The organism is Paenibacillus sp. J2L1-98, from assembly GCF_056269405.1.
In genome coordinates, this window is sequence record NZ_JBWDNW010000026.1 from 1 (window position 1) to 57671 (window position 57671).

The 57671-nt window shown below is 48.8% G+C and carries 61 protein-coding genes, 1 rRNA gene and 1 riboswitch (1 of these 63 running past the window's edge); of the genes, 55 read left to right on the forward strand and 7 right to left on the reverse strand.

What is annotated here, in order from left to right:
- Positions 1-110: ribosomal RNA gene (rrf, locus tag AC0YNZ_RS27075) — 5S ribosomal RNA — on the forward strand; the annotation flags it as partial.
- Positions 111-216: 106 nt separating this feature from the next.
- Here rrf and AC0YNZ_RS27080 read toward each other — a convergent pair.
- Positions 217-747, reverse strand: coding sequence for a transposase (locus AC0YNZ_RS27080; protein WP_475829568.1), 531 nt, complete (start codon positions 745-747; stop codon positions 217-219).
- 231 nt (positions 748-978) lie between these two features.
- On the opposite strand from AC0YNZ_RS27080, the gene AC0YNZ_RS27085 reads away from it, so the two are divergent.
- From AC0YNZ_RS27085 to rsmI, 10 genes are all read left to right on the forward strand, one after another.
- Positions 979-1170 (forward strand): sigma factor G inhibitor Gin, encoded by a 192-nt coding sequence (locus tag AC0YNZ_RS27085; RefSeq protein WP_475829569.1) that lies wholly within the window; start codon positions 979-981, stop codon positions 1168-1170.
- Positions 1171-1273: 103 nt separating this feature from the next.
- Positions 1274-2797 carry an aminotransferase class I/II-fold pyridoxal phosphate-dependent enzyme gene (locus AC0YNZ_RS27090; RefSeq protein WP_475829570.1) on the forward strand — a complete coding sequence of 508 codons (1524 nt, stop codon included), beginning with the start codon at positions 1274-1276 and terminating at the stop codon, positions 2795-2797.
- A gap of 122 nt (positions 2798-2919) precedes the next feature.
- Positions 2920-3570, forward strand: coding sequence for a dTMP kinase (gene tmk, locus AC0YNZ_RS27095; RefSeq protein WP_475829571.1), 651 nt, complete (start codon positions 2920-2922; stop codon positions 3568-3570).
- A 133-nt stretch (positions 3571-3703) separates the two neighbouring features.
- The gene (locus tag AC0YNZ_RS27100; protein WP_056634702.1) at positions 3704-4033 is read left to right on the forward strand and encodes a cyclic-di-AMP receptor; all 330 of its coding nucleotides are present in this window, start codon (positions 3704-3706) and stop codon (positions 4031-4033) included.
- Between the two features lie 16 nt (positions 4034-4049).
- Complete coding sequence (locus AC0YNZ_RS27105; RefSeq protein WP_475829572.1) at positions 4050-4493, forward strand: YaaR family protein; 444 nt, start codon at positions 4050-4052, stop codon at positions 4491-4493.
- A 33-nt stretch (positions 4494-4526) separates the two neighbouring features.
- Positions 4527-5504: a DNA polymerase III subunit delta' gene (holB, locus tag AC0YNZ_RS27110; protein WP_475829573.1), complete on the forward strand. Its 978-nt coding sequence runs from the start codon at positions 4527-4529 to the stop codon at positions 5502-5504.
- A 3-nt stretch (positions 5505-5507) separates the two neighbouring features.
- Positions 5508-6311 carry a PSP1 domain-containing protein gene (locus AC0YNZ_RS27115; protein ID WP_475829574.1) on the forward strand — a complete coding sequence of 268 codons (804 nt, stop codon included), beginning with the start codon at positions 5508-5510 and terminating at the stop codon, positions 6309-6311.
- A 62-nt stretch (positions 6312-6373) separates the two neighbouring features.
- Positions 6374-6775: a DNA replication initiation control protein YabA gene (locus AC0YNZ_RS27120; protein WP_110773949.1), complete on the forward strand. Its 402-nt coding sequence runs from the start codon at positions 6374-6376 to the stop codon at positions 6773-6775.
- Between the two features lie 200 nt (positions 6776-6975).
- Positions 6976-7644: a tRNA1(Val) (adenine(37)-N6)-methyltransferase gene (locus tag AC0YNZ_RS27125; RefSeq protein ID WP_110773950.1), complete on the forward strand. Its 669-nt coding sequence runs from the start codon at positions 6976-6978 to the stop codon at positions 7642-7644.
- Complete coding sequence (gene rsmI / locus AC0YNZ_RS27130) at positions 7641-8522, forward strand: 16S rRNA (cytidine(1402)-2'-O)-methyltransferase (RefSeq protein ID WP_475829575.1); 882 nt, start codon at positions 7641-7643, stop codon at positions 8520-8522. The genes AC0YNZ_RS27125 and rsmI overlap by 4 nt, the downstream gene beginning before the upstream one ends.
- 131 nt (positions 8523-8653) lie before the next feature.
- Here the strand turns inward: rsmI and AC0YNZ_RS27135 are convergent, their stop codons facing one another.
- Positions 8654-8908: an AbrB/MazE/SpoVT family DNA-binding domain-containing protein gene (locus AC0YNZ_RS27135; RefSeq protein WP_028609554.1), complete on the reverse strand. Its 255-nt coding sequence runs from the start codon at positions 8906-8908 to the stop codon at positions 8654-8656.
- Between the two features lie 271 nt (positions 8909-9179).
- Here AC0YNZ_RS27135 and AC0YNZ_RS27140 point away from each other — a divergent pair, with 271 nt between their 5' ends.
- From AC0YNZ_RS27140 to urtE, 23 genes are all read left to right on the forward strand, one after another.
- Positions 9180-10478 carry an HD domain-containing protein gene (locus AC0YNZ_RS27140; RefSeq protein ID WP_475829576.1) on the forward strand — a complete coding sequence of 433 codons (1299 nt, stop codon included), beginning with the start codon at positions 9180-9182 and terminating at the stop codon, positions 10476-10478.
- A 17-nt stretch (positions 10479-10495) separates the two neighbouring features.
- Positions 10496-11269: a TatD family hydrolase gene (locus AC0YNZ_RS27145; protein ID WP_110773896.1), complete on the forward strand. Its 774-nt coding sequence runs from the start codon at positions 10496-10498 to the stop codon at positions 11267-11269.
- A 183-nt stretch (positions 11270-11452) separates the two neighbouring features.
- Positions 11453-11635: riboswitch (cyclic di-AMP (ydaO/yuaA leader) on the forward strand.
- A 247-nt stretch (positions 11636-11882) separates the two neighbouring features.
- Positions 11883-13031, forward strand: coding sequence for a ubiquitin-like domain-containing protein (locus tag AC0YNZ_RS27150; RefSeq protein WP_475829577.1), 1149 nt, complete (start codon positions 11883-11885; stop codon positions 13029-13031).
- 124 nt (positions 13032-13155) lie between these two features.
- Positions 13156-13704, forward strand: a complete 549-nt coding sequence (gene rnmV / locus AC0YNZ_RS27155; RefSeq protein WP_475829630.1) for a ribonuclease M5 — start codon at positions 13156-13158, stop codon at positions 13702-13704.
- Between the two features lie 4 nt (positions 13705-13708).
- Entirely contained in the window at positions 13709-14635 is a 927-nt protein-coding gene (gene rsmA / locus AC0YNZ_RS27160; RefSeq protein WP_475829578.1) for a 16S rRNA (adenine(1518)-N(6)/adenine(1519)-N(6))-dimethyltransferase RsmA, read from the forward strand.
- Between the two features lie 69 nt (positions 14636-14704).
- Positions 14705-15589: a sporulation peptidase YabG gene (gene yabG / locus AC0YNZ_RS27165; protein WP_110773898.1), complete on the forward strand. Its 885-nt coding sequence runs from the start codon at positions 14705-14707 to the stop codon at positions 15587-15589.
- Positions 15590-15940: 351 nt separating this feature from the next.
- The gene (veg, locus tag AC0YNZ_RS27170; protein WP_053373389.1) at positions 15941-16216 is read left to right on the forward strand and encodes a biofilm formation stimulator Veg; all 276 of its coding nucleotides are present in this window, start codon (positions 15941-15943) and stop codon (positions 16214-16216) included.
- A 216-nt stretch (positions 16217-16432) separates the two neighbouring features.
- Positions 16433-16618, forward strand: coding sequence for a small, acid-soluble spore protein, alpha/beta type (locus AC0YNZ_RS27175; RefSeq protein WP_110773899.1), 186 nt, complete (start codon positions 16433-16435; stop codon positions 16616-16618).
- A 137-nt stretch (positions 16619-16755) separates the two neighbouring features.
- Positions 16756-17610 carry a 4-(cytidine 5'-diphospho)-2-C-methyl-D-erythritol kinase gene (gene ispE / locus AC0YNZ_RS27180; protein WP_475829579.1) on the forward strand — a complete coding sequence of 285 codons (855 nt, stop codon included), beginning with the start codon at positions 16756-16758 and terminating at the stop codon, positions 17608-17610.
- A gap of 82 nt (positions 17611-17692) precedes the next feature.
- Positions 17693-18520 (forward strand): pur operon repressor, encoded by an 828-nt coding sequence (gene purR, locus AC0YNZ_RS27185; RefSeq protein ID WP_475829580.1) that lies wholly within the window; start codon positions 17693-17695, stop codon positions 18518-18520.
- Positions 18521-18573: 53 nt separating this feature from the next.
- Positions 18574-18972: a RidA family protein gene (locus AC0YNZ_RS27190; protein WP_475829581.1), complete on the forward strand. Its 399-nt coding sequence runs from the start codon at positions 18574-18576 to the stop codon at positions 18970-18972.
- Positions 18973-19102: 130 nt separating this feature from the next.
- On the forward strand, positions 19103-19384 hold the full coding sequence (gene spoVG / locus AC0YNZ_RS27195) for a septation regulator SpoVG (RefSeq protein ID WP_028609566.1): 282 nt from the start codon (positions 19103-19105) through the stop codon (positions 19382-19384).
- A 204-nt stretch (positions 19385-19588) separates the two neighbouring features.
- Positions 19589-20986 carry a bifunctional UDP-N-acetylglucosamine diphosphorylase/glucosamine-1-phosphate N-acetyltransferase GlmU gene (gene glmU / locus AC0YNZ_RS27200; protein ID WP_475829582.1) on the forward strand — a complete coding sequence of 466 codons (1398 nt, stop codon included), beginning with the start codon at positions 19589-19591 and terminating at the stop codon, positions 20984-20986.
- 220 nt (positions 20987-21206) lie between these two features.
- The gene (locus AC0YNZ_RS27205; protein ID WP_475829583.1) at positions 21207-21857 is read left to right on the forward strand and encodes a 50S ribosomal protein L25; all 651 of its coding nucleotides are present in this window, start codon (positions 21207-21209) and stop codon (positions 21855-21857) included.
- A 204-nt stretch (positions 21858-22061) separates the two neighbouring features.
- A complete protein-coding gene (gene pth / locus AC0YNZ_RS27210; protein WP_475829584.1) occupies positions 22062-22622 on the forward strand; it encodes an aminoacyl-tRNA hydrolase in 561 nt (186 codons plus the stop codon).
- A gap of 63 nt (positions 22623-22685) precedes the next feature.
- On the forward strand, positions 22686-22916 hold the full coding sequence (locus AC0YNZ_RS27215) for an anti-sigma-F factor Fin family protein (RefSeq protein WP_056634759.1): 231 nt from the start codon (positions 22686-22688) through the stop codon (positions 22914-22916).
- 49 nt (positions 22917-22965) lie between these two features.
- Positions 22966-26553, forward strand: a complete 3588-nt coding sequence (mfd, locus tag AC0YNZ_RS27220; RefSeq protein WP_475829585.1) for a transcription-repair coupling factor — start codon at positions 22966-22968, stop codon at positions 26551-26553.
- Between the two features lie 71 nt (positions 26554-26624).
- On the forward strand, positions 26625-27695 hold the full coding sequence (locus AC0YNZ_RS27225) for a peptidylprolyl isomerase (protein ID WP_475829586.1): 1071 nt from the start codon (positions 26625-26627) through the stop codon (positions 27693-27695).
- 413 nt (positions 27696-28108) lie between these two features.
- Complete coding sequence (gene urtA, locus AC0YNZ_RS27230; protein WP_475829587.1) at positions 28109-29380, forward strand: urea ABC transporter substrate-binding protein; 1272 nt, start codon at positions 28109-28111, stop codon at positions 29378-29380.
- A 134-nt stretch (positions 29381-29514) separates the two neighbouring features.
- Positions 29515-30420, forward strand: a complete 906-nt coding sequence (gene urtB / locus AC0YNZ_RS27235; protein ID WP_475829588.1) for an urea ABC transporter permease subunit UrtB — start codon at positions 29515-29517, stop codon at positions 30418-30420.
- A 21-nt stretch (positions 30421-30441) separates the two neighbouring features.
- Positions 30442-31524, forward strand: a complete 1083-nt coding sequence (gene urtC, locus AC0YNZ_RS27240; RefSeq protein WP_475829589.1) for an urea ABC transporter permease subunit UrtC — start codon at positions 30442-30444, stop codon at positions 31522-31524.
- A complete protein-coding gene (urtD, locus tag AC0YNZ_RS27245) occupies positions 31496-32272 on the forward strand; it encodes an urea ABC transporter ATP-binding protein UrtD (RefSeq protein ID WP_475829590.1) in 777 nt (258 codons plus the stop codon). The genes urtC and urtD overlap by 29 nt, the downstream gene beginning before the upstream one ends.
- On the forward strand, positions 32250-32945 hold the full coding sequence (gene urtE, locus AC0YNZ_RS27250; protein WP_475829591.1) for an urea ABC transporter ATP-binding subunit UrtE: 696 nt from the start codon (positions 32250-32252) through the stop codon (positions 32943-32945). Before urtD ends, urtE begins: the two co-directional genes overlap by 23 nt.
- 68 nt (positions 32946-33013) lie before the next feature.
- Here urtE and AC0YNZ_RS27255 read toward each other — a convergent pair whose 3' ends face one another.
- From AC0YNZ_RS27255 to AC0YNZ_RS27265, 3 genes are all read right to left on the reverse strand, one after another.
- Complete coding sequence (locus AC0YNZ_RS27255) at positions 33014-33331, reverse strand: thioredoxin family protein (RefSeq protein ID WP_475829592.1); 318 nt, start codon at positions 33329-33331, stop codon at positions 33014-33016.
- A gap of 14 nt (positions 33332-33345) precedes the next feature.
- The gene (locus tag AC0YNZ_RS27260) at positions 33346-33711 is read right to left on the reverse strand and encodes a MerR family transcriptional regulator (RefSeq protein ID WP_475829593.1); all 366 of its coding nucleotides are present in this window, start codon (positions 33709-33711) and stop codon (positions 33346-33348) included.
- A gap of 214 nt (positions 33712-33925) precedes the next feature.
- Entirely contained in the window at positions 33926-34735 is an 810-nt protein-coding gene (locus tag AC0YNZ_RS27265; RefSeq protein ID WP_475829594.1) for a phytanoyl-CoA dioxygenase family protein, read from the reverse strand.
- 111 nt (positions 34736-34846) lie between these two features.
- Between AC0YNZ_RS27265 and AC0YNZ_RS27270 the strand changes: the two genes are divergently transcribed.
- From AC0YNZ_RS27270 to AC0YNZ_RS27285, 4 genes are all read left to right on the forward strand, one after another.
- Positions 34847-35647 carry a helix-turn-helix domain-containing protein gene (locus AC0YNZ_RS27270; protein WP_475829595.1) on the forward strand — a complete coding sequence of 267 codons (801 nt, stop codon included), beginning with the start codon at positions 34847-34849 and terminating at the stop codon, positions 35645-35647.
- Positions 35648-35861: 214 nt separating this feature from the next.
- Positions 35862-37409 (forward strand): spore germination protein, encoded by a 1548-nt coding sequence (locus AC0YNZ_RS27275; RefSeq protein WP_475829596.1) that lies wholly within the window; start codon positions 35862-35864, stop codon positions 37407-37409.
- Entirely contained in the window at positions 37406-38587 is a 1182-nt protein-coding gene (locus tag AC0YNZ_RS27280; RefSeq protein ID WP_475829597.1) for a Ger(x)C family spore germination protein, read from the forward strand. The genes AC0YNZ_RS27275 and AC0YNZ_RS27280 overlap by 4 nt, the downstream gene beginning before the upstream one ends.
- A complete protein-coding gene (locus tag AC0YNZ_RS27285; RefSeq protein ID WP_475829598.1) occupies positions 38587-38817 on the forward strand; it encodes a hypothetical protein in 231 nt (76 codons plus the stop codon). The genes AC0YNZ_RS27280 and AC0YNZ_RS27285 overlap by 1 nt, the downstream gene beginning before the upstream one ends.
- Here AC0YNZ_RS27285 and AC0YNZ_RS27290 read toward each other — a convergent pair.
- Together AC0YNZ_RS27290 and AC0YNZ_RS27295 are read right to left on the reverse strand one after the other, a co-directional pair.
- Entirely contained in the window at positions 38814-39908 is a 1095-nt protein-coding gene (locus tag AC0YNZ_RS27290; protein ID WP_475829599.1) for a GerAB/ArcD/ProY family transporter, read from the reverse strand. The two genes, AC0YNZ_RS27285 and AC0YNZ_RS27290, sit on opposite strands and share 4 nt — an antisense overlap.
- 26 nt (positions 39909-39934) lie before the next feature.
- On the reverse strand, positions 39935-41029 hold the full coding sequence (locus AC0YNZ_RS27295; RefSeq protein ID WP_475829600.1) for a GerAB/ArcD/ProY family transporter: 1095 nt from the start codon (positions 41027-41029) through the stop codon (positions 39935-39937).
- 414 nt (positions 41030-41443) lie between these two features.
- Between AC0YNZ_RS27295 and AC0YNZ_RS27300 the strand changes: the two genes are divergently transcribed.
- The 17 genes from AC0YNZ_RS27300 to hpt all read left to right on the forward strand — a co-directional run.
- Entirely contained in the window at positions 41444-42217 is a 774-nt protein-coding gene (locus AC0YNZ_RS27300; protein ID WP_110773917.1) for an ABC transporter ATP-binding protein, read from the forward strand.
- A 94-nt stretch (positions 42218-42311) separates the two neighbouring features.
- A complete protein-coding gene (locus AC0YNZ_RS27305; protein ID WP_110773918.1) occupies positions 42312-42506 on the forward strand; it encodes a hypothetical protein in 195 nt (64 codons plus the stop codon).
- 294 nt (positions 42507-42800) lie between these two features.
- On the forward strand, positions 42801-43343 hold the full coding sequence (gene spoVT / locus AC0YNZ_RS27310; RefSeq protein ID WP_475829601.1) for a stage V sporulation protein T: 543 nt from the start codon (positions 42801-42803) through the stop codon (positions 43341-43343).
- Positions 43344-43544: 201 nt separating this feature from the next.
- Complete coding sequence (locus AC0YNZ_RS27315) at positions 43545-45617, forward strand: polysaccharide biosynthesis protein (protein ID WP_475829602.1); 2073 nt, start codon at positions 43545-43547, stop codon at positions 45615-45617.
- 287 nt (positions 45618-45904) lie between these two features.
- The gene (gene yabN / locus AC0YNZ_RS27320; protein ID WP_475829603.1) at positions 45905-47392 is read left to right on the forward strand and encodes a bifunctional methyltransferase/pyrophosphohydrolase YabN; all 1488 of its coding nucleotides are present in this window, start codon (positions 45905-45907) and stop codon (positions 47390-47392) included.
- A 178-nt stretch (positions 47393-47570) separates the two neighbouring features.
- Entirely contained in the window at positions 47571-47843 is a 273-nt protein-coding gene (locus tag AC0YNZ_RS27325) for an HU family DNA-binding protein (RefSeq protein ID WP_053373361.1), read from the forward strand.
- Between the two features lie 3 nt (positions 47844-47846).
- Complete coding sequence (locus tag AC0YNZ_RS27330) at positions 47847-48137, forward strand: RNA-binding S4 domain-containing protein (RefSeq protein ID WP_056634802.1); 291 nt, start codon at positions 47847-47849, stop codon at positions 48135-48137.
- A 96-nt stretch (positions 48138-48233) separates the two neighbouring features.
- A complete protein-coding gene (locus AC0YNZ_RS27335; protein ID WP_475829604.1) occupies positions 48234-48359 on the forward strand; it encodes a hypothetical protein in 126 nt (41 codons plus the stop codon).
- Positions 48360-48589: 230 nt separating this feature from the next.
- Positions 48590-48877: a sporulation protein YabP gene (gene yabP / locus AC0YNZ_RS27340; protein WP_475829605.1), complete on the forward strand. Its 288-nt coding sequence runs from the start codon at positions 48590-48592 to the stop codon at positions 48875-48877.
- Positions 48874-49482: a spore cortex biosynthesis protein YabQ gene (yabQ, locus tag AC0YNZ_RS27345; RefSeq protein ID WP_475829606.1), complete on the forward strand. Its 609-nt coding sequence runs from the start codon at positions 48874-48876 to the stop codon at positions 49480-49482. The genes yabP and yabQ overlap by 4 nt, the downstream gene beginning before the upstream one ends.
- 8 nt (positions 49483-49490) lie before the next feature.
- On the forward strand, positions 49491-49796 hold the full coding sequence (locus AC0YNZ_RS27350) for an FtsB family cell division protein (protein ID WP_475829607.1): 306 nt from the start codon (positions 49491-49493) through the stop codon (positions 49794-49796).
- A gap of 147 nt (positions 49797-49943) precedes the next feature.
- Positions 49944-50462 carry a S1 domain-containing RNA-binding protein gene (locus AC0YNZ_RS27355; protein ID WP_475829608.1) on the forward strand — a complete coding sequence of 173 codons (519 nt, stop codon included), beginning with the start codon at positions 49944-49946 and terminating at the stop codon, positions 50460-50462.
- A gap of 502 nt (positions 50463-50964) precedes the next feature.
- Positions 50965-53457 (forward strand): stage II sporulation protein E, encoded by a 2493-nt coding sequence (gene spoIIE, locus AC0YNZ_RS27360; RefSeq protein WP_475829609.1) that lies wholly within the window; start codon positions 50965-50967, stop codon positions 53455-53457.
- Between the two features lie 810 nt (positions 53458-54267).
- Entirely contained in the window at positions 54268-54993 is a 726-nt protein-coding gene (locus AC0YNZ_RS27365) for a vWA domain-containing protein (RefSeq protein ID WP_475829610.1), read from the forward strand.
- Positions 54977-55900 carry a serine/threonine protein kinase gene (locus AC0YNZ_RS27370; protein WP_475829611.1) on the forward strand — a complete coding sequence of 308 codons (924 nt, stop codon included), beginning with the start codon at positions 54977-54979 and terminating at the stop codon, positions 55898-55900. Before AC0YNZ_RS27365 ends, AC0YNZ_RS27370 begins: the two co-directional genes overlap by 17 nt.
- 41 nt (positions 55901-55941) lie before the next feature.
- Positions 55942-57354: a tRNA lysidine(34) synthetase TilS gene (gene tilS, locus AC0YNZ_RS27375; RefSeq protein WP_475829612.1), complete on the forward strand. Its 1413-nt coding sequence runs from the start codon at positions 55942-55944 to the stop codon at positions 57352-57354.
- 51 nt (positions 57355-57405) lie between these two features.
- Positions 57406-57671, forward strand: the beginning of a protein-coding gene (hpt, locus tag AC0YNZ_RS27380; protein ID WP_475829613.1) for a hypoxanthine phosphoribosyltransferase. 274 nt of this gene lie beyond the right edge of the window; only the first 266 of its 540 coding nucleotides appear in the window; its start codon is at positions 57406-57408; its stop codon lies off the right edge, out of view.

A 57671-nucleotide genomic window follows, 5' to 3' on the forward strand; every position in this document is an offset into this window, starting at 1 on the left:
GCGATGGCGGAGGGGAACCACGCGTTCCCATACCGAACACGACCGTTAAGCCCTCCAGCGCCAATGGTACTTAGACCGCAGGGTCTTGGGAGAGTAGGACGTCGCCAAGCACGAGAGACCTATCGCATGTAATGCGATGGGTTTTTTGTTTATTCAGGTATGTTATAATTTAATAAGGCCTTAGACGGCTCTATATGAGCTTCTAAGGCCTTACGGTTATCGGCGGTAATATGACGCTTCTCTAGATTGAAGTCGAAGTACGCCGTCCTTCTGCTCTTTACGGAAAGAGAAGGAGAGGAGCAGGCGGGGGATCAGCAGCCATAAGTGCCAGCTTACGATGCTGATCATTAGTGATTCTTTAATCCAAGGGTATAGAAGTGCGATGGCGCATAGGCCAATCCAGAACATATGACGATGAACGCGGCGAAATAGCAGCAGCTTAATATCGTTAGCTGGCTTGAATCCGATCCATGGAGGAGTGATTCGCCAAATCCACTTCCGGTCCGCTGCTTCGTCTACACGGATAAACGTGAGCAAAATAATCGCGATATGTATGAGCTGAACGACTGCGAACCCGAATAACCAAGAAAACAAGCCGTCGATTTGATAGATGAGCATTTGAAAAGCAAGCAAAATGGCTGCAATAAGTAAATGACTTTGAATAAGCTCAGGACGAATGACTTTTCGTTTAACAAGCTGGTATTGATATATGGTGGCATTGTGTTGTTCGGATAATTTCTGGCGCATGCAGGTACGTCCTTCCTTCCCAAAATTACAGAAACTCTCGTTAACTATATCGGTATTTATTAGCCATTTGTCCATAGTTTTGACGAAACATTTTTGAAGTACAGTAACCTTTAGCCCATATTGGGCATACGATATATAAATATTTGAAATGCGCTATGAAACAAGTATAAAAAGATAGACTATGTGACATAATAATAGCTATATAGGAATGAGCAGAAAGTGAGGATAGTTATGGACGATAATCGCGATTATAAATGTATAATTTGCAATGAAGAGAAGGCTGAGGGCCAAGGTATTCGAATTGTTTCTGGCTTTATATGCGAAACCTGTGAAGAGGAAATGGTACGAACAGATGTAATGGATGCGAAATACCCATTTTTCATTCATCAAATGAAGCAAATATTTTTAGGCGAAAATGCATGAGCGGTTTCTGGCTACAGAAGCTGCTCTTTTTTTGTTATTTTTTCGGGTACAATAGAGATATTGGTTGCAATGGATGTTTATTTGAAAGGAATGTCTTATCAAAATGAAGCCTTTTTTTGCCCCGCTATATGAAGCGCTTATTAATCATGCCAGAAAAGAGCCGATCGGGTTTCACGTTCCTGGGCATCATGGAGGACAAGCGTTGAAGCAAGAGTTATGGAGTGACCAAGCACATCATCATTTAATCGAATATTTTTATAAGATCATGCAGATCGACGTGACGGAGCTTTCGTCGACTGATGATTTGCATCATCCTGAGGCATCTATAAAGGAAGCGCAGCAATTAGCGGCCAAAACATTTGGCGCGGAGGAGACCTATTTTTTGGTAGGAGGAAGCACTTCGGGCAATATCGCGTTGTTGCTTACGCTATGTGAACCAGATGATGTTATTATTGTGCAGCGGAATGTACATAAGTCGATTATAAACGGATTAAAGCTTGCAGGAGCAAAAGCGGTTTTCCTCTCCCCGCAAATCGAAATGCATTCGGGACTAGCGACGATTCCTACGGTGCAGCAGGTAGAAGAAGCACTTGCTTTATATCCGGAAGCAAAAGCTGTTTTTTTATCTAATCCGAATTATTATGGAATGGGCGTAAAGCTGGGACCTTATGTTGACGTTGTCCACCGGCATAATAAGCCGATAATAATTGATGAGGCTCACGGTGCGCATTATGGCTTTCATTCGTCATTCCCCCATTCAGCTTTATCGGAAGGAGTCGACGCGGTCGTACAATCGGCGCACAAGACGTTACCAACCTTGACGATGGGAGCTTTGCTGCATGTGCAAGGCAGCAGGATACAAAGAGACATGCTGCGTCAGTCATTAGCGATGATTCAAAGCTCAAGCCCATCCTTTCCGATTCTCGCATCGATCGATATTTCCCGAGCAATGATTGACGCTTTGGGAACCGTTATGTTTGAGCAAAGCTTAAATTCAGCCACCGCCTTTCGCGGATGGCTTCATCAACAAGGAACAGCGATACGCGAAATGGAGATAACCGATAGTACAACATCCGATGTTGTTTCAGATCTGCTTTTGGACCCTTTACGGGTCGTGCTTTATGACAGCAGCGGGAAGCTAAACGGGTACGAGCTGCAGAAGCATTTGGAGCAGCATGGATGCTTTGCAGAGATGGCTGATCCGCGTTATATCGTACTTGTGTTCGGCATCCAAACCTCATCGAAAGATATTATGAGACTTCAGCAGGCCATTGAGGCAATCAGCGAGGCTGGTACGGAGCACTTTACGATTCAAAAAAGGGATACAAACATATCGGGTCCAGCAAGCTTAACTAAAAGTAAAGCTATGACTGCATCTGAGCCTGTTTCGTTTGCAAGGGCTAGGTTTAATAACCAAAAATGTGAGCGAATACAATTAAGCACTGCTGAGCACCATATTTCGGCAGAGATGGTTACCCCATATCCACCAGGCATCGCTATACTATACCCTGGCGAAAGGATATCGGCGGAAATGATTGAACATATTCAAAATCTGTCAGCAATGGGTGCGAAATTTCAAGGAGCAGCCGATCCTTCGATGGAGACCATTTCTATATACCGAAAATAAGACAATCAGCCGGATATTAAGCTCAAAGCAAATCTTCATTGTACAAGGGGTACCGCTTTGTTATGAGCTTTGTTAAGATAGAATAAAATATAGTTAACCTATAAGTTAGGAGAAGCCGTAGCTTGAAAAAAGGTGTATTCATTACCATTGAAGGCGGCGAAGGAGCCGGCAAATCGACACTGATTGAACGGCTCTCGAATAAGATGCTGCAAAGGGGAAAATCGGTCATTACGACGAGAGAGCCTGGTGGCATCCCGATTGCTGAACAGATTCGTGCCGTTATATTAGATCGCAAGCATGTCACCATGGATGCAAGAACCGAAGCGCTGCTTTATGCGGCTGCTAGAAGACAGCATTTGGTGGAAAAGGTTGTACCGGCATTGGAGCAAGGACAGATCGTTATTTGCGATCGTTTCGTTGACAGCAGTCTGGCTTATCAAGGGCATGCACGCGGACTTGGTATGGATGAAGTATGGGCCATTAACCAGTTTGCCATCCAAGAGCTTATGCCTGATCTGACTATTTACATGGACGTTTCTCCGGAAGTTGGACTGGAGCGTATCGCCCAAGCGTCAGACAGAGAGATCAATCGTCTAGATCTTGAAAAACATTCCTTTCACGAAAAGGTAAGAGAAGGCTACATGCGGCTGCTTCATCAAAATACAAATCGAATGGTGTTAATAAATGCCGAACAAAGTCCGGATTTGGTGTTTAATGACGTTTTAACGGCAATTGATGCCCGGTTTGCAGGATTTTTTGCTATTGATGTCTAACTTTAAGATATAGACTTTAATGAGTGGCTTCCGATCGTTTCTTTTACAGATGGCGATGGTTGGCGGTATATGACAAGAATGAGGATGCAAGCTCTCAATAACCTATTCTAATAGTAGTCAAGGGGGAATGAAGATGAAATTAGTAATCGCGGTTATTCAAGATAAGGATAGCAACCGATTGTCTAACGCGTTAGTGCGTGAAGGGTTTAGAGCAACAAAGCTTGCAAGTACAGGCGGATTTTTAAGAGCAGGGAACACGACATTTATGATCGGTATAGAGGATGAGCGGGTGCATGAGGTTCTACAAGTCATAAATGCCAATTGCAAGGTACGTGATCAGCTGGTTACTCCGGTTTCTCCGATGGGCGGATCAACGGATTCTTATATTCCTTTCCCTGTTGAAGTACAGGTTGGAGGCGCGGCCGTATTCGTCGTACCAGTCGAGAGGTTTGAGCATTTCTGAATGGGTGTGGCATACGATGAAAATTGATCAAGGCTTCCGGCCTTTAGGGCAAAACCGCGCAAGCAACGATGCGTCAGCCAAGCAGGTTCAGCCAAGAAGCTTTGCCGATGTCATGGTACAGCAGGATGCAGATCGCACACAGGAGCAGCTTCAGCAGAAGCTGCAGGACATTCATAGACAAGGCGATCGTCTTGCTAAAGTAATGACCGTTCGAGAGTTGAAACTATATCGTCAGATGATCAAGCAGTTTTTGGAGGATACCATCAGACGCGGCGTTGTGCTGAAGGAAGTCAAAGGATTTGATCGCAGGGGACGCATTAAACGATATAAACTGCTGGATGAGATTGATGCGACACTCGTCTTAATGGCCGAGGATTTGCTGGATAGTGAGCAAGGAAGAATCGACTTGCTTAACAAGACCGGCGAGATACGAGGTCTTCTTATCAATTTGTTATTTTGATGAGAAATGAGCAGGGAAAGGTTAGGAACGGCTATGAGCCTTGAACAAATTGAAGGCCAATGGAAGGCGCAGCGGATTTTGTCACATGCGCTGAAGAGCGGTAAAATTTCACACGCATATTTGTTTAACGGACCCTCGGGAACGGGACGGATGGCGATGGCGCGCGAATTTGCTAAGGCGTTATTTTGTACGGCAGGCGGCGCCAATGCATGCGGAGAGTGCTTGGAGTGCAGAAAGTTCGAGCACGGTAACCAAACGGACTTAACGACAATTGCACCTGACGGAAATTCGATAAAAATCGACCAAATTCGCGAGCTGCAGCGTGACTTCGCCTATCGTAATAGCGGTACGAAGCGTAAGGTATATATGATCGAGCAAGCCGACAAAATGACGATGCAAGCTGCAAACAGCTTGCTTAAATTTTTGGAAGAGCCTTTATCGCCGGTCGTAGCTATTCTGATAACGGATAATGGACAGGCCGTTATTCCTACCATTCGCTCTCGTACGCAATGGGTGCCGTTTCTGCCGATGCCGCCGGGGCGTATGCTGCAAACACTTATAGAAGAGGGAGCACCGCCTACTTTGGCCCGGACCGTTGTTCAATTAACATCGGGCTTGGATAGTGCTAGACAATTTCTCCAACAGAATCAGTTTGCAGAAATCAGAAGCCTAGTGATACAATTAGGTAAGGAGAGTTTGACCCGATTCACCGCGGCGATGATCACTGCTGGACAACAGCTTTTCAAAACGGACTTAGTGGAACACACACAGCTGCTGTTGTCGTTATTAGTTATTTGGTTTAAAGATTTGATACAGTTCCAGGCCGGAAGGCAGGACGACATCGTTTTTATAGATCAGTTGGATTGGATAGGCAAGCATGCTTTTGATCGATCGTTCGCAGGCTGGGTGTCCTGCATAGAGCATACGCTCGAAGCGAGTAAACGTATGCGCGCAAATGTTACACCTCAGCTCGCATTTGAGCAACTATTGGTAAACTTACAGGAGGGCTAATTCTTGTATAATGTCATCGGTGTCCGCTTTAAGAAAGCGGGCAAGATCTATTACTTTGATCCGGTCGAACATCCCGTGGATAAGGAGCAACATGTTATTGTTGAAACAGCACGCGGAATCGAATACGGTAAAGTGGTGGTGGGACAGAAGCAAGTCGGTGAATCGGATGTTGTTCTCCCTCTTAAGAAAGTGATTCGCATTGCAAGCGATGTAGACGCTAAGGTTGTCGAAGAAAATCGTGCTGCAGCCAAAAATGCGTTTACCACTTGTCTTGAAAAGATTAAAGGCCATCAGCTTCGTATGAAGCTGGTAGACGTGGAATTTACGTTTGACCGCAATAAAATTATTTTTTACTTTACGGCAGAAGGGCGAGTCGATTTCCGTGAGCTAGTTAAGGACCTAGCCAGCGTATTTCGTACTAGAATAGAGCTAAGGCAAATCGGTGTTCGGGACGAAGCGAAGATGCTGGGCGGAATTGGCCCATGCGGACGAGTACTATGTTGCTCTTCTTGGCTTGGTGATTTTGAGCCCGTATCGATAAAGATGGCCAAGGATCAGAATCTATCGCTTAATCCGACCAAAATATCCGGATTATGCGGGCGCCTCATGTGCTGTCTGAAGTATGAGCATGACAATTACGAAAGTGTTCGTGAAGAGCTTCCAGCTATTGGCAAGCTCGTTGTCACCTCATATGGGGAAGGTAAAGTTACTGGCATTAACGCATCCGCCAAAAGCGTGTATGTGCAATTATTTGATACACCAGGTAAACCGAAAGAACTGCCGATGGATGATGTCGTCATCAAATAAGCGGCAGAGTGCGATTCTCACGGGTGAGGTTACACTCACGCTTGAAGCTCTGGGGTGGGAACTTGGAGAAGAACGATATTTTCGCGAAAATGGACGAGCTGGATAGCCAGGTAGGTGTGTTCCATAAGGAGCTAACGGATTTAAAGCAGAAGGTTAAAGAACTGCTTGAAGACAATAAGCGTCTAAGTGAAGAGAACAACCAGCTTCGTCAGCTGTTTAAGAGAGAAGCAGAGCTGGAGCGTGAAGTCATTGAAGCTCCAGTCAAAGGCAAAAAATCGGGAGCGAGTAAAGAGGTACAAGTCCTAACCGACAATGCACTCGCAGAAGCGGGCGTTGCGATTGGGGAAGGCCACGATAATTTAACCCGGTTGTATCACGAAGGATTCCACATTTGCAACGTTTATTACGGGCATTTGCGGACGGAGGGTGACTGTTTATTCTGTCTATCCTTTCTAAATAAATAGTGGAATCCGTATCGACATGCCGTCCTTGCCGCAAAGGGCGGTATTTTTATTAAATAATAAGCATATCATAGGCGCAGCCTTTTACGATAGATAGAACTAACGTTGAAATTATTCCAATGAATACCGATTATTAAAAAGGAGCGGCTTAAATCGTGTCAGAACAAATAACTTTAGCAGCCAATGAACGGCTTGATGATTTAATGACGGAATCAGGCCTGAAAATTATACAAAGCCGGGAAGTGTTCAGTTTTTCGCTCGATGCTGTGCTGCTTTCCCGGTTCGCAAGCGTGCCGAAGCACGGTCGCATCGTTGATTTATGTACTGGTAACGGAGTAATTCCTATGCTTCTCACCACTCGGACAAATGCGAAAATCGATGCAGTTGAAATTCAACCGAGGCTGGCGGATATGGCGAGAAGAAGCATAATGCTCAATCAGTTGACGGAGCAAATTACGGTTATTGAGCAGGATTTGAGATTGTACCCGAAGTTGGCGGGGAATGGGGTATATGATGCGGTAACGGTTAATCCGCCTTATATGCCGGTAACGGCAGGCGATCAAAATGAGAATGAACATTATGCGATTGCCAGGCATGAAATCCACTGTACGCTTGATGATGTTGCAGAGGCATGCTCACGGCTGGTTCGGCCTGGGGGGAAAGTGTCTATGGTTCACCGTCCATCACGCTTGCTTGATATCGTGGAAACGATGCGCAAATGGAGGCTTGAGCCGAAGCGGATCCAATTTGTTCATCCACATGCGAATGCTGAAGCCAATATGGTGTTAATAGAAGCTATGCGGGATGGAAAACCTGATATTAAGCTTCTTCCGCCTATTATGGTATATGAGAATGGGGTGCAGATCGTATGAATGTACAGAAAAGCTTCTCGGAAGCTGCCAGCGAAAGCTCAGGCAGCCTGTATTTAGTCGCAACGCCTATAGGTAATTTAGAGGATATGACCTTTCGCGCGATTCGCACACTAAAGGAAGTGCAGCTGATCGCCGCGGAGGATACCAGGCAAACGCGGAAGCTGCTTACGCATTTTGAAATCGGTACACGTATCGTTAGCTATCATGAGCATAATAAGCGTGCAAGCGGACCTGAGCTGATCAGATTGCTGCTGGAAGGACAATCGATTGCACTAGTAAGCGATGCGGGACTGCCTGCCATATCTGATCCCGGTGCAGATCTTGTGAAGGAAGCAGTTGAAAACAATATCCCCGTTATTCCTATTCCCGGCGCAAATGCCGCGTTGTCCGCTCTTATTATGTCGGGCTTGCCGACTGACCGTTTTTTATTCGCCGGCTTTCCGCCGCGTGAGCGAAAATCGTTAATGAAGTGGCTGCAGCATATGCAAGCCCAAAAAGGAACTCTGCTTTTTTATGAATCACCGCACCGAATAAGTAAAACGCTCGATGCTCTTCAGGAATGTTTGGGTGATCGTCAGACAGCCTGTGTCAGAGAGCTGACGAAGCGCCATGAAGAAGCGGTTCGCGGGCGGGTATCGGAATGTATCAGCTGGTTTGCGGAGCATCCGCCGCAGGGTGAATTTTGCATTGTAGTGGAAGGGGCAGAGGGATCCGGCGCAAGTGAACAACAAGCAGACGATATTTGGTGGTCAGAGCTTGACCTTGCTGCTCATGTCGCTCATTATGAGGAGCAATACGACAGGAAGGAAGCGATTAAGATGGTAGCTGTTGATCGCGGATTGCCGAAGCGGGATGTGTATAATGAAGTAAATAGATAGAAAGCAGTCATAAAGGGATGAAGCAGACAAAAAAAAGACCTTCCTGGCCGGGTTCAAGCGCAGGAAGGTATCAAGGAGTATAAAAAAGGTTAGAATTAACAAGTTGATAAGTACAGTATAACTGATTTTTTTTATTTTGTCACAGGTGTTGGCATTTCTGACAAACAAATATGACAAACAATTTTTCCTTTGAAGTAAGATACGTTCTCTGCATTGCCGCAGAAGATGCATGCAGGCTCGTATTTCTTAAGCATAATGCGCTCGCCATCTACGTAGATTTCAAGTGCATCTTTTTCGCCTATACCGAGCGTACGTCTCAATTCGATCGGTATAACGACGCGTCCCAGCTCATCAACCTTACGAACAATACCAGTAGATTTCATCATAATCTATCATTGCCCCTTTCAAAATGTATTTCGTCATCGTTCGACATTGTTTTTACTTTTATGATTACTATAATACCAACGATTACCATAATAGTCAACCAAGAATATTCCCCGGAAGAGCCGTAGGAACAAGTATTTGACTAGATATAAGGTTCATATTACTCTGTAATAGAATACAACAGCTTCGACATTTTGGAAACTAATTTACGACAACGTTCGACATTAGTCTCATGTTTTGTGTCGAAAATATGAACAAAGGAGATGAGAACTGATGAAGCAACAGTTGACCGAAGAGAAAGTTTTTAAGGACCCTGTCCATCATTATATTTATGTGCAGGACCAGACGATTTGGGATCTGATTAACACGAAGGAGTTTCAGCGGTTGCGGAGGATACGACAATTAGGAACTTCCTATTTGACCTTCCATGGCGCTGAGCACAGCAGATTTTCGCATTCACTCGGCGTTTACGAAATAACGCGTAAAATTATTTCTCAATTCGAACGCAACGGCTATCCCGATTGGCCTGCCGAGGAAAGGCTGGTCTCACTCTGTGCGGCACTGCTGCATGATGTCGGTCACGGTCCGTTCTCCCACTCCTTAGAAGAAGTATTCGACACGGATCACGAACAGTGGACATGTAAAATATTGCTTGAAGATACAGAAATTAATCGCGTGCTGCGGGCTGTATCGGAACAATTTCCCGAGCAGGTAGCGGCTGTCATTCAAAAGACATACCCAAAGCCCATCGTCGTAAGTCTCATTTCAAGCCAAATGGATGCTGACCGAATGGACTATTTACTTAGAGACGCTTATTTTACCGGTGTAAATTACGGTACTTTCGATTTAGAGCGGATACTGCGCGTATTACGCCCTTATAAAGGGCAAATTGTAGTAAAAGAGAGCGGAATGCACGCCGTAGAGCATTATTTGATGTCCAGATATCAAATGTATTGGCAGATTTACTTCCATCCAGTTACAAGAAGCTCTGAAATTATTTTACGTCAAATATTTCGTAGAGCGCAGGAGCTTTATGTGGGTGGCTATGTATTTAATTGGATGCCAAGCTCGATTAAGGTGCTGCTTCATAATACGATGACGGTGCATGATTATCTGAAACTGGATGAAGCACTCATTCAGACTGCCTTCACGCAATGGGCGGAGGAGCAGGATTTGCTGCTAAGCGATCTGTGCGACCGTTTTCTGCACCGTCATTTATATAAGTACATAACCATTGAAAATCCCGATGAAACGCTATTAAATGAAATTAGTGATTGTTTCTCTTCTATTGGAATGAATCCGGATTATCATATGGAGATTGATTTCCCGTTTGACCTGCCATACGACGTATATCGACCTGATAAAAAAGATGGCGAAAAGAAAGAAAAAGCGCCGATTTTGTTGTTAGACGGGCAGGATGAAATAAGTGAAATTTCTGCCAAATCCGACATTGTTCGCTCTATTACCGGTCTGCATCAGGGACAATACCATTTGTACTACCCGGAAGAGCCGCTCAAAAAAAATATGAACCGGATACCTGATTCTTTGAAAAAATTGTTCAAACTCGACTGAAGGAGCCTGACATCAATATGACATTACTTTTCGATACACATACCCATTTAGACTCATATAAGTTCGATGAAGATCGTGACGAAGTCATTCAGCGCGCAAAAGATGCAGGCGTGCATATGCTCCTCAATATTGGCTTTAACCGTGAAACGATTCCGACGACGATCGCGCTCGCCGAGCAGTACGAGTTCATTTACGCGGCTGTCGGCTGGCATCCTGTGGACAGCATAGATATGCTTCCGGAGGATTTAGAATGGATTGAACGGCTATGCGCGCATGAGAAGGTTGTTGCCATCGGCGAAATCGGTCTTGATTATCACTGGGATACCTCGCCTAAAGACGTTCAGCAGCGTGTATTTCGCGAACAGATCCGTCTTGCGCGCAAAGTAGGGAAGAGGGTCGTTATTCACAATCGCGATGCTCACGAGGATGTTGTCCGAATTCTTCAAGAGGAAAATGCAGCCGAGGTCGGAGGCGTCATGCATTGCTACTCAGGCAGCTGGGAAACCGCAAAACGGTGCCTGGATATGAACTTCTATATTTCGTTCGGAGGACCTGTTACTTTCCAAAATGCAAGGGTGCCCAAAGAGGTGCTTAAACAGGTTCCGCTCGACCGGCTTTTGATTGAAACCGACGCTCCATATTTGGCCCCTCACCCGTTCAGAGGGAAGCGAAATGAGTCCTCCTATGTGTCCTTAGTTGCAGAGACAGCAGCGGAATTATTAGGCAAAACGGTGGAAGAAATAGGCGCAATTACGACCGAAAACGGTAAAAAATGTTTTGGTATTGTCTGAGAATGAGAGAAATGAGGAGAATTTAAGACCTTTATCGCGTAAAAACTAATTTTTATATCGATTATCGCTTATTTTTTCCGTCTTTATTCACCTTTTTCGCTTAAATCGTCTTTTATCGTATCTTTACAATTGACCTCGTATGAGGGTATGATTCAACTCAGAGCATAACATTTTGTATTGGATTTCCAGTTTGCGCTTAATCTCCACTTTGGAGAGCGGGGGAACCAGATGCGGGAATTTATACCGCATTTTGAATTCTTCAGGGGTGAATTTCGGAGCCTTTGCCATGAGCATTGTGTAACGAATAGGGCGACTCTCTTGCCCGAATCCGTCAGCTAACCTCGTAAGCGTTTATAGAGAGTGATCAACCTCGTGCATCCATTTTTCCGTATCCCAGAGTAGTAATACCCGGGAAGCCACGAAACAGATCCTCTGTCGACGGCTTCTTTTTATTTTCGAATAATCGGGAATTTGTCGACATAGGGATTAAAGATGGGGGTGGGAGGTTCGGCAGCAGTTCTGGATTGCGTGCTTGCACGCCAATATACTATAGTCGCGTCAGTTGTATCATGCGTAAAACTTGGCGGCGGGGCTATGAAGGAGGACCGATGAAGTGGGAATACTCCAGGTTAAGGACACCCATGGGAAACGATCATCCAGCATGTCTTTCGCATTGCGATGGAAGCGTGAAAACTTGCGTTTGATTCTTTTGAGTGCTACTATCTCAATCGCTATGACTTTCATGTTTTTGGTGTTGTTGTACGGAACGGCTGTCAAAAGCGTCTCCGTAGTAGTGAACGGACAAGAAACCATTGTGGAAACGAAGCAATGGGTCCTGCAACGCCTACTGGATGAACAAGCTATCGCAATTGGACCACATGATGAGGTGTCTAAACCGCTTAATGCGGCAATAAAGGACGGAGATCGTATCGAGGTAACTCATGCGGTACCGGTAATTGTGAAAGCTGATGGCAAGACCTCTACTGTGTACACGACAGAGAGAACAGTAAAGGCAGCGATCGAGGAATTACATATTCCAGTTCGTAGTCAAGATAAAGTAGTACCGCCGCTTAATACCGCAGTAAATGCGGAATTGACGGTAACAGTAGTGCGCGTCGACACGAAAGTATCGGAAACGGAACGCGCGATGCCATTCTCTATCGTGAAGAAGAAGGATCCGACACTGGAAGCGGGCAAGGAAAAGCTCGTGCAAACCGGTAAACAAGGTCTTATTGTAGAACATATCGAGAAGCAGTATGAGGACGGAGTTCTCATTTCGAAGAAGATGGTCAGCAAGGTTGTCGAGACGGCGGCTGTTGATCAGGTTATCGCTATCGGAACGAAGAAGGAAGAGCCTAAGGTAACGGTTCTCTCGAACAGAAGCACAAGCATGGCTTCGCTTACGAAGAGCGGTGTCACGTTTAAGGCAAGGAAAGTGCTTAAGAACGTCACGTTGACTGCTTACTCAGCAGGCGTAGCTTCTACAGGCAAGGATGAAAGCCATCCGCAATACGGAATTACAGCATCAGGAGCCCGTGTGCAAGAGGGACGGACTATAGCCGTTGATCCTGAGATTATTCCGATTGGCTGGTGGGTTTACATTGAAGGCATTGGCTTCCGCCGGGCTGAGGATAAGGGCAGCGCGATTAAAGGCAACAAAATCGATGTATACTTTGACAGCACTAAGATTGCAAACAAGTTCGGCAGAAAGAAAGGCATCACTGTATATGTGCTGGGGCCGAATAGACCTACCTCAAGCTGATGAGCGGGTTACCATCATTTTATCGTAATATTTAATTAAATATGCCATCATAAGGAGAGGCACTGCCTCTTCTTTTTGCATGTTTGCGGGCTTATTAGAATTTATAAAGAAGGGAATGATCTTGATGATCAAAGAGATCATTGTCGTTGAAGGTAAAGATGACACCGTAGCAATAAAACGGGCGGTAGATGCGGATACCATAGAGACGAACGGCTCGGCCATCGGTGAGGACGTGCTGAGAAGAATCGCGCTGGCGAACGAGCGTCGCGGCGTCATTATATTTACTGATCCCGACCATGCGGGAGAACGTATCCGCAAAATAGTCGCCCGTCACGCACCCGGGTGCAAGCATGCTTTTTTACCGCAGGAGAAAGCTTTGTACAAAGGGGATATCGGCATTGAAAACGCGAGTCCCGAAGCGATTCGTACAGCGCTCTCAGAGCTGCGTACAGAGTCGGCGGACGGAGCGGGAGAAATTAGCTGGGAAGACTTAATGGATGCAGGCCTAATCGTCCATCCGGACGCGTCCAATCGGCGCCTGGTTATAGGCAAGCTGCTTGGCATCGGTTATGCGAACGGCAAGCAGTTTTATAAACGTTGTACAAGCTTTCGAATTTCCAAAGCAGAATTTACGGAGGCGTTCCGTCAAATGGAAGAGGAACTGGAGGGATAGCGGGATGAGCGGACAAGAGCATACTGAGCAAAGCAAGACAGCGGTAAAATCGGCTTCGGTAGAGGTGGCCACGCCCAAACGGACCAAAGAGATCATTGCCAAATACGGCTTCTCTTTCAAGAAGAGCTTAGGACAAAACTTTCTGATTGACCAAAATATTTTGAACAACATCGTAGCGGCTGCCGAGCTTGATGAAACAAAGGGCGCACTGGAGATCGGGCCCGGTATTGGCGCGCTCACGCAGCGGCTTGCCGAGGCCGCAGGGAAGGTGACGGCCGTAGAAATCGATAATCGGCTTATTCCGATTCTAAGGGATGTACTCGCCGAAGAGAACAATACGACTGTGATTCACGGCGATGTGCTGAAGCTTGATCTGAAGCAGCTGTTCGAAGAGCAGTTTGCCGGCGTTACCGGCGTCAGCGTCGTCGCGAATTTGCCTTATTATGTGACTACGCCGATTCTGATGAAGCTGCTTGAAGAGAAGCTGCCGCTTGAGCACATCGTCGTCATGATTCAGAAGGAGGTAGCTGAGCGGATGGCCGCTAAGCCGGGCGGCAAGGAGTATGGCAGCCTTAGCGTTGCCGTACAGTATTACTGCGTGCCAAAGGTCGTCTGTACGGTGCCGCATACGGTGTTTATTCCACAGCCAAATGTCGATTCGGCTGTCATCAAGCTATCCTTGCGCGATAAGCCGGCTGTCGATGTGCCTGACGAGGATCATTTCTTCCGGGTCGTACAAGCCAGCTTCGCGCAGCGCCGGAAGACGCTGGCGAACAATCTGACGGCATTTGTAGGAAAAGATCGGCGCGAGGCATTAACGGAGCTGCTTCTAAAGAACGAAATTGACCCGATACGGCGCGGCGAGACGTTGTCGCTTGAGGAATTTGCACGAATTAGCCGCAGCATGCTGGAAGCGGGCTGGGGCGGTTAGGCTCTTAAACATAAAATACTCACCATTCGCCCTATCTGCCCATAGGATAGAGGAAGAGGTGATTTACGCATGAAGCAAGGGGACCTGGTCGTCCGCAAATCGTATGGCGGTGACGTGCTATTCAAGGTTGAAGCTGTTCGTACACATACGGCCGTTCTGAAGGGCACGGACTACCGATTGCTTGCGGATGCTCCGATTCCTGATTTATCGGTCATACGCGATCCAGAATCGACAAGTGCGGTGCAGCAAGTTCGGATTAAAGTAAACGATTCCTTAAGACGTATGCACTCGGAACGAGAACGTCAAGCAATTGAGAACGAAGATAGTATTCGGCATGCGTTGCAGCAGAACCAGCCATTTTTTGAAGTGCCCGGGAAAGTGCTTCATCTCGACGGAGATAGCAATTATTTAAAGAAGAGCATGCAGTTGTACAATACGATGCGTGTCCCTTCGCATGGCCTTCACGTGCATGAATCCCAAATGGCTGATATGCTGTACCGTCTGCTGCCGCAAATCCAACCGGATATTGTCGTCATTACCGGCCATGACGGCGTGCTGAAAAGCCGTGCGCAAATGGACTTGTTTAGCCTAAGCAGCTACAAAAATTCACAGCATTTCGTTAATGCGGTTCGCGTAGCGCGCGACTATGAGCGTAACCGCGACGGACTGATCGTTATTGCAGGCGCTTGCCAATCCCATTTTGAAGCATTGCTGCAGGCGGGTTCCAACTTCGCGAGCTCACCGGGGCGTATATTGATTCATGCGCTCGATCCTGTTTATATAGCCATTAAAGCAAGCTACACGTCGATTAAGGACACGATAAACTTAGGTGACGTCATTCATGGCACGATAAGCGGTATTGACGGTGTTGGCGGCATAGAGACGATGGGACGTTTTCGCGTTGGCTTACCGAAGCCCAAAATAACGTCATCCTCTTCTGTATTAAAGGCGTAACGGTTCTGAACCCAATTGTTTTACAATTTCTTACATGCGAAATAGCGCCGCTCAAGCATGAATTTGTTTATTGAAATATAAGCGTCGTATAATTCAGAACCAGATACGATGCTTATATTTCAGAGCAGACGAGACTGGGACTTTTTTACCAAAGCGGGCGCCAATCATAAACACATAATTTAAAGTAACTTCTTAATATGTATATTTTTTGCTTTATTATGCATGGTTTTTTTAAAAATGGGTGAAAACACCGTTGACAAATAATTATTCCGGCTGATATAATATTTTGCTTTGTTTGACAACACCCCTCTTTTTGGTTATAATGGACAAGGAAAGAGGTGGTAGTGGACAATGGCAAAAAATGCGCTATTGGATATTAAACGCAGTTTGGAAGCTCATGTTGGCTCCAAAATCCGTCTTCGAGCGAACGGTGGCCGACGAAAGACCATCGAACGAACCGGCACGTTGGAAGAAACCTACCCTTCTGTTTTCATTGTTAAGCTGGATGAAGAGCAGCATGCGTTCAAGCGTGTCTCATACAGTTATGCGGATATACTGACAGAGTCGGTGGAAGTGACCGTATGCAATGATGAAGGTCAAGTCCGAATCGCCCATTTGCAACAATAGATTATATATCGCCCAGTGAGGCATATTAGCGCAGAAAGCTTCTGCGCTTTTTTTTTTGCGCTTATGCGGCCAAGCGTCTTATTCATTCTGCTAAGTGAAACGGAGCGGGTACGTTCAGCAATGTATGGCGAGGTCTAAATTGATGCATACTACCAGTGCAATAGTGACAGCCGTATATACTTGGTTATCGTTAAAATGGATTTGGAGGTAATGGGAATGGGCCGCAGAAGACGTGGAGTGATGTCGGAGGAATTAAAATATGAGCTGGCTAAGGACCTTGGGTTTTACGATACGGTGCAGCAGGAGGGCTGGGGAAGCATTCGTGCGAAGGATGCCGGAAATATGATTAAACGCGCGATACAGCTTGCTGAACAAGCCGCTGCAAAAACGAATCAGCCTTAATCGTGATCTGATATTTGTGCATATAAAAGCTAAGCTGATGGCAACCGGAAATCAACCGATTGTCATCTCTTAGCTTTTATTGCGTTCGTTTGATATAATGTTGTTTAAGCTTACGAACGAACGGGTGAACTTATCGGATGAAAATTTATGAAAAAGCTCCTGCCAAAATTAATTTATTGCTCGATGTGCTCCGCAAACGCGGTGATGGTTACCATGAGGTCGAGATGATTATGACGATGGTTGATCTTGCAGACCGTCTTGAAATGGAAGAGCTGCCTAGAGATACAATCATTATTTCAAGCCAAGTAGGCTACATACCGCTAGACGAGAAGAATCTAGCCTTTCAGGCGGCTAGGCTTATTAAAGAACGCTACGATGTGAAGCAAGGCGTATATATTCATTTGGACAAAAAGATTCCCGTCGCTGCGGGACTGGCTGGCGGCAGCAGCGATGCCGCTGCTGCGCTGCGAGGCCTGAACCGGCTATGGAAGCTGCAAATCCCGGAGGACGAGCTGTGCCGCCTTGGCGCGGAGCTCGGCTCCGACGTTCCATTCTGCGTGACCGGCGGCACAGCGATTGCCCGCGGGCGCGGCGAAGTGCTGGAGCATATCGCAAATCCGCCGCAATGCTGGGTCGTATTGGCGAAGCCGCCGATTAATGTGTCGACAGCCGACGTATACGGCAGATTTCGCGCAAACGAGATTAAAGAGCATCCTTCCATCTCAAACATGGTCGGTGCGCTTGAACGGGGCTCTTTTACCGATATTTGCGAGGGGCTAGGCAATGTGCTGGAGAAGGTTACGCTGGATGTCTATCCCGAGGTGATGCAGCTGAAGGAAAGCATGATCAGGCTTGGCGCAGATGGCGTCTTAATGTCTGGCAGCGGACCGACGGTGTTCGGCCTCGTATCGAAGGAAGCCAAGCTTCCACGTATTTACAATGGGCTCCGCGGCTTTTGCAAAGAGGTCTATGTGGTAAGAATGCTGACATAGGACTGACGTTTTTCTTGATTAAATCCGTATAAAAATGTTATATTGACATTATAATATTCGGATTTAGTGGGGGGAGATGTGTTTGAAGAAGTTGAAACGGAGCTCACGGTTGGTAGAAATGACCCAATACCTGTTAAGTCGACCCCACGCGTTAATTTCACTGACAGCATTTGCTGATCGTTATCAATCGGCAAAGTCTTCAATTAGTGAGGACCTGGCAATCATTAAAGAAGTGTTTGAGGAAGAAGGCATTGGTGAGCTTCATACGCATGCCGGAGCTGCAGGCGGAGTGAAATTTACGCCGAAGATGAAGGAAACAACAGCTCTTTCCATTATGACAAGCATATGCCGCCAGTTAGAGCAGCCTGAAAGGGTCCTTCCAGGCGGTTATTTGTATATAACGGATATGCTAGGCCAACCGGAGCTGCTGGCCGATGTCGGCAGAATGTTTGCAACCGCCTTCGCGGATCGGAAGATCGATGTCATTATGACGGTAGAAACGAAAGGGATACCGCTTGCTTTTGCAACGGCTGCCTGCTTGAACATACCGGTTGTGATGGTACGGCGCGATAATAAGGTTACGGAAGGCTCTGCGGTTAGCATTAACTACGTATCGGGGTCGACTAAGCGGATTCAGACGATGTCTCTGGCGCGCAGGGCGCTTAAGGAGCAGTCGCGCGTCCTTATTATCGACGACTTCATGAAGGCTGGCGGAACGATCCAGGGAATGATGGATTTGCTGTTCGAATTTAAGGCTACCGTAGCGGGCGTTGGCGTATTCGTAGAATCCGGAGAAGTGGAATTAGAGGAGCGGCTTCTTGAGGATTATGTATCGCTCGCTAAGCTGACCGCTGTTGATATGAAGACGAAACAAACGACAGTTGTTCCGGGTAATTATTTTAAGGGATAAATGCGTGAGCGGATGATGGCTTATATATCTTGTTAGGAAAGGCTGGGACCATAGTGACAACAAAGCAACAACTGCAAGTGATTGCTACAGATAAAGCGCCTGCGGCGATCGGACCTTATTCGCAAGCGATTAAGCTGGGAGGATTATTGTTCACATCAGGACAAATTCCGCTCGATGCGGCGGGACAGCTTGTAGAAGGCGGCATTGAGGAGCAAACTCATCAGGTGTTTCGCAATTTAGAGGCTGTGCTTGCGGCTGCGGGCGCCGGCTTCCAGGATGTCGTAAAAGCGACCGTATTTATGAAGGACATGAATCAGTTTGCAACAGTAAACGGCATTTATTCTTCCTATTTCGGAGAGCATAAACCGGCTCGTTCAGCCGTTGAAGTGGCAAGGCTGCCAAAGGATGTTCTTGTCGAAATAGAAGTCATTGCATCGACAAATGTCGAATGAAAACGAAAAAGATTCAATTTTAAAAAAATTTTTTAAATAGAGCATGATTTTACCAAAAATGTAGAAGGAATTGGCACAAAAACGTGGAAGTATACACCAAGTCTCTGATAGACAAAGGTGGTGAACACAAGTGCAAATTACTGATGTCAGACTCCGCCGTGTAAATTCCGAAGGGCGTATGAAGGCGATCGCATCCATTACTATTGATAATGAATTCGTTGTTCACGATATTCGTGTCATCGACGGAAACAATGGTATGTTTGTTGCAATGCCAAGCAAACGTACTCCGGATGGAGAATTTCGGGATATCGCGCATCCGATCTCTTCGACCACCCGGGAGAAAATCCAGGCTGCTGTTCTCGCTGAATATGAGCGCGCAGCAGAAGAAGTTGCGATTGAAGAAGGAGCTTAACCAGGGCATTTCATGATTTTTGGGGTTGTTTGGAGAAGAGAGCGAAGGCTCTCTTTTCTTTTTTTTGCAATATAGGAACATCATCGTATAATGGAATATAATAAAGTTGGTATTTTTAATAGATGCCTCCAAGGTCTACGTCAGCCGCTTGCGCGATGCATTTAACAGAAATTATAATTCATAGTAATCTAGGGGGTCTTTCAATTGAAAGTTATGGCGATTGTGCTTGCCGCAGGACAGGGTAAGCGTATGAAATCGAAATTATATAAAGTGCTTCATCCGGTATGCGGGAAGCCGATGGTCGGTCACGTGCTTGATGTGGTGAAGGAAGCCGCTGCGGAGCGCGCTGTTGTCATTGTCGGCCACGGTGCGGAAATGGTCAAATCGTATTTGGGGGATGGCGCTGAATACGTCTTGCAGGAGCAGCAGTTGGGTACGGGCCATGCTGTTCGTCAAGCGGAAGGCTTGCTCGGCGGAGAAGAAGGCACGACGATCGTCATTTGCGGCGACACACCGCTCGTGCAGGCGTCGACGATTAGCGCGATGCTTGAGCTGCATGCTTCCAGCGGCGCGGCGGCAACTGTGCTTACGGCATCATTTGAAGTGCCAACCGGATACGGCCGCGTTATTCGCGGCGAAGATGGAACCGTTCAGCGCATCGTCGAGCAGAAGGACTGCTCGCCGGAAGAAGCGGCGGTAAAGGAAATCAATACGGGCACGTATTGTTTCGACAACCGGAAGCTGTTTGCCGCACTTGCTAAGGTAACGAGCAATAACGCGCAGGGCGAATATTATTTGACTGATGTCATCGGCATTTTCCGTGAAACCGGCGAATCCGTTCAAGGCTATTGCACGGCTGATTTGGCGGAGGCGATTGGCGTAAATGACCGCGTTGCGCTTGCCGAAGCGGAGAGCTTCATGCGCGATCGCATCAATCGTAAACATTTGCTCGAAGGAGTAACTCTGATCGATGCTTCGTCGACTTATATTGAAGCAGGGGTTCAAATCGGCTCCGATACGGTTATTTATCCGGGAACAGTGCTACGCGGTTCAACGGTTATCGGCGAAGACTGCGTAATCGGACCGCAAGCCGACATTACGGACAGCACGATCGGCAACGGCGTCGCGATAAAATATTCGGTTATCGCAGAATCAATCGTAGGCGATACATGCTCGGTAGGGCCTTACGCCAATTTGCGTCCAGGCTCGAAGCTCGGCATCGGCTGTAAAATCGGCGACTTCGTTGAACTGAAAAATGCAACGCTTGACGATGGAAGCAAAGTGTCGCATTTGAGCTACGTTGGGGATGCGAAGGTCGGCAAGGACGTTAATATTGGCTGCGGAGCGATTACGGTCAATTATGACGGTTACAATAAATTCGTGACGGAGATCGGCGATAATGCGTTTGTCGGCAGCAACGTTAATCTGATTGCTCCGGTGAAAATCGGCGATGGCGCTTATGTTGTGGCCGGATCTACGATAACGCAGGATGTTCCGGCCGGCGATCTGGCTATTGCGCGTGAGCGTCAAGTGAACAAGCCGGGTTATGCCGATAAAATTCGCGGGCGTGCCAAAGCGAAGAAAGAAAAGAAACAACAGTAAGCGAGAGCTGCTGAAATAAAGGATGCAGCGACGAATTCAGATCCAGGAATTCGTTGCTGCATCTTTTTTTTGCGCGCTGTTAAGTCATTGAATGTTTTTTTAGGTAAAAAAAAGTCCATGTTTGCCCAATAAAGTTTAATATCCGGTTCGTGTGGGTAAGTTATAGGGAAATGATTTACGAAGTGAGTTTTGCTTCACAAAACTTTAGGAGGTTATCAATATGGCGATTGCTATGAATGCGGATCAACGATCGAGCACGACGAAAGGTGAGCTGCGCCAATTGCGGCTTCAAGGGAAAATTCCCGGCATTATTTACGGAAAGCAGTTAACGGAGGCCGCGCAAGTAACGGTGGATGGCAAAGAGCTGCAGGCGCTGCTTCGCTCCCATCCGAATGCGGTTATCGAAATTAATATTCCTTCACACGGCAAGACGTCTGTAATGGTATCAGAAATACAGCGTGATCAAATGAGCCGACAAGTGCTGCATGTTGATTTCCATCAAATTAATATGAACGAGAACGTACGGGCGAGTGTTCGCATTCACGCTGACGGCGATTCCCCTGGCGTAAGAGAAGGCGGCATTCTCCAAGTGATTTTACATGAGCTGGAGGTGCAATGCTTGCCGGGTAATATTCCTGATGCTGTTTCAATAGACGTATCATCGCTGGCGATAGGCGAGAGCTTACTCGTAAGCGATTTGAAGCTGCCGACAGGCGTCGAGCCGGTTACTGAACCGGAGCAGGTTGTAGTGACGATTCTTGCACCGCAGAAGGAGCTCACTGAGGAAGAAGCAGCGGATGCGGCTGTGGAGCTTATCGAGGCTGAAACACGAGCCAGGGAAGCGCATCTCCAAGAACTTAAAACTTTTTAATCCCATGGTTGATATAGCCACAGCCAGCTGAATCCGGCGCCGTCCTAGCATAGGGCGGCGTTCTTTTGCAATTTGCAATCATAGTGCATGGATTAGATGCTTCTATTTCAGCGCGGAATGCGCTTTACTGCTAAAGAATGGCATCAGCCGTTTACGCTTGGTATAGTTTATGTTACATTTGTCCGTAAAGGAGTGGAGCAAGCAATGAGGTGGATTGCAGGACTGGGGAACCCCGGTGCCGCTTATCAGGGAACCCGGCATAACGTTGGATTCATGGTCATTGATGAGCTGGCAAAACGTTGGGGCATCAGCGTAACGCAAAGCAAATGCAAGGCTTTAATCGGTGAGGGCAACGTGCAGGGCACGAAGGTAGTCCTGATTAAACCGATGACATATATGAATTTGTCCGGAGAGTCCGTACGGTCGTTTCTCGATTATTTTAAAGCAGGTATTGATGACGGACTAATCGTATATGATGATCTGGATACCGAGATAGGGAAGCTGCGGCTTCGTTATCAAGGCAGCGCGGGCGGGCATAACGGCATCAAATCGCTTATTCAGCATTTGGGCACACAGACGTTCGACCGTGTTAGAATGGGGATCTCCCGTCCGCAGCCCGGCATGAACATAGCAGATTATGTGCTCTCTTCCTTCCCGAAGAGCGAACGTGAGAAATTGGATGCGATGATAGCAGACGCATGTGATGCGATTGAATTCAGGCTGAAGGCGCCATTCGAGGAGACGATGGCAAAGTTTAACCGTTAATCTGTTAAAATACGATTATGCGGGCATACTGAAGGGTATAACGACCCTTCAGGAGGCATACATATGGCTGTAAACTATATTTGTCGGCACTGCAAAACGTCAATTGGATCCCTCAGCGGGTCAAATATAACCGAGCATCAGCTCGGTTTCCATTTCTTGACCCCCGAGGAGCGCAGCGATATAATAGCGTATAACCCAAATGGAGATGTGACGGTAAAAGTGGTTTGTGATTATTGCCGAGAGGCGATTGACGCGAACCCCGAGCTTCATTTGGTAGCTAATCCTCTTCAATGACGGCAAGTGAATAATTTGAGCCTTAGCGGGTGGCTGAGGCTTCTTTTCAATGTACAGGGAGCGATCGTATCACTCTCCGATTGTGTATAGAAACGGGGTGTCGCAAACGTTGAAAGCGTTAATTAATGCTTTTGCCGCGGATACGGACGTTCAGTCCGTCATATCCGGTATTCGTAAAGGCATGCGTGAGCAGATGATATCTGGCCTCGCAGGCTCTTCCAGGCAAGTGCTCATTGCAGCGCTGCAGGAGGATGTAGAGCGTCCTATGCTGGTTGTGACGCACAACATGTTCTCTGCGCAGAAGATTGCGGAGGATTTGCAGGAATGTCTTTCTCCAGAAAATGTAATGCTGTATCCCGCGAATGAGCTGGTTGCTGCCGAAGCGGCGATCTCGAGTCCCGAGACGCTTGCGCAGCGGATGGATGTGCTGATTAAGCTGTCCAAAGGCTTCCGCGGGATTGTTGTCGTGCCCTTCTCGGGGGTACGCCGCTACTTGCCAATAAGCAGCGTGATGGCGGAAGCGCAAATCGAAGTCAACGTCGGCGATTCGCTGCCGATTGATTCTTTCCTGCGGCAAATGACAGCGCTTGGCTACACGAGAACCGACCGCGTGGAATTGCGCGGCGAGATGAGCGTGCGCGGCGGTATTGTCGACTTTTACCCGCTAACGGCTTCCCAGGCATATCGGATCGAATGGTTCGGCGATGACGTAGACTCCATACGCGCCTTCGATCCTGCGGATCAGCGCTCCTCCGACCGGTTAGACCGCTACGTGGTTCCGCCGTGCCAGGAACTGCTGGCCGATGGCCGCCGAATGGAAATTGCGGCAAATCACGCACAGAAGCTGCTCGATAAGCAGCTTGATAAAATGACGGATCGTACGGCAAAGGATCGGCTTCGTTCCGAGCTTGGCGGAGAGCTTGAAAAGCTGCGCGAGCATGTTTATTTTCCGGAAATATATAAGTATATTTCGCTGCTGTATCCAGAGCGGCAAACGATTCTCGACTATATGCCGAGCGATACGCTGCTCATACTAGACGAGCCGACGCGATTGATAGAGACGGCTAAGCAGCTGGAGCGGGACGAGGCGGAATGGTCGATGCATTTGCTGCAAAACGGCAAGTCGCTGCCGGATCTTGCGCTTGCGCGCGATACGGAAGAAATATTGCACCATCGTCCGTTTCCGACGCTGTTTCTATCATTATTTCTCAGACAAATTCCGCATTCGCAGCCGCAAAATATTTTGAACATGACCAGCCGCTCGATGCAAAACTTCCATGGGCAAATGAATGTGTTGAAGTCGGAAATGGAGCGTTGGCACAAGACGGGCGCAACGGTGATGATGCTTGCCGGCAATGCGGAGCGCATGGAACGGATGCGCCGCGTACTCGACGATTATAATATTGAGACGCCTACTCTGCTGGAGGGTAATTTACAGTCGGGCTTTGAAATGCCTTCCTCGCATCTCGTTATCATTACAGAAGGCGAGATGTTCTCGCAGAAGCAACGCAAAGCAAGAAGGTTGGATAAGAAAGTAGACAATGCCGAGCGCATTAAGAGCTATACGGAGCTCAAGGTCGGTGACTACGTCGTTCACCATAATCATGGTATCGGTAAGTATGTAGGCATTGGCACGCTCGAAATTGCAGGCATTCATAAAGATTATTTGCACATTCTGTACGCTGGCGGCGATAAGCTGTCGGTTCCGATCGAGCAAGTCGATATGATTCAGAAGTATGTTGGCAATGAAGAAAAAGAGCCAAAGGTCAATAAGCTCGGCGGCAGCGAATGGACAAGAGCGAAGAGCAAGGTGAAAGCGTCCGTACAGGATATCGCCGATGACTTGATCAAGCTGTATGCGGAGCGCCAGTCGGCGCCGGGCTATTCATTTGGACAAGATACCTCGTATCAGAACGAATTCGAGGCGATGTTCCCTTACGACGAGACGCGTGACCAGCTCAGAGCGATCGAAGAGATTAAGAAGGACATGGAGAAGACCCAACCGATGGACCGGTTGCTGTGCGGCGACGTTGGCTACGGGAAAACCGAGGTTGCGATTCGTGCCGCCTTCAAGGCGGCGATGGACAGCAAGCAGGTAGCGGTGCTTGTGCCGACGACGATTTTGGCGCAGCAGCATTACGAGACGTTCCGCGAGCGTTTTGCGGGTTATCCGATCAACGTTCAGGTGCTTAGCCGTTTCCGCTCGCGCAAGGAGCAGAACGATACGATGAAAGGGCTAAAGGCGGGTACGGTCGATGTCGTTATCGGGACGCACCGCCTGCTGTCGCAGGATATTATTTTTAAATCGTTAGGGCTTCTGATCGTAGATGAGGAGCAGCGCTTTGGCGTGTCCCATAAGGAGAAGCTGAAGAAGCTGAAAACGAATGTTGACGTGCTTACGCTCACAGCTACTCCGATTCCGAGAACGCTGCATATGTCGATGCTTGGCGTGCGGGACTTGTCGGTTATTGAGACCCCGCCGGAGAATCGGTTCCCCGTGCAAACCTATGTGGTAGAATACAGCCCGTCTCTCGTTCGGGAGGCGATTGAGCGGGAGCTTGCGCGCGGCGGTCAAGTCTATTATCTCTATAACCGCGTACAGGGTATCTATCAAATGGCGGAGCAAATCAATGCGCTCGTTCCGGGTGCTAGAGTTGCGGTCGGCCATGGGCAGATGTCGGAGCAGGAGCTGGAGAAGACGATTCTTGACTTCCTCGATGGAGAGTCGGACGTTCTTGTCAGCACGAGTATTATCGAAACGGGTGTTGATATTCCGAACGTCAACACGTTAATCGTCCATGATGCGGACAAAATGGGTCTCTCCCAGCTTTATCAGCTGCGCGGCCGGGTAGGGCGTTCGAATCGCATTGCATACGCTTATTTTACTTATCAACGGGATAAGGTGCTTACTGAGGTAGCGGAAAAACGATTGCAGTCGATCAAAGAATTTACCGAGCTTGGTTCGGGCTTCAAAATTGCGATGCGCGATCTGTCGATTCGCGGAGCGGGCAACTTGCTTGGCGCGGAACAGCACGGCTTTATTGCCTCCGTAGGCTTCGACATGTACTCGCAAATGCTGGCCGATGAGATTGCGAAGCGCAAAGCGGAGATGAGCGGTGAAGAAATCAAAGAAGTAAAGCCGGTTAGCACGCTTATCGATGTGAGCATTGACGCTTATTTGCCATCCGATTATATTTACGACAGCATCCAAAAAATCGAGATTTATAAAAAGGTTGCTGCCATTCGTACGTTTGAGGAAGCGGATGATGTGATTGATGAGCTCGTGGACCGCTTTGGCGATTTGCCGCAGGCGGTAAGCAACCTGCTCGCGGTCGCAAGGCTGAAGGTATACGGCTCACAGTATGGCATTGAGCAAATTAGCGGCAAGGGCGATGAGCTGCTGCTTCGTTTCGCGGCTGCCGAGAAGCGTCGGATTGACCGGAAAAAGGTCGATCAGCTGTGCCTGAAGCATGAGAACCGTTTTAAGCAGAGCAGTGATCAGGAGCCGAACCCGAGCATTTTACTGCGGGGCAAGGGATTAAATATGGAGCAGAAAATTCATATGATTGAGCAATTTTTGCAAGCTTATAAGGATGTTCTCTTATATACGAACGAATTGCAAAATGTGACGCCATAGACAATATTCGCTTTCTGCTTCCCTTTTCTGATACAATACTAACAAGTTCATAAGATGGAAGGGGATTCAACATGTTATACAGTTTACGCAAATCGGCATGGCGCAAAGGCGCGCTGCTTCTCATAGCGGCTGTGCTGGTTATGACGATGGCGGCATGCGGCACGAAAGAAACAGAAGTTGCAACCTATAAGGGCGGCAGTGTAACCGATAAGGAATTCAATAAGTATTTGGATGTATTTACAGTTATGCAGCCGACTTATGCGCAAGTTATCGAAATACCGCAATTTAAGGAGCAGTTGCTCCAGCAGTATATTTCTTACAAAATTTTAGGAAGCCGTGCTTCTGAGGAAGCGATTAAGAAGGCTAAAACGGACGTCAAAGAGCAAATGACGCAATACAAAGATGCGTTGACGAAAAATGCCGAATTGAAAGCTTCGGTAGATGCGAAGAAATTGAAAAACAAAGATATGGAAAACTATTTGCTGCTGACATCGAAGGTTGTCGCGCATATGAACACCCAAGTGACAGAGGAAGAAATGAAAACCGAGTATGAGACGAACAAAGTGAACTATGCGATCGTTACGGTGCGTCACATTTTGGTTGCGACGAAGACCACAGACCCGGCAACGCAAGAGGAGAAAGAGCTTCGTACAGATAAAGAAGCTTTGGCCCGCGCCAAAGAAGTGAAGGAAAAGCTGGCTGCAGGCGGCGACTGGACTGCCCTTGCCAAAGAATATTCCGATGATCCCGGCTCTAAGGAAACAGGCGGACTTTATGCGGATAAAATGAACGGAGATTGGGTTGAAGAATTTAAGCAGGCTGCTTACAAGCAAGAGATCGGTGCAATTGGCGATCCGGTAAAAACAGAGTACGGTTACCATGTTATTCTTGTCGAGAAGCGCGATTCGCCAACCTTCGATAAATTGAGCGAAACGGCTAAGGATGCGGTAAAAAGCACCGTCTCTTACACCCATATGAACAAGTTCATGACGGACGAGCTTCCGAAGCAAGAGATCGAAATCAAACTTCCGAAAACGGAAGAGGAGACTCCTGCAAGCGATACGCCTGCGAGCGATGCTCCAGCCGGCGAAAAAACGCCGGCTACAGAAGCGCCGGCTACTGAGGCACCTGCAGCAAAATAAGCGTAAGGACAACAGACCCTTTAACCATTCGCTGGTTAAGGGGTCTTTTTCTAAGTATTAACCGGAAAATAGAATTAGAGAAGAACCCACCTGGAGGAATTGGGCTTAAGGTGGTTTTTTTTGTAGTTTTTTTGCAGTTATATGATGTTAAATTATATAACATTAAAGTATGACATAAAGCATATTTTGAAGATGTAGTGTAAGATAAGTGTTATTATATATAATAAAGATAAGTTAATTCTCCTCTTAAAAGAATATTCATGCATGGAAACCTATCCGGACACTAATTTGATGTAAAGTATATTGACACAATGAAGATAGCCAATCTATAATGAAACCACGAACGTTGGAAGTTCGTTCCAAATGAATGTTCGGAAATTAGAGACTCATACAAACAATTAGGGAGTGGGAAGATGAGAAAGAGCATGTTTTATCAGTTCAGCTTGTTGCTTGTGGCATTAACACTAGTATTGGCAGGCTGTGGTGCTAATAACAAACCGGCTTCTACAAATGAGGAAACAGTAAAGGCGACAAATGCAGCTAATTCGGAAGCGGGCGCGGAAGGGGAAATTAAAGTAGGGATTCTTCACTCGCAGAGCGGCACGATGGCGATTAGCGAGGTTTCGGTTATCGACGCGGAGATGATGGCTATTGATGAAATTAATGCGGCCGGCGGTGTGCTGGGCAAGAAAATCGTGCCTGTACTTGAGGATGGCGCTTCGGATTGGCCGACCTTTGCGGAGAAGGCCCGCAAGCTGATTTCCGAGGATAAAGTCGCAACGGTATTCGGCGGATGGACGTCAGCAAGCCGGAAAGCAATGAAGCCGGTATTCGAGGAGCTGAACGGCTTGCTCTGGTACCCGGTGCAGTACGAAGGTCTGGAATCCTCCCCGAATATTTTCTATACAGGCGCAACGACAAACCAACAAATCGTGCCTTCGGTTTCGTGGCTGCTTGAAAACCGCGGCAAGAAATTTTACTTGCTTGGATCAGACTACGTATTCCCCCGTACCGCAAACCTCATCATTAAAGAGCAGTTGAAGGCGGAAGGCGGCGAATTGGTTGGCGAGGAATATACACCGCTTGGCCATACCGATTACAGCACGCTAATCAGCAAAATTAAAGAAGCTAAGCCGGATGTCGTTTACAATACATTGAACGGTGACAGCAACGTTGCTTTCTTTAAGCAATTGAAGGATGCGGGCATTACAGCGAAGGACTTGACGACCTTGTCTGTATCGGTCGCGGAGGAAGAAATCCGAGGTATCGGCGTCGATGTGCTGGAAGGCCATTTGGCAGCATGGAACTACTACCAAACGACGGATACGCCTGCGAACAAAACGTTCGTCGAAAACTACAAAAAGAAATACGGCGACGAGCGCGTAACCGCGGATCCAATCGAGGCAGGTTACACGGCGGTGTACTTATGGGCAGCCGCTGTTGAGAAGGCCGGCTCTACGGAAGTGGATAAAGTGAAGGAGGCGGCTAAAGGGCTGGAGTGGGATGCTCCAGAGGGCAAGGTGAAAGTTGACGGCGTTACGCAGCACATTTACAAAACGGTTCGTATTGGAGAAGTGCAGGCCAACGGCCAGTTCAAGGAATTGTGGAATTCGGGCGAAGCGGTTAAGCCGGATCCATATCTGAAGGGCTATGATTGGGCGGCAAGCATTCAGCCGACGGAATAATTTTTAAGCTAGTAACAGTCTAATACGCAGCATTATAGGGGGAAGTATTCGTTTGCTTCGAATGCTTCCCTTCTGTTTTATCGAATTATAAGCATGGACGGCGACAGCCGTTTGCGCTTGAAAGGAGCGTTCATATGGAAGTGTTTTTGCTGCAGCTCTTTAACGGTTTAAGCATTAGCTCCATTTTGCTGCTGGTTGCTTTGGGGCTTGCAATTACGTTCGGTCTGATGAAGGTCATTAATATGGCGCATGGAGAGCTAATTATGATTGGGGCTTACTCCACTTATTTGACGCAAAATCTATTTCACGATTATTTGCCGGAATCGATGTTCGATTGGTACTACGTGCTGGCGATTCCGGTTAGCTTTGCCATTGCGTTCGTATTTGGTCTCATTCTTGAAATGTCTCTCATTCGTTTTTTGTATGGACGTCCGCTCGACAGTTTGCTTGCCACATGGGGTGTGGGTCTTGTACTGCAGCAGCTTGCGAGGTCAATCTTCGGCGCGCCGAACGTTGCGGTTACGAGCCCGGCATGGTTAAACGGCGGCTTAAAGATTATGGATGGAACCTTGCTTCCGTATAAACGGCTTTTTATTATCGCGCTTGTCGCTGCTTGCCTGCTTGCGATGTACTTCTACATTTACCGAAGCCATGAGGGAAGAAGAATGCGCGCGGTTATGCAAAATCGTGACATGGCAGCCTGTCTTGGCGTATCGACGCGGCGTGTCGATGCAATGACCTTTGCCATTGGCTCCGGCATTGCCGGAATAGCGGGCTGTGCTCTGACACTGCTCGGTCCAATCGGTCCTTCGCTCGGCACCTACTATATCGTCGATGCGTTTATGGTCGTCGTGCTTGGCGGCGTCGGCAAGCTCGTCGGAACGGTGCTCGGGGCGACGGGAATCGGCATGTTTAATACTTTGTTTGAGTATTGGACGAATGCATCGCTTGGCAAGGTGCTTGTGTTTGTATGCATAGTCGCATTCCTGCAATGGAAGCCTATGGGGCTCGTTGCGATGCGGTCGCGGTCATTGGATTAGGATAAGAAAGGCGGAACGCTCATGCGATTGCAAAAATTTACTCCTCAGCGAATATGGATACTGATCGGATACGCCGCTGCGGCAGCCGCTCTATTCTCGGCGCCGCTATTTGTAAGTGATTTTCGGCTTAATTTGCTGGCGAAATTTCTAGCCTTTGCTATAGTGGCGCTCGGGCTTGATCTTATATGGGGCTTCACGGGAATTTTGAGCTTAGGGCACGGCATTTTTTTCGGGCTCGGCGCCTATGCGATGGCGATGTATTTGAAGCTGGAAGCCAGCGGGGGGAGGCCGCCGGATTTCATGGGCTGGAGCGGCGTTAAGGAGCTTCCGCTATTCTGGCAGCCGTTTCAAAGCTTCTGGTTTGCGGTTGCGATGGGCATTGCGATACCGGCGCTGCTCGCGCTCGTGCTCGGATATTTTACGTTCCGCAACCGGATTCGCGGCGTGTATTTTACGATTTTGACGCAGGCGCTCGTCATTATTACGACAACGCTGCTCATTGGTCAGCAAGCTTTTACGGGCGGGACAAATGGTATTACGGGCTACCAGACGGTGCTTGGCTATTCGATCGGCTCTCCCGATACGAAGCGCGTGCTGTATTATATTACGGTCGCCGCGCTCATTGGCATATTCGTATTTTGCCGCTTCGTTATCGGCAGCCGCTTCGGAAAAGTGCTTCGCGCCATTCGCGATGGCGAGAACCGCGTTCGCTTCATCGGCTACAATCCGGCAGTGTATCAAATGGTCGTATTTACCATATCGGCGGCCATTGCCGGTATAGCCGGCATGCTGTTCGTTCTTCATGTGGGCATTATTTCACCATCCATGCTGGGTATTGTGCCGTCGATTGAGATGGTGCTCTGGGTAGCGATTGGCGGAAGGGGAACGCTTATCGGCGCGGCGCTTGGCGCGATACTCATGAACTGGGCGAAGAGCGAGTTCAGTACGGCGTATCCGGAGGGCTGGTTGTTTTTCATGGGCTTGCTGTTCGTGGTGGTTGTCGTATTTATGCCTAAGGGCGTCGCTGGTTTGGTTAGTCAACTGAAATTCCGCAAAAAGAGGAGGGAGCCGGAGCATGAAGGAGTCCGCAATCCTGCTGTGTGATAACGTGACGGTTGATTTCGACGGGTTTAAGGCGGTTCAGGGGATGAATTTAAAGCTGGAAAAAGGTGAGCTGCGCTTTCTGATTGGACCTAATGGAGCCGGTAAAACGACGATGCTCGATGTTATTTGCGGCAAAGTTAGGCCCACGTCCGGGCGAGTCACGTTCGGCGGCACGGTGGATATTACAAAAAAGAAGGAGCATCAAATTGCAGAACTCGGCATTGGCCGCAAGTTTCAGGCTCCTTCCATATTCCCGTCTATGACCGTTGCTGAGAATTTGGAGATCGCCATGCGCCAGAAGCGTACCGTATTCGCTACGCTGTTCGCCAAATTGGCGGAGGAGGATCGAGCGAAAATTGACGGGCAGCTCACGATGATTGGTCTGGAGAATAAGGCCGGGTGGCGGGCCGGCGGCTTGTCGCATGGCGAGAAGCAATGGCTGGAGATTGGCATGATGCTGCTCCAGGAGCCGGAGATTTTGCTGCTTGATGAGCCGGTGGCAGGGATGACGGACAAGGAAACGGATAAGACGGGCGAGCTGCTGCATCAAATTGCCCGGATGCGATCGATTGTCGTCGTGGAGCATGATATGGAATTCGTTCGTAATTTTGCAAGTAAGGTCACGGTCATGCACGAAGGCAGACTGCTGAAGGAAGGCACGATGGATGAGGTTCAACGAGATGACCGCGTAGCTGAAGTGTACTTGGGGAAAAGGCGGGATGCCGATGTTAGCCGTTCAACAGCTTGAAGCCGGTTATGGTGAAAGTATTATTTTGCGGGACGTTTCGCTGAAGGTGCGGCAGGGGCAGGTCGTATGCCTGCTGGGGCGTAACGGCGTTGGCAAGACAACGCTTATGAAAAGTATTATGGGACTGCTGAAAGCCCGCGGAGGCTCCGTTTCCTATAACGGTTCGGATCTGACGAAGAAGGCGCCTGGGCTGCGGGCAAAAAGCGGTATCGGCTATGTGCCGCAGGGGCGTGAAATATTTGCCCAGCTGTCGGTTTACGAAAATTTGCTGCTTGGCCTTGAGGCTTCGCGGGTGAAGGTGACGGCCGTGCCGGAAGAGGCGATCGCAAAGTTCCCTGTGCTGCGGGCAATGTACACGCGCCGCGGCGGTGACCTGAGCGGCGGACAACAGCAGCAGCTTGCGTTCGCAAGGGCGCTTGCCTCGAAGCCGGAGGTGCTGCTGCTCGATGAGCCTTGCGAAGGAATTCAACCCTCCATCGTAGACGATATAAGGGATGTTATTCGTTCGATTAAAGCGGAGGGCAAGACGGCGGTATTGCTGGTGGAGCAAAGCTTGGAGTTTGTGAAGAGTGTCGGAGATTATTTCTACGTGCTGGAGAAGGGTTCGGTCGTTTGGGAAGGCGGCTTGGAGTCGCTGGATGACGAGGTTATTCGCAAATACTTGACGGTATAGCGTAATAACAGACAATAAAGGCAGCAAAAGCGCCCCTCGCGAGGAGGAGCTCTTTTTGCTGCGTCATTTTATAAATATTTTTCTACCACAGCCCGGTAAAGCGATTTGGGACGCAGTCCGACAAGCTTATCCATGGGCAGCCCGTTTTTATAGACGATAACCGTCGGCGTACCTAACACACCTGCTTCTGAAGCGGATGCCGGCAAATCCTCGCAGTTCACTTTAACGATACCGACCTTTCCGTTCATTTCCTGATCCAGCTCATCCAAAATGCCGAGCAACGTCTTACAGGGCGGGCAATAAGGCGCTCCGTAGTCGACAAGAACAACTCCCTCGCTAACGATTGCTTTCAGCATGCTGTCCGATTCTGCGTTCATAATGGCCATTCCGATTCATCCTCCTATTTGTTATTTTCTTGCTCCCCCTGTTGAAAGGAAGCGATCCGATCGATCAGATTCGCTTTGATCTGATTCAGCTCAATAATTTGCCGTTCGATTTCAGCTAGTTTTTTGCGGTAAACCGGCATAACCTCGGTACAAAACGCTTCCTTATTTTGAAGCACGCAGGTAAGAAATCCGGCAATTTGCTCCGTGGTTAAGCCGAGGTTCAAATAAAGCTTGACCGTCTCCACTGTCTCTTTCGTGAGTGCGGAATATTCACGGTATCCGTTAGGCAAACGGACGGATGTGATTAAGCCTTGTTTCTCGTAATAGCGCAGAGATCGGATGCTGACACCCGTCAATCGCGATAATTCACCGATTTTCATAACTGGCCCCCGGGTTTATGAGAATGGTTTAGATTTAGTATAAACAGTGACATTAGTGTCAGGGTCAATCGTTTTTTTGAAAAAAGAGGGATGATACAACAGAAGGGAGGAATGGTTTTTTAAACCATTACTGGTTATAAATTTCCAATAGTATATTGCCTAAAAGGACCGTTTACATCGCAATTTGCTTGTAGACGGCCCTTGTTCTATTTTATTAAGAATGACCGATCAGCATCGATTTGAGCGGTACCATCGAATCTTCAGGAACATAATATTTAAATTTATTATCGCTAATTTGTCCAAGCAATTGACGGCGGATCGGATCGGCGTCCTTCAAAAGATTCTCATCTGCCTGATGGTAATCGATAGGACGCATCCAGATCGGACTATAGCCGAGAAACAGCTGTCTTCTTGTGAACTCGGATTGATTCGCCGAGCCGGCATGCCAAAGATTTTGCGCAAAAATAAACACATCCCCCGGCTTTCCGCACACCTGAACCTCTCCGTCCAATTGCATGCGCACATCCTTATGGTTCGGATTGTACGGCTTCTTATGGCTGCCTGGAATGACCTTTGTATTGCCGCGGTTCGGCTGCGACATATCGCTCAAAATATAACACACTTTAATATAGTAGGTAGCCGTTAAGCCTGCAATTACCGGAAACTGCGGATGTGGACCGTCTTGATGCCAATCGATGAAGCTGTGCGTAGCTGTCACCACATCGTTTGGATTAGGCTTTCTTACCGTTAGATGGGAGATATGCAGCTGAATATTATGCCCGAGCAAATTAACGATTAAGGGAAGAATCGCTTCATGATCGATCAACGAAGCAATCTCAGGGTGCCTGGAAACGCTATTATAAATATTATATGCAAGCGTTTCCTGCTCCTCAGCGATAACTTCATCGATAGCCGCATTCAAGCGGTTTACCTTATCCTGCGATAAAACATCAGGTAAAATCAAATATCCTTGTTCATTAAACCGGTTCATTAATTCTGCTATTTCCAGTGGCGCAGTTTTCATTAGCCTCTCCTCCTTCTTGTAATTAATTTAATTATATCGTGCAATTTCACATGATATAATGGATGAATCTTCAAGTTTCTTGTATATATTTTCACAGAAGGAGTGGCGGAAGTGGACCAGACTCACCTTCTTGATCCCGAGCTGATTTACCATGTGTACGTGAAGGGGGCAGCGCAATTTCAAAAGAAGGAGGACACCTACGATCACTGGGCCTTGTTCATTGTCGAAGACGGCAGCTTTGATTTCGAGATGGGGGACATAAAAGAAAAAGCAATAAAAGGAGATATGGTGCTTTGTCCGCCGAATATGACCTTTTACCGCAAGACGGAAGGACTGTCCTTTCATCTAATCGGCTTCCAGTGGCGGAATTGCCACAGTGTAAATGGCGGTAACCATTCGGCAACTCCTCCTATAGGGAAATTTCAATTGTTGAATAACAAAAGGATGAATTCTACTCTTTCCTTATTTCGCGAAGCCGGCTATGTGAATGCCAGCCTGGTGCTGGACTATAAGAACCATTTGCTGCGGGATTTATTGTACGTCTATCAGATCGAGAGCTTTAACCGGAAGCTTGATCTCTTATATAGCGAGAATCCGATTTTGCAGCGTGCGGTACACATGCTTCAGCAGCAAGCGGAAGCGGGTGTTGCTTTGAAATCGATAGCGATGGAGCTCGGCATAAGCCAAGTCCAATTGACTAGGCTGTTTAAGCTTGAGTTTAAAACGACGCCAAGCGCTTACGCCGCCAATCTCCGTATGGACAAGGTGAAGTTGCTGCTTGTCAATTCTTCGTCAACGCTTGCTCATATTGCGGAACAATGCGGGTTTACCGATGAACATCATTTAAGCAAAAGCTTCAAGAGGATGTACGGCATCAACCCATCCTCCTACCGGAAAGCCTATACGGTATAAAATGATGGACAGGCGGTTGTCGAGCTTTAATCGACAGCCGCTTTTTTGCTGATAAGCCGGAGCCTAATCTCGACCGTTTTTTTTTTTTTTTTGTCCCCGAATTGAAGCGCCTTGGCAAAAAGGTATCCCGGAAATCGGAAATACAACCGAATAATATCACAATATCCAAGACAATCTAAAGCCATTAAAAATTGTTTGCTGGAGGACGATCGCAATGACGATGCGGCAACGAACACGTTTGACCGGCAGCGCCCCCGCTATGGACGATCCGATGACCGAATTTAAAGAGAAAGCGCTCGCGGATGACATCGTTCAAAATGAGGTCATTATCAAGCAAGCGTTCCAAAGGTGCTCGGACCTGGTATGCCGTACCATTCGTTATGAAGATAATACTCCGGGGCTGCTCATTGTTTATCTCGGTACGTTGGCAGATGAACAGAAAGTAAGCGAACAGATTATAGGGCCGCTTGTAACCGGCCAGCAGCGGTTCGCCGTTGAATCCGGAAACTGGGAAGGTGAAAAGATACCGATTGACAATAAAGTCTTAACGTCGGAATGGGTGGAAGTAGTCCGGCTTATTCTGCGCGGATATGCCGCCGTGTTTACCGACGGCAGCAAACGCGCCGTTTGCTTTGCGGTAACCGACTCACTCAAAAGAGCGATCCAGGAACCTTCTTCGGAACCGGTTATCCGCGGGACGAAGGAAGGTTTTATCGAAAGGCAGTCCGTCAATGTCGGGCTGCTCCGACACTATATTCGTACCCCGCGTCTGAAAATGGAGTCTTTCACCGTAGGCGAAATGACGGAAACGCAGGTGCAGGTTGCTTATATAGAAGGCCTTGCCGATACAACCGTTATTAAGCAGGTGCGAAGCAAAATCGCTGCTATCCAAATCGACGGCGTATTGGAAAGCGGAGCCATCGAGGAATTGATCGTGGACGATCCATTGCGGATTTTTCCGCTTGTGCTGACAACGGAACGGCCGGATGTCGTTGCGGGAAGCTTGCTGGAGGGCAGGGTCGCCATTCTAGTCGACAATACGCCGTTCGTGCTAGTTGCACCGGTCACATTTTGGAGCGGTTTGCAGGCAAGCGAAGACTACAATCTGCGCCACCCTGTCGCTACGTTTACAAGATGGATCCGCTTTATTTTTTTGTTTATCGCTATTTTTGCGCCATCTGTCTTCGTTGCGGTGACGTCTTTCCATCAGGAAATGATCCCGACCAGCTTGCTGCTAAGCATTGCCTCTGCGCGGGAGCCTGTACCGCTGCCTGTTATGATCGAAGCGTTATTGATGGAGATTATGTTCGAAGCGTTGCGGGAGGCGGGACTGCGCCTGCCCAAGTCGATTGGGCAAACGGTAAGTATCGTTGGCGGTCTTGTTATCGGGCAGGCGGCCGTACAGGCCGGCCTTATTTCGACGCCGATCGTTATCGTCGTTTCGACGACAGGCATTGCATCCCTGCTCATTCCGCGCTTTGATTTTGCCAACGCTATCCGCTTACTGCGCTTCCCGATCATCTTCTTGGCGGGAACGCTTGGTTTGTACGGGATTGCACTTGGTTTTTTTGGTATTTTGCTGTATGTCGTCCATTTGAAATCGTTCGGAGTGCCTTATTTTACGCCGATTGCCCCTTTTTCGCTCCGAGCCGTAAAAGATGTTTGGGCTCGGGTTCCCCGCCAAAACGGCGTCGGCTTATCTGTTCCTTCTCAGGAAAATGGGGCAAAAGCGCCGCTTCAGGAAGGTGGAGGAGAGTATTGAAAAGGTGGATGCTGCTCGGGCTGCTGCTTATGCTGCCGGTTAATACCGGCTGTTGGGACAGGAAAGAAATTAACGATATCAGTCTCGTTATGGGGACCGGCATGGATCTGGCGGACAACGGAATGGTCAAGGCGACGCTTCAGGTTGCTGTCCCGGCTCCTTCCTCTCAAACGGGAGGGGGAGCCTCCGCCAAAACAGAGAAGTTCTTTATCATTTCAGCGGTTGGAAAAAACGGCCTCGATATACAGCAAAAGATGCAACAGAACATGTCCAGAACATTATTTTTTTCACATCGCAGCGTCATTCTCATCGGGGAAGATTTAGCCCGAAAAGGGCTGAATGACATTTTGGATACGTTCGCCCGCAATCCGCGCAACCGTTTGAAAGCATATATGCTGGTCGTCAAAGGCAAGAAAGCGGAAGAGCTGCTGCAAGTCGATTACCCTTATGAGCTTGCCCCCTCCGAAGCGCTGAAGGAAATGGAATTGCTACGGGGAGAAGGGACGATCGTGACGCTGCGCGATTTTTTGATTGCGTCGGCAAGCGAAGGGATCTATCCCACGATCGGGGTTTTGGAGCCGGCACTTTATCATAAATCAGGGCAAACAGAGAAGGGTAATCTCTTTCGCATCAATGGAACGGCGATGTTCAAATCGGGGAAATTGGTCGGGTTTTTGAATAATGCTGAGACGCACCAGTTTCTTTGGTTCAAGAACAATAAAATCTCGGATAAAATCGCTGCCGACCTGCCGGACGGCCAAGGGAATGTCGGTTATTACATCACGGCCAGCAAATATAAGATTAAAATCGATACGAAAGAGAATCCGCTCAAATTTCACGTTGACCTGAGAGCGAAAGGGAATTTGTCTGAAAGCAACTCCTCTCTTGACGTCAGTGATGCGAATAATCTCAAGCTTGTGAGACAAGCGCTCGAAAATCGGGTCAAGAAAGATATGGAAGCTCTTTTGCGCAGCATACAAACCCGGTACCAAACGGATATCGTTGGCTTTGGCCAGCAATTGCAAAGGGATAATCCCAAGAAATGGCGCACTGTAGAGAAAGAGTGGGAACGGTATTTTGCGGCCGCCGAAATTTCGGTATCGGTAAACCTCTCCATAAACAATACTGGGGCAATCGGCGTACCGCTGCAGTTTAAGGAAAAGGAGATTGTGAAGTAATGTTTATGCTGCCGGCTGTATATGTTTTCTGTCTGGGCGCTCTTACGGTCTACCAGACCCGCTGTCTATGGAGCGAAAACGAAAAGCGGGAGGCCTTTGTTTATACATTATCGATGGCTATCTCTGCTGTCGTTGGCACACTGCTGATCGCGGGCGTAAATGTGCCGTCCCTTGTTATGCCGTTCAAAATCGTCTTTGAATCGGTTGGGAAAGCGCTTTTGAATCATTAATGCTTTACAAATTTCGCTTTGACCGTATCGATGGCAAGCAGCGCGAGCGGCAGCAGGCTTTGTGTAAAGAGCGCCAGAACCGGATATGTGAACGTAATCCAGACTTGAAATTCCGCGTCATTTTTGAATATCCATGTGGAACCGACGACGGACAGCACGGTGACCGGCAAGACGGTTTTCCGGTAATTTTTCGCCCCGAACAGTTGGGTTGCGCTTATGCAAAGCATATAGAGCAGCATGGAAACTTTCATGAAAATACCTAGAATCCAAATTGTGATGGCGATCGTTTCTATTCTTTCTAAAGGTCCGATAACGCCGGCATATTTGACGACATTCAAAAAAGCGAACTTCATCCGGGAGGTAATCGGGCCGAACATCATAATGGTCAGCAGGTCGATTACGATAATCAGTACTATGATGCCGCCGAGCGCCGACAGCAGTTTTGGGCGCAGCTGCTGCGGCTTCTCCTGAATATACGGGAGAAACCATCCTAAAAAATAAAACTGGCTCATCCAGGCGGACGGAACGATTGAGCCTTGGATGACCGGAACAAGTCCATCGGCGAGTACCGGAGTTAAGCGGGCGGGGTCCGCATCCCGGAACGCGAAGATAAAGATCGGAATTAGCATCACAACGATAATGAGCATGATAACCTCATTGCATCTTCCGATCGTCTCGACCCCGGCTAGTACGGCCAATCCGCAAATAATGAGCATCGTGATCATCAATACGAGAGGAGGTGTAAGTATAAGGAGGTTGGCGTTCAGAAATCCGGCGCTTTCGTTTACAGTGCTGGAAATAAAGAACAGCAAATAATACACGCAATAAAACCCGACAAGTTTGCCCGCCCATTTTCCGCAAATCTCGGTCGCATACTGAATGATTGATTGACCGGGATAACGCCTCGCCAGAGTGGTCATCACATAAATATTTACAATTCCGGTAAGCGAAGCGGGAATAATGGACAGCCAAGCATTTTGCTTGGCGAAGGATACCATAATTCCCGGCACGGATAAGATGAGGGTTGATGTGATGAAGGTGAAAAAAAGCAAACTGAGCTGATAACCCGATATTTTTTCGCCGGAATTCATCTGTTGTCCGCCTCCTGACACATAGCTTAATGCTTTACAAATTTGGCTTTGACCGTATCGATGGCAAGCAGCGCGAGCGGCAAAAGGCTTTGCGTAACAAAAGCCAAAACCGGGTAGGTGAACATAATCCAGTCGTGAGAATCTGCTTCATTTCTGAATATCCAAACGGAACTGACAGCGGTCAGCACGGTGACCGGCACGACGGTTTTTCGGTAATTTTTCGCCCCGAACAGTTGGGTTGCGCTTATGCAGAGCATATAGAGCAGCATGGAAACTTTCATGAAAATACCTAGAATCCAAATTGTGATGGCGATCGTTTCCATTCTTTCCAAGGGTCCGATAACACCGGCATATTTGACGACATTCAAGAAAGCGAACCTCATCCGCGGGGTAATTGGGCCGAACACCATAATGGTAAGCAGGTCGATTACGATAATCAGCACTATGATGCTGCCGAGCGCCGCCAGCAATTTTGGGCGCAGCTGCTGCGGCTTCTCCTGAATATGCGGGAGAAACCATCCCAAAAAATAAAACTGGCTCATCCAGGCGGACGGAACGATTGAGCCTTGGATGACCGGAACAAGTCCATCGGCGAGTACCGGAGTTAAGCGGGCGGGGTCCGCATCCCGGAACGCGGAGATGAAGATCGGAATTAGCATCGCAACGATAATAAGTACGATAACCTCATTGCATCTTCCAATCGTCTCGATACCGGCCAGTACGGCCAAGCCGCTCATTATGAGCATCGTGACCATCAATACGAGCGGAGGCGTAAGTATAAGGAGATTGGCGTTCAGAAAGCCGGTACTTTCGTTTACAATGCTGGAAAGAACGAACAGCAAATAATAGGTGCAATAAAACCCGAGAAGTTTGCCCGCCCATTTCCCGCAAATTGCGGTTAAATACTGAATGATCGTTTGACCGGGATAACGCTTCGCGAGTGCTGTCATCACAAAGATGTTTACAAGTCCGGTAAGCGAAGCGGGAATAATGGACAGACAAGCATTTTGCTTGGCGAAGGATACCATAATTCCCGGTACGGACAAGATGAGGGTTGATGTGATAAAGGTGAAAAAAAGCAAACTGAGCTGATAACCCGATATTTTTTCACCGGAATTCATCTGTTGTCCGCCTCCTGGCACATAGCTGGCTATTCTATATTCTCCCAATTGAACACCGTTTAAACGATAGTGCTGATGAGTGTAAAATATATGTAATAAAACCTGACATAAGGATTGACAGACCCGTATAAACGGCACTATACTACAAATTAACGTTAGGTTATATCACAACTGAATATCGGTTCTCGCCAACGATTGATCGCGGGAACGACAAGCTGTCTAGGGTTCCGATCGAACGGTTTGCAGCACTCAGCAAGCAGGGGTGGGCAACGTTGGAGTTCTGGTCCGAGAGACGGCGTATAGCAAGCGGATGCCCTAAGCGGCTCCCAGGCTGTATAACACGGAAGGATAAAAGCCTGGGAGATTTTCTCCCGGGCTTTTCATTATTTTCGATAAAAATGGGGGAGTGCTCTTATGCTGGCTGCGAAATCGACAAGCGGAACAATTGAGATTCAAGGATTGCAAAAGGTGTACGATTCGAAAAAAAGTCGGTTTGAGGCGCTTCGCGACATCGATCTGACTATTGGAGAAAATGAATTTCTTACGATTGTAGGGCCGTCCGGCTGCGGCAAATCGACGCTGCTTCGGATGGTGGCGGGCCTTGATGAGCCAAGCGGCGGATCGCTTACGGTAGACGGAGAGAGCATTATCGGACCGGGCGCCGACCGCGGTATGGTGTTTCAAGGCTATACGCTGTTCCCGTGGCTGACCGTTCGCGAAAATATTGAGTACGGTTTGAAGCTCAAAGGAGTGCCGATTTTGGATCGCCGAAAAATATCGAACTACTTTCTTAAGGTCATTCGGCTGGAATCGTTCGATAAGGCTTATCCAAAACAGCTGTCAGGCGGTATGAAGCAGCGGGTTGCGATTGCGCGCGCGCTTGCGAATCGTCCGAAGGTGCTTTTGATGGATGAGCCGTTCGGCGCGCTCGATGCGCAAACAAAGCTTGAGATGCAGGAGATGCTGCTGGAGGTTTGGGAGAAGGAGAAGACGACGGTTCTTTTCATTACCCACGATATCGATGAAGCGATTTTTTTGTCGCAGCGCATTGTCGTAATGGGAGCGGGTCCCGGCCGGATATTAAAGGAGTATCGTGTAGAGCTTCCAGAAGGCCGGACACCCGAGGTACGCGAGCATCCGGATTTTCTGTCATTGAAGCGGGAGCTGGCACAGCTGCTTAAACATTAGGCGCATAAGAACGAGCGGAAAAGCGAAAATGGCATATGCCGTCCTACTGGGAAAAAGCGCTTAACGGTTTCAAATTGACGGAGGGGGAAAATGGATGACTGCATCTGACATGGAGAAGGAACCATTCATACATGAGGAACAAGAGGCTGGGGCATCTTCGCTGCCGAAAACGAGGCGGCGGTTCCTTTTGGTGCTCGGCATCATCGTTACCGTTATGTTTTTCCGACATCCTGCAGCTCTTTCCGGGCGGCAGGATGTTTTCTGTTTAAAGAGCCGAAGCGCTGAATGAAGCGTGGACTTACTAAAAACCTCTAAGCGCGTGCAAGCAAAAAGAGGAAACGGGGAATGCTGAAAAAGGATGATTAATGAAGCGGGGACGCTGAGGCAAGATCGATTTACCGGCAGCCTGGGCACCAAAGAGATGGAACATTTGGCTGGAACTGTAGTCCGTGTATAAGAATTTGGGAGCGGATGAATACTATGGTCAGATTCAAAATCTTTGAAGGATGTTTCTTCTTCGTTATAAACAAACTGCAAGAATCCAGTCGATTCAAAATCCTCTAGGAAAGCGGGGCAACAAGAAATGAAAGCAACTGGAATTGTACGTCGCATCGATGATCTCGGGCGTGTGGTGATTCCGAAGGAGATCCGCCGTACACTGCGTATTCGCGAGGGCGACCCTCTAGAAATATTTGTAGATCGTGATGGCGAAGTTATTTTGAAAAAATATTCTCCTATCGGCGAGCTTGGCGATTTTGCCAAAGAATATGCGGAGTCGTTATTTGAGGGCACGAACCATATTACATTGATTACGGATCGGGATAACATCATTGCTGTGGCCGGTGCCTCTAAGAAAGAGCTGCTTGATAAACAGGTAGGCGCTGTTCTGGAAAGCTGTATGGAAAACCGGAAGACGATGGCTGAAACGGGCGGCGGCGCATTCGAGATTGTGAAGGATACGCAGGAAACGTACAGCTCCTTCGTAGTCGCGCCTATCATTGCGGGAGGCGATCCGATCGGTACCGTTGTACTGCTCAGCAAGGACGATTCGGTGAAAATGGCAAATATGGAAACGAAGATGGCTGAGACGGCAGCGGGCTTTTTGGCGAAACAAATGGAGCAATAGCGGGAACCCTGAGCAGCCCGGCGTGAAAACGGCAGATGCAAGATCATTGCGCAAGGGCATGTGAACAGCAACGATAAGGGAAATAAATGAAAGCTTCTTTGATCGGGAGAAATCTTGATCAGGGAAGCTTTTTCAAGGTTTACGATTATGAGGTATAATAGATACCAATAGTAATCGAGGGATAGGCAGGAGTGTGGGAGGATGAACCGCAAGCCGGGGGAAAAAAGGCATGCAGCGGAAACGCTCGGGCTGGCGGGCGGACAAAAGGCTGCAGCGGCTGCGGACGGAGAAGTGTCCGCAGGTATTGAAACGCCGGCTGTGCTTCAGCAAACGGAGGCTAAGCAACAGACCGGAGCAGCGGGGGAGCTGGCGGTAGAAGACCGTGTACAGGCTTCGCGAGGCCCGAAGCGGCTTCTGATGAATGGCGTTGTGCTTATGGCCGGCGCGGCTCTGTTGTCCAAGCTAATTGGTGTTTTTCAAAAAATTCCGCTGCAAAATTTGGCTGGTGACCGGGTATTTGGGATATATAATGCGGTATATCCGTTCTATCAGCTGGCGGCCGTTCTGGCGACTGCAGGCTTGCCGACGGCCGTATCCCTCCTAATCGCGGAAAGACTGCGCAAGGGAGCTGACAAGGAGGGAATCAGGCGAATATTGTACGCGGCTTTGCTGCTGCTTGGATTTTCGGGCATCGTTACTTTTAGCCTGATGTGGGCTGGAGCGGATCAGGTGGCGGGCTGGATTGGCGATGAGGAGACGGCTGCCGCCATACGCTCGGTCTCGGTTGCGCTGCTGCTGACCCCGTTCGTAGCCGCATTGCGGGGCTATGTACAGGGGCTGGGCCGGATGGGGCTGTCGGCTGTTTCGCAAATCGTGGAGCAGATGATACGCGTTGGCGTCATGCTGCTCGTGCTGGCCCTGAGCTGGTCAGCCGGGTGGGCGGATGCTTCCGTAGCGTCCGGCGTAATGAGCGGGTCGGCATTTGGAGCAATCGCTTCCCTGCTCGTCCTTGCCTTATGTTTATGGCGGAAGCGCAGCCGGGAGCGGTTTGACCGCGCAGCCGGCGCAATTAGGGCGGAGATGAGAAAGCTTGCAGCCATTGCGCTGCCGGTCGCGCTTGGTGCGGTTGTCGTCCCTGCTCTCGGGGTCGTGGATGCTTTTTCGGTTCCGCGATTGCTGCAGGCCGGGGGACAGTCCGAGGCTGAAGCGATGGCGCTGTTCGGGATATACAGCCGGGCGCAGCCGCTTGTCCAGCTGGTCGTTATGGTTGCAGGCGCAGCTGCGGCTGCGCTCGTTCCCGGTCTCGCGCTCGCCCGCATGCGGGACGCTTACGGGCAGCTCCGGTTACAGCTCTCGCTTGCCGAACGGGCGGCTTGGGCAATCGGTGCGGCTGCGGCTATCGGCTTAGCGCTTCTGGCAGAGCCGCTTAATGTGATGCTGTATGCCGATTCCAATGGTACGTTCACCTTTGCTTTGGTCGGCTGCACCGCACTTGCGGGCTGTGTTAATGCGGTGACCGCGCCGGTACTGCAAGGACTCGGCGCGGTCCGGATTCCGGCTGTTTTGCTGCTTATCGCGGCGCTGCTCAAAGGCGTAATTAACGCTGTGCTCGTGCCCGCTTTCGGTATTGAGGGCGCGGCGTTTGCCGGCGTCATAGCATTAAGCGCGGCCGCATTGCTGGGTGCGGTTTCGGTGCGCTATAAAGCTGCCGGAGCGGGAGCTTCGCTCGCCGGCAGCTGGGGAGCAGGGCAGAGCGGGGCTGCAGCAGGCGGGCAGGCCGTGAAGAAGCGAAATTTCGAGGATATGAGCGGGTATTCGCATGCGGAGAGGCGATGGGATGGTCGGGTCGTGGAGCAAGCGGGAGTAGAGGAGAGGGAGCTCGGGGGCGCGAGCGGGCATCCGCATGCGGAGACGCGGATGGAAGGACCGGCCAGAGAGCAAGAGCCCGGAAGCGCGGGCGAGTACTCGCCTGCGGATAGACGGAGGCCGGCGCTTGGCCGCGCGGCCGCAGGCACGGGCTTTGCGCTCGCGGTCATGGCCGCGGCGCTTGTTGTCGCCGAGCGAGCGCTGAGCGCCGCGCTTGGCGGGCTGCCGCCCCGAGCGGCAGCAGCTGCGCTTGCGCTGACGTGCGTAGCCGTCGGCGCTTGCGCCTTTGGCGCCGCGGCATTGCGCGGCGGCGCTGTAAGCGCGCGCGAATTGCGCGCGCTGCCGGGCGGCGGCGTATTGGCCGCCCGGTTGCGGCGCTGGCGGCTTATACCGCCTGCGAAGGACTAACTATTCAATATGTTTACATGAAATGACAGAAAACATTTTTCTTTATTTTCGCAAATTTACCCGGCTGGACTTGAATAGAGCAGCATTTTTTCGCTATGTTGTTGATGTTTCGGATAAATTGGTCCATTATTACTTTTTGTGGCAAAATAGAGAAAATATTTTTCGGTCTTATTTATATGCAGCATAACCGGTCAACCTACATAATGATTTTGTCATAGAAGGCTTAATACTGTCTCAACAAGTTCTTGGCTAGAAACGAATTCACTATTTAAGGAGGCTTACCCCATTTGGCAACTCCACATCTTACAGTCGTCGGGCTTGGCTCGGGCGACCCGGATCAATTGACGCTTGGCGTATGGCGCAGGCTGCAGGCGGCGGAGCGCATATATGTCCGCACTGCCCAGCATCCTGCGATGTCGATGCTTCAGGAAAATAACATCGCATTTACCTCATTTGATACGCTGTATGAGCAGCATGAGTCATTTCCCGACGTGTACAAAGCGATCGCAGAAGCGCTGATTGCCGAAGCGAAAAGCACAAGTTCCGAAACGCTCATCTACGCCGTTCCCGGTCACCCGATGGTAGCCGAGCGCACCGTTCAGCTTCTGCGTGAGCAATGCCCGGAAGCGGGCATTGCTCTGCAAATCATCGGCGGCGAGAGCTTCCTTGATCAGGCGTTCGTCAGTCTCGGCATCGATCCGATCGAAGGTTTTGCGCTGCTTGACGCCGCAGAGCTGCAGCCGTCCTTATTGCAGCCCCAGTTGCATACGCTGATTGGCCAGGTGTATGATTCTTTTACGGCATCCGACGTTAAGCTTGCCCTTATGGAGCGTTATCCCGATGATTACGAGGTTGTCGTTGGACATGCCCTTGGCGTCGCTTCCGAACAGCAGATCATTCGCGTTCCGCTGTACGAGCTTGATCGCACGCCGGGCTATGGCAATCTATCGCTAATCTGGGTGCCGCGCTCTGATGATGCGTCGCTGCGCAACCGCTCCTTCGAGCGGCTGCATGAAATTGTTTCTATCCTGCGCAGTCCCGAGGGCTGTCCGTGGGACCAGGAGCAGACGCATCAGTCGATTCGCAAAAACTTCATCGAAGAGCTGTATGAGGCGCTGGAAGCAATCGATAACGATGATCCGGACGGCATGCAGGAGGAATTCGGCGACGTTATCCTGCAAGTTATGCTTCATAGCCAAATGGAAGAAGAGACTGGCGCTTTTTCCGTCTATGATGTGATACAATCACTAAACGAGAAGCTTATATTCCGTCATCCGCATGTATTTGGTGATCTGGATGCCAGCAATTCGCAAGAGGCGCTAGGGAACTGGGAGCAAATGAAGGCTGAGGAGAAACGGATGAAAGGGACCGATGCGGCCCGCAATTCGGTGCTGGACGGCATTCCGCCGGATCTGCCAGCTCTTATGAAAGCTTATAAGCTTCAGAAGAAAGCGGCTAAAGTAGGCTTTGACTGGGACGAGCTTGGCCCGGTTCTGGACAAGATCGAAGAGGAGCTCGCAGAGCTGCGCGAAGCGATAGCATCACAATCTGAAGAGGAGCAAGCTTCGGAGCTTGGCGATTTGTTATTTGCGGTCGTCAATGCCTCACGCTTCATCCAGGCCGATCCGGAAGAGGCGCTTTCCCGCACGAACAAAAAATTCCGCAATAGATTTGAATATATTGAGGAACAGCTTCGTATAAGAGGGAAACAATTTGACCAGACTGATTTAACAGAAATGGATCGTTGGTGGGAAGAGGCTAAGCATCATTTTTAGATTTCATTTCGTCATGAATCGCCTTTATTCCCCATCAGCCGCAAAAAAATTTCAAAAAGCGGCAGGATTTATTTGCTGCAAGGCAGAATAAGTATTCTTCGTGAGAGTAAACTTGAAGGCAAAGGCGGCGCCCAAGCGTCGACCACAAATATCGGTAACGAATTAGGAGGATTTTATAATGAACAAAACAGACCTGATCAACAACATTGCAGAAAAAAGCGGTTTGACTAAACGTGACGTAGAAGCAGTGCTTAACGGCTTCCTGGGTGAAGTAACGGATGCTCTTGCAGGTGGCGATAAAGTACAATTGATCGGCTTCGGTACTTTTGAAACTCGTAAACGTGCTGGCCGCACAGGACGCAACCCGCAAACTGGCGCTCCAATCGAAATTTCGGAAGCGAAAGTTCCTGCATTCAAAGCAGGCAACAAGCTGAAAGAAGCTATCCAGTAATCTATGCGATTAGATAAATTTCTTAAGGTATCGAGACTGATCAAGCGCCGTACCGTTGCGAAGGATGTATCCGAGCAGGGGCGGGTTTGGATTAACGGGCGCGAAGCGAAAGCGAGCAGCAACGTTAAGGTCGGAGATGAGCTCCAAATCCAATACGGTCAAAAAATCGTAACCGTGCGCGTTGAGCGAATTGCGGAGACGACCCGTAAGGATGAAGCCGGAGAGCTGTATACCTTGGTGAAAGAAGAGCAACGCCAGCGCGAGAACACGCTCGACTGGGAACAACAGCAATAACATCGAGGCTGCTTGCAAGCACAACACTTGCAGGCAGCTTTTTTCATATTTGTTTCATAAACGCCATAATTGTTTATTTATCCGGAGGACGATCAAATGAATCATCTGCAGCTCCCCGTTCCAGAATTCCGGCTGAAGGGTTTCTCATTGCTAGGCCATGCTTTTGATGTAATCATCATCGCGGGAATCGTTATGCTCGTTGTCCCGCTGACGCTTTTTTAAATTCGCAGGTTATGCGCTCGGTGTTTACGCCGCTATAGCTGTTCTCAGCCTGCAAGTAGAATAAGTTCTAATTCTCGTCCGTTCCCCATAAGCTAGTCTTAAAATATGAGGCAGGATAAGCTGCACGCTTATACTCTGCTTATATTTGACAGCGAAACGTATGCCGCGCCGCCATTGGACGGCGGTAGCCGTTTACGCATAGACATGTTAACGAAGCGGAGGACGAGTCTATGGTTGACCAAGGCAAGGGGCAGAAGCGTCAGGAAGTCAAAATGCTAAATCGTAAGCTGTTGGAACTTACCGGAGTCTTGAATGTGGAAAGCTTCGACAGCGAAGAGTTTTTACTCGAGACAGAGCTTGGCTTCTTGGCGGTTAAGGGCCAAAATTTGCATATGAAGCATCTTAGCCTCGAGCAGGGTTTGGTAGCTATTGAGGGGCTCGTCCATTCGCTCGCCTATTTGGACGGAAATAATACCTCGTCGAAATCAAAAGGGCTTTTCGGGAAGCTATTTAAGTGACGCTAAGTATGCAATGGTTGACGATGGCAGTCATGCTGTTATCCGGCCTTGGCATGGGAACGGTGTTTGACGGCTACCGGGTCCTGTCGAATGAGCTGAGGTTTCCGCGCTGGTGGCTGCCGGTGCTTGACGTCATCTATTGGATGACGGCGGCGCTAGTCGTCTTTCGGGTGCTGTACGCTAGCAACAATGGCGAGGTGCGGGCGTACGTTTTTATCGGACTGGCTGTCGGTATCGTAATCTACTATTTGCTTTTGAGCAGGCTCGTTATCGTAATCGTCAAATGGCTCATTAGAGCAGTGCGCAAGCTGATTACGTTCGTGCTCAAATGCTTGGATATCCTAATTGTGAAGCCGATCTTATTGCTCTATAAATTGGTAATGGTTATTTTCGCATTTGGGTCTGCGCTCACTATTTTCATATTGAAAATTGTGATACAATTGGTTCGTCCATTTTGGAAATTGCTTGTTTGGATGGTTCGTCCTGCCATTCGTCCGGTTGGACGCTGGCTGGCACCCTATGTATCCAAGTGGCAAGTAGCCGGCAGGCTGCGAAGATTTGGACTACTAATTGCCCGATTGTGGAGCAAATGGTTTAGGAGGTAACACCGCTCATGGCAGCAGCTGTAAACAAAACGCCAGGGAATGCTGGCACAAAACGCCGGTTCAAACTGTGGATGTTGTTCATCGTGCTATTTATGGGCTGGGCGGGTTATACGATTTTTGGCCAAATGCAGCAGAAGAATGCCACAGGTGTTAAGCTAACTACCATTCAAGGGCAGCTTGATGCGTCTAATAAAGAAACCGAAGCGCTCAAACGTCAAATTGAACGGTTAAACGATCCTGAATATATTGAGCAGTTAGCAAGGAAAGAGCAAGGCATGGTAAAGAAAGGCGAGCAGCCAATTTTCATTGATTAATTAGGGCTTTAAATCGGGTGAACGTCTGTTGACCTTACTTGAACGGTTCGGTTATAATCACGTTAATAGCGTTTTCGCAAAACTTTAGCTTATGCTGATGATTTCAGTTTTGCTTCGCATAACTTTTAGGGAGGAACATTTTATTTTATGGCAATTGAAGTGGGCGCTAAGTTAGAGGGAAAAGTGACAGGCATTACGCATTTTGGGGCATTTGTCGACTTGTCGGGAGGTGTCACGGGTCTTGTTCACATTTCGGAAATTGCTGATAATTACGTCAAAGACGTGAAGGATCACCTGAAAATCGACGATGTCGTGAAAGTTAAAGTGATCAACGTGGATAAAGACGGAAAGATCGGACTTTCCATTAAGCAAGCCATTGACCGGCCGGAAGGCCAACCTGCGCCACAACAACGCGAGCGTCATAGCGGAGGCGGCGGTGGAAGCACTGGCGGTAGTGGTGGTGGTGGCGAACGTTTCAACCGCGGCGGCGGCGGTGGTGGTGGCGGACGTCCCTTCAACAAGCAATCGTCTGGCAGACCGGCATACGGTAAACCGTCATTCGAGGATAAAATGTCACGGTTCCTGAAAGACAGCGAAGAACGCATCTCCTCTTTGAAGAAGAATACGGAGGGCAAACGCGGCGGACGCGGTGCCAAGCGAGTATAAGCTGAATCGTCATAACCTTATAAATGAAGCAGAACCTACGCGGTTCTGCTTTTTTTGCGTCTGGATGCAGGGGTGTGGCTGATAAAAATAGAAAGCGCTTACAAAATGCTGTCGAAGCAGGACGCTAAACCTACGTAAATGCTGGAGAATGAATGGATAGCGAAAGGTTTAACCCGGGCAATGTCGTTTGCGACTTGCTCAATTGCTGAAAAAAAATACTTTTCTCTCATCCTCCATCATTCCCGACAGGTTATAACGTCCATTCGCCATAATCTGGAAAATGAGCGGCACGCTTTTTGTTGTCGGTAGTTTGTTTGGAGAATATGTAAAGATGAGGAAATCCTTTACGGAGCATATGTTTGACAGCATGTTGACAAGGGCTGCGGCACCAATTATTTTTGTCGGAAAAAAATTATAACCATGTTACGCTAACTGACAAACTTCATACGGACAACCTCCTATAATGAAAAACACATTACATTCGGAATGGTGGTGTCTGTGCATGGAAAAGGAAAACACAGTTTTGCTTCCCGGCGTGAAACGGACAGGTCTAATTAAGACGCTAATGCAGAAAGGACGGGAATGGGCGGCGGGGCGTCGTGTCATTCAGGTCATTATGGCAAAGAAGTGGACAGTTCTGCTTGTAGGAGTAGCTTTCTTACTTGGAAGAGCGGTCATACTCGAATCGCTTATGCCGTTCGCGGTCGCTTATTTCGCCGTTATTTATTTTATGCGAAGGGATATTTATCCGTGGGTGGCGGTATCCTTAGTAGCCGGCAGCTGGCTGGCGGCCGATCCGGCGCCAATGTGGATTGCGATGGAGATTGCGGTGTTATTTCTTTTCTTGAAGGGGTTGGAAGCGTATGAGAAGGCGGAGCTGTCGTCGGCACCGATTCTAGTGTTCGCATCAACAATATTGGTACAAATGTTCAGTGTATTTATTGGGGACGAGCTTAGCTGGTACAACTTTATGCTCGTTGTTGTGGAGGCGGCTCTCGGATTTGTGCTTACTCTTGTATTTACACAGGCTATTCCCGTACTAACGATGACCAAAAAATCAGCCTCACTCAAAAACGAAGAAATCATTTGTCTAATGATTTTGCTCGCTTCCGTTATGACGGGGGCGGTCGGTTGGGTGTTTTATGGCATGTCTGCAGAACATGTTATGTCTCGTTATATGCTGCTTCTTTTTGCTTTAGCAGGCGGCGCTCCGCTGGGCGCTTCGGTCGGTGTTGTTGCAGGACTCATTCTAAGCTTGGCTGACTTTAGTGCAGTCGTTCAAATGAGCTTACTCGCTTTTGCGGGCTTGCTTGCTGGTTTGCTGCGTGACGGCGGCAAAATGGCAGCGGCATTCGGAATGTTGCTTGGGACATCGATTTTATCCATATATGTAGGAAGCCAGGCTGATGTTATGAGCTCAACCTGGGAGTCAGTAGCTGCGGCAACGCTGCTTATGATGACGCCGCGCAGCATGATCCGTACCATTTCACGGTATGTGCCGGGTACGAATGAGCATGCCAAGTCGCAGCATGAATATGCGAAACGGGTGCGCGAGGTGACCGCAGACCGCGTATCGCAATACAAGGAGGTGTTCCAGCAGCTCTCGCACAGTTTTGGACAGCTCAACAAAAGTGTAACGACGATGAACAGGGAGGATGAGATTAGCCATTTTATGAATGCAGTTGCTGAGCGCAGCTGCGCCAGCTGCCACCGGCAAAACGCTTGCTGGGAGGATAAGTTTTTCCATACGTACAAAATGATGACCGATATGATGTCCACAGTGGAGGAAAATCGCGTTCCGTCCGCTAAGGAGATACCGCGTGCCTGGTCGGCGCATTGCGTCAAATCTTCCCAGGTGCTGAAGGATATGACTCAGCAGTACGAGCTTTATCAAAATAATATGCACTGGAAGAAGCAAATATACGACTCCCGTCAACTTGTTGCCGACCAATTGCAGGGCGTGTCGCAAGTGATGGAGGATTTGGCAAAAGAAATTAAAAGGGAGGGGCAGACGCTGCATTTGCAGGAAGAGCAAATTCGAGAGGCGGTGGAAGGACTCGGCTTATCGGTACAAGGAATTGATATAGTAAGCCTGGAGGAGGGGAATGTGGATATAGAGGTGTACCATGCTTTTGGGCAAGGCTTTGATGAATGCCGCAAAATTATCGCTCCGCTGCTTAGTGATATTTTAGGCGAGCATATAGCGGTTAAGTCAGAGCATCCTCCTACGAGGAATGGAGAGCCTACCTTGGTGGCCTTTGGCTCGGCCAAGCAGTATGTGGTGGATACCGGTATTGCGGGCGCTGCCAAGGGAGGCGATCTGCTGTCAGGTGACAGCTTTAGTATGGTTGAGCTGGGCAATGGTAAATTTGCCGTTGCGATTAGCGACGGCATGGGCAATGGCGAGCGGGCGCGGCAGGAAAGCAGCGCGGCTTTATCCCTGTTGCAGCAGCTGCTGCAGTCTGGAATGGATGAGAAGCTTGCCGTGAAATCTGTTAATTCGGTGCTCTTATTGCGTTCATCCGATGAAGTATTCGCTACCGTCGATTTGGCGATCGTAGATTTGTATACGGCACAGACGACGTTTATGAAGATAGGCTCGACACCGAGCTTTATTAAACGAGGAAATGAGGTTATTCCGGTAACGGCGAACAATTTGCCTATTGGCATTATTCAAGATATTGACGTCGACTTCGTATCGATGCAAATGCAGTCCGGGGATACGCTTGTCATGATGAGCGATGGTATATACGATGCGCCGGGGCTTGCCGTGAATAAGGAGCTCTGGATGAAGCGTTTGATTAGCGAGTTGGCGACAGACAATCCGCAAGAAATGGCGGATGCGCTGCTTGAGAAGGTGGTTCGCCATCATAATGGTGAAATCGTTGATGATATGACCGTGCTTGTTGCGCGTATCGATAAGCATTTGCCGGAGTGGGCAACCTTCCGTTTCCCTGGGGTGACGCGCATGGAGCGTCCAAGGACGGTGAGCTAACGATTATTATTGGAAAAGTGAGTGATGGTCATTAAGGTTAGTGAGCGGATGTCAGCTTTATTCATGGAGCGCGCTGAAGCCTTTTGTTTGTCGGCTAACTCGCAGTTGGCGGTCAAAGGGCTTCTTTTTGCTGTCTGACCGGATAGATTCGTTGAGTTGAGCAGGATATAAGGGCTGCTGGCGGGTAGTATATGGTTTTGTACATATAGGAGCGTAATGATCTTATTTTGGCGATGGGAGTTTGCCTTTCGATAAGTTGTGCGGCAATGCTGCAACGATGCAACGCTTCGCCAGTTTAAGCATGATTGCGATTATCTACATAGGCTTAACTAAAGTTTGAAAGTAAGTTGCTTTATAGCAATCAGATAACTTATATCAATCAGATAACAGGAAAAACTCCATCTAATTTGCTTGTGTGTCGGTTTGTGCGTTATTTATCTGGAATTTCTCCCTTTAATTCGGCATGTAACCTCTTAAAATGACAAATTTCCCTAGATTACATGGAGGATTTCCTGTTAAATAAGACTGCATAGCTTATAGGTGTAAAATTAGCAGGGGCTTTTCCTGTTAATCATTCCGCTAGCCTGTTCCGATTGGTAAGAGCCGCAAACGTTCTGGTCTAGTACGATTTTTTTGTTCAACTTATCTATTTTTTAATAGTCTAGCTGTTTATCCCTCTCAAAAAAGGCAAAGCTAGATAGAAAGGCGAAGGCGAAGCCTGCGCTGGTGAGGCTTATTGCTACACAAACACTAAGCCTGTGCTTTCGAAGAAGTGTTTGTTACACAAACACTTGAGGAGGGTAAACAATCATGAAGCAAATATTATTAATTACGGACGGGTGCTCCAATGTGGGCCTTAGTCCGGTGGTAGCGGCTGCGCATGCGCAATCGGATGGGATTTCGGTCAATGTGGTAGGCGTGCTGGATCATGGAGATGTGGGCGAGCTTGGCGCTGCGGAGATTGACGAGATTGCGCGTGCGGGCGGCGGGCTAAGCAGGATGGTGAATATGCGTCAGTTGTCGCAGACCGTGCAGATGATGACGCGTAAGACGGTCGTGCAGACGATTCAGCTGGCGGTGCAGAAAGAATTGAAGCAGGTGCTTGGCAGCGGATCGATCGAAGCGCTCCCGCCGGAGAAGAGAGCTGACGTCGTTCGCGTAATAGATGAGCTTGGGGAGACATCAAGCCTGCAAGTGGCGCTTCTCATTGACGCAAGCGCGAGTATGAAGCCGAAGCTTGCAGCGGTGGAGGAGGCCATACGCGATTTGATGCTTAGTCTGCAGGCCAGGCAGGGGAAAAGCGAGATTTCCGTTTTTCATTTTCCAGGCTCAAGACATGGGGATGATTGCGTGATGGATTTGGGCTGGACAAGCCACTTAAATGGCGTGCATGGGATCTTCCCGAGGCTGCAAATGGGCGGGACGACGCCGACTGGCCCTGCGATTATGCATGTAATTGATTTTTATCGCCAGGGCGATTATGGTAGACAGAGCAGAGATGGAACGGATGGGATGATGAGTGACTACGTCGTTTAAAGTTGATCTTCGCCGCGGCATGGTGGTGACCGGCAAGTGGAAGCAGGGCCGGTACAGGGTTGAGAGGTTGCTTGGGGAGGGCGCAAACGGTAAAGTATATCTCGTACAGCGCGATCGCAGCTGGTATGCATTGAAGGTCGGTATGGATGCGGTTGATCTGCAGTCTGAGATTAACGTACTTCAGTCGATTGCCAAGCAGAAGCAGCACGGGCACGAGCCTTTTCTATTTGACGTGGACGATTTGTACGGACCGGACGGACGGGAGTATCCTTTTTATATTATGCGCTATGTGCTTGGCTCGACGCTGGGCGACTATTTGAAGCAGAAGGGACCGGAATGGTTTCCGTTAGTTGGCCTGAATCTGCTTGGCAAACTGGCAAAGCTCCATCAAGCAGGCTGGGTATTCGGCGATCTGAAGGTGGAAAATGTGCTCGTCGCAGATTACGGGCACGTCGAGCTCGTCGATTACGGCGGCGTGACGGGGGTAGGCAAAGGAATTCGCCAGTTTACGGAAATCTATGACCGCGGCTACTGGAATGAAGGCTCACGGTCGGCTGACCCCGGATATGATTTGTTTTCCTTCGGCGTGCTTTGCCTAAAGCTGCATGAATCGAAACGGCTGCATCAGCTGACGATGGAGCTGCTGCCGCAAAATCGGTCCGCGGGCGAGCTTATCCAAATTGCCGAGTCGAGTCCGGCCTTGAAGCCGATTGCCGGCTGGCTGCGGAAAGCGTTCGCAGGTCAATTCACGGACGCCTCAGACGCGTCAGCAGCATGGCGTGCATTGATGCACAGAAGGGATACGCACAGATCTTCTGCAACGCCAGGATGGCTGAAAGGGCTTGTTGCCGCATCTGCGGTGCTGCTAGGGACTTCGGTTTATTGGCTGCTGCGCAATGTATTGTAAGGACAGTCACGAGCGGGGAAATGAAGGTGAGGGTAATACATATGAATCTGCGAAACGAACTTGAGAAAGCGGCGGCGGAACGCAGGCTCTGGTCAGCGGGCGACCGCATCGTGGTAGCGGTTTCCGGCGGTCCGGATTCAATGGCGCTGCTGCATATGCTGTCTGCCATTGCGAAGGAAGGGAACATTTCGGTCATAGCGGCTCATGTGAATCACGGCTTTCGCGTAGAGGAGTCGGCGCATGAGCTGGCTGTCGTTCAGGCTTTTGCGGAGCAGCTGGAGGTAGTTTGCGAGACCGTCACTTTCGATATGCCTTCTTATATAGAAGAAACGCGAATGAACGGGCAGGCTGCCTCTCGCGAGAAACGGTATGCTTTTTTACATGAAATCGCGGCTCGTTACGGGGCGTCACGAATTGCGCTTGCCCATCACGCGGACGATCAAGCGGAAACGGTTCTTATGCGTGTCATTCGTGGAACGGGCTTAACGGGGTTAGCTGGAATGGTTAGCAAAAGACGCGAAAAAAACGTGGAACTTATTCGCCCCATGCTTCGTATGAACAAGTCAGACCTTCTGCGTTACTGCGAAGAGCATCATGTCCCGTACTGCGTGGATAGCAGTAACAAGGAACGCCATTATTTCCGAAACATTATTCGGTTAGATATTTTACCGTATTTATCCCGGCATAATCCGCAGTTGTCCCAGTCGCTTCAGCGGCTTGCCGAAGTAGCGGGGGCGGAAGACGAGTGGATGGAGAAACAAACCGAAGCCTTATTCGCACAGCTCATTACACGATCCCCCAATGAATGCGCGATAAGCTGCGTCGATTTGCACGGTCTCCACGTCGCTTTACAAAGGAGATTGATTAAACTAATATTAAGTTATCTTTCTAAGGAAACGGAAAAGATATCCTTCGAACAGATTGAGACGATGCGGATTGCCGCTTCTGCTCATGCGCCTGCAACATGGCGTATCGATGCTGGCGCCGGTATTCGCTGCGCCCGTGAATACGATATGATGCGATGGCTTCGTATATCGCAGCATGCATTAAACGGTGCGGACGACTACTCGTGCAAGGTAGAAAGGGATACATATCGATTGACAGTTGAGCAAAGCGGGTGGTCATTTGAGTTTGCCCATGCATCTGTGAGAGATAGCCGTAAGCCTGCTTCACGATATGAAGCCTGCTTCGATGCTTCGGAGTTAACGTATCCGCTCGTCGTTCGAAATCGGCGGCCGGGCGACAGAATTCAAGTTTTAGGATTAAATGGTTCGAAAAAAGTGCAAGATATGTTCGTTGATGAGAAAATCGCTCCACTCAAGCGAGAGCTGTATCCGCTGCTGTTCGATTCAGCGGGGAAATTGCTCTGGATTCCGGGCATTCGCAGATCAAGCCACGCGCTTATGGAGCCGCACACAAAAGACGTGTTGTTCATAAGGGCCAGCAACGAATAAGATGCACTGGTACACTCATAAACATAGTTAAGGCGTAGGGGGATTTCTACTTTGCAGAACGATATTCAAGAAGTATTGTACGACGCGCAGCAGATTAGTGATAAGGTAAAAGAGCTTGGCGAAACGCTGAGCAAGGATTTTAGCGGGCGTAATCCGCTCGTTATTTGCGTTCTTAAAGGCGCATTCATATTCATGGCGGATTTGGTGAAGGAAATAACGGTGCCGATTGAGCTTGATTTTATGGCCGTGTCCAGCTATGGGCAATCCACGAAATCGTCCGGCGTCGTCAAAATCATTAAAGACCTCGATGTTTCGGT

Bases quoted from the DNA above. Each gene is read 5' to 3' on its own strand.
- AC0YNZ_RS27080 (WP_475829568.1), bottom strand. From the start codon at position 747: ATGCGCCAGAAATTATCCGAACAACACAATGCCACCATATATCAATAC.
- AC0YNZ_RS27085 (WP_475829569.1), top strand. From the start codon at position 979: ATGGACGATAATCGCGATTATAAATGTATAATTTGCAATGAAGAGAAG.
- AC0YNZ_RS27090 (WP_475829570.1), top strand. From the start codon at position 1,274: ATGAAGCCTTTTTTTGCCCCGCTATATGAAGCGCTTATTAATCATGCC.
- AC0YNZ_RS27100 (WP_056634702.1), top strand. From the start codon at position 3,704: ATGAAATTAGTAATCGCGGTTATTCAAGATAAGGATAGCAACCGATTG.
- AC0YNZ_RS27105 (WP_475829572.1), top strand. From the start codon at position 4,050: ATGAAAATTGATCAAGGCTTCCGGCCTTTAGGGCAAAACCGCGCAAGC.
- holB (WP_475829573.1), top strand. From the start codon at position 4,527: ATGAGCCTTGAACAAATTGAAGGCCAATGGAAGGCGCAGCGGATTTTG.
- AC0YNZ_RS27125 (WP_110773950.1), top strand. From the start codon at position 6,976: ATGACGGAATCAGGCCTGAAAATTATACAAAGCCGGGAAGTGTTCAGT.
- rsmI (WP_475829575.1), top strand. From the start codon at position 7,641: ATGAATGTACAGAAAAGCTTCTCGGAAGCTGCCAGCGAAAGCTCAGGC.
- AC0YNZ_RS27135 (WP_028609554.1), bottom strand. From the start codon at position 8,908: ATGATGAAATCTACTGGTATTGTTCGTAAGGTTGATGAGCTGGGACGC.
- AC0YNZ_RS27140 (WP_475829576.1), top strand. From the start codon at position 9,180: ATGAAGCAACAGTTGACCGAAGAGAAAGTTTTTAAGGACCCTGTCCAT.
- AC0YNZ_RS27145 (WP_110773896.1), top strand. From the start codon at position 10,496: ATGACATTACTTTTCGATACACATACCCATTTAGACTCATATAAGTTC.
- rnmV (WP_475829630.1), top strand. From the start codon at position 13,156: ATGATCAAAGAGATCATTGTCGTTGAAGGTAAAGATGACACCGTAGCA.
- rsmA (WP_475829578.1), top strand. From the start codon at position 13,709: ATGAGCGGACAAGAGCATACTGAGCAAAGCAAGACAGCGGTAAAATCG.
- yabG (WP_110773898.1), top strand. From the start codon at position 14,705: ATGAAGCAAGGGGACCTGGTCGTCCGCAAATCGTATGGCGGTGACGTG.
- veg (WP_053373389.1), top strand. From the start codon at position 15,941: ATGGCAAAAAATGCGCTATTGGATATTAAACGCAGTTTGGAAGCTCAT.
- AC0YNZ_RS27175 (WP_110773899.1), top strand. From the start codon at position 16,433: ATGGGCCGCAGAAGACGTGGAGTGATGTCGGAGGAATTAAAATATGAG.
- ispE (WP_475829579.1), top strand. From the start codon at position 16,756: ATGAAAATTTATGAAAAAGCTCCTGCCAAAATTAATTTATTGCTCGAT.
- AC0YNZ_RS27205 (WP_475829583.1), top strand. From the start codon at position 21,207: ATGGCGATTGCTATGAATGCGGATCAACGATCGAGCACGACGAAAGGT.
- pth (WP_475829584.1), top strand. From the start codon at position 22,062: ATGAGGTGGATTGCAGGACTGGGGAACCCCGGTGCCGCTTATCAGGGA.
- AC0YNZ_RS27215 (WP_056634759.1), top strand. From the start codon at position 22,686: ATGGCTGTAAACTATATTTGTCGGCACTGCAAAACGTCAATTGGATCC.
- mfd (WP_475829585.1), top strand. From the start codon at position 22,966: ATGTACAGGGAGCGATCGTATCACTCTCCGATTGTGTATAGAAACGGG.
- AC0YNZ_RS27225 (WP_475829586.1), top strand. From the start codon at position 26,625: ATGTTATACAGTTTACGCAAATCGGCATGGCGCAAAGGCGCGCTGCTT.
- urtA (WP_475829587.1), top strand. From the start codon at position 28,109: ATGAGAAAGAGCATGTTTTATCAGTTCAGCTTGTTGCTTGTGGCATTA.
- urtB (WP_475829588.1), top strand. From the start codon at position 29,515: ATGGAAGTGTTTTTGCTGCAGCTCTTTAACGGTTTAAGCATTAGCTCC.
- urtC (WP_475829589.1), top strand. From the start codon at position 30,442: ATGCGATTGCAAAAATTTACTCCTCAGCGAATATGGATACTGATCGGA.
- urtD (WP_475829590.1), top strand. From the start codon at position 31,496: ATGAAGGAGTCCGCAATCCTGCTGTGTGATAACGTGACGGTTGATTTC.
- urtE (WP_475829591.1), top strand. From the start codon at position 32,250: ATGTTAGCCGTTCAACAGCTTGAAGCCGGTTATGGTGAAAGTATTATT.
- AC0YNZ_RS27255 (WP_475829592.1), bottom strand. From the start codon at position 33,331: ATGGCCATTATGAACGCAGAATCGGACAGCATGCTGAAAGCAATCGTT.
- AC0YNZ_RS27260 (WP_475829593.1), bottom strand. From the start codon at position 33,711: ATGAAAATCGGTGAATTATCGCGATTGACGGGTGTCAGCATCCGATCT.
- AC0YNZ_RS27265 (WP_475829594.1), bottom strand. From the start codon at position 34,735: ATGAAAACTGCGCCACTGGAAATAGCAGAATTAATGAACCGGTTTAAT.
- AC0YNZ_RS27275 (WP_475829596.1), top strand. From the start codon at position 35,862: ATGACGATGCGGCAACGAACACGTTTGACCGGCAGCGCCCCCGCTATG.
- AC0YNZ_RS27285 (WP_475829598.1), top strand. From the start codon at position 38,587: ATGTTTATGCTGCCGGCTGTATATGTTTTCTGTCTGGGCGCTCTTACG.
- AC0YNZ_RS27290 (WP_475829599.1), bottom strand. From the start codon at position 39,908: ATGAATTCCGGCGAAAAAATATCGGGTTATCAGCTCAGTTTGCTTTTT.
- AC0YNZ_RS27295 (WP_475829600.1), bottom strand. From the start codon at position 41,029: ATGAATTCCGGTGAAAAAATATCGGGTTATCAGCTCAGTTTGCTTTTT.
- AC0YNZ_RS27300 (WP_110773917.1), top strand. From the start codon at position 41,444: ATGCTGGCTGCGAAATCGACAAGCGGAACAATTGAGATTCAAGGATTG.
- AC0YNZ_RS27305 (WP_110773918.1), top strand. From the start codon at position 42,312: ATGACTGCATCTGACATGGAGAAGGAACCATTCATACATGAGGAACAA.
- spoVT (WP_475829601.1), top strand. From the start codon at position 42,801: ATGAAAGCAACTGGAATTGTACGTCGCATCGATGATCTCGGGCGTGTG.
- AC0YNZ_RS27315 (WP_475829602.1), top strand. From the start codon at position 43,545: ATGAACCGCAAGCCGGGGGAAAAAAGGCATGCAGCGGAAACGCTCGGG.
- AC0YNZ_RS27325 (WP_053373361.1), top strand. From the start codon at position 47,571: ATGAACAAAACAGACCTGATCAACAACATTGCAGAAAAAAGCGGTTTG.
- AC0YNZ_RS27330 (WP_056634802.1), top strand. From the start codon at position 47,847: ATGCGATTAGATAAATTTCTTAAGGTATCGAGACTGATCAAGCGCCGT.
- AC0YNZ_RS27335 (WP_475829604.1), top strand. From the start codon at position 48,234: ATGAATCATCTGCAGCTCCCCGTTCCAGAATTCCGGCTGAAGGGTTTC.
- yabP (WP_475829605.1), top strand. From the start codon at position 48,590: ATGGTTGACCAAGGCAAGGGGCAGAAGCGTCAGGAAGTCAAAATGCTA.
- AC0YNZ_RS27350 (WP_475829607.1), top strand. From the start codon at position 49,491: ATGGCAGCAGCTGTAAACAAAACGCCAGGGAATGCTGGCACAAAACGC.
- AC0YNZ_RS27355 (WP_475829608.1), top strand. From the start codon at position 49,944: ATGGCAATTGAAGTGGGCGCTAAGTTAGAGGGAAAAGTGACAGGCATT.
- spoIIE (WP_475829609.1), top strand. From the start codon at position 50,965: ATGGAAAAGGAAAACACAGTTTTGCTTCCCGGCGTGAAACGGACAGGT.
- AC0YNZ_RS27365 (WP_475829610.1), top strand. From the start codon at position 54,268: ATGAAGCAAATATTATTAATTACGGACGGGTGCTCCAATGTGGGCCTT.
- tilS (WP_475829612.1), top strand. From the start codon at position 55,942: ATGAATCTGCGAAACGAACTTGAGAAAGCGGCGGCGGAACGCAGGCTC.